The following is a 57,671-nucleotide window of genomic DNA, read 5'->3' as shown; positions in this document are numbered from 1 at the left end:
CGGTCACGTCCTCGCCGCCCCGGATCATCGCGAACAGCCTGGAGCCTTCGCTAATGTCGCCGAACAACACAGCACCGATGACTTTGCCGTCACGGATAACGACCTTCTTATAGATGCCTTCGAAATCATCTTGAACGCGCACCGCCCGTGTTCCCGGTTTATCCGCATATTCACCGGCGGAGAATACGTCTACTCCGGACACTTTCAGCTTCGTCGAGACGACCGATCCTTGATAGCCGTCGGTACGAACGCCTGCCAGACGCTTGGCGAGCACGGCCCCTTGCTCATAGAGCGGTGCGACCAAGCCATAAGCAACTCCTCGATGTTCCGTGCATTCGCCGATGGAATAAATATGCGGAACGCTCGTTTCCATGAAATCGTTGACTACAATTCCTCGATTGATCTCGATGCCGGCGCCTTTGGCAAGAGCGACGTTCGGGCGAATTCCGACAGCCATTACGATCAGATTGGCTTCCACTTCCGTACCGTCGGTAAACCGGAGGCCGGTTACGCGCTTTTTACCCAAAATAGCCTCGCTGTTCTTCTTCAGCAGAAATTTCATGCCTTGTTGCTCCAGTTCTTGCTGAAGCAGCATCGATGCGGTTCGGTCCAGCTGCAGATTCATTAAATACTCGTTAATATGAACGACCGATACGTCCATGTTCAGATTCAGCAGCCCGCGCGCCGCTTCAAGTCCGAGAAGTCCGCCGCCGATCACGACGGCCTTCTTATATGTTTTGGCGGTTTCCATCATCGCCTCGCAATCCTTGATGTCCCGGAAGGCGATAACGCCTTCCTTGTCTGCGCCGGGCAGCGGAAGCATGAAAGGCAGCGAGCCGGTGGCAAGGATCAATTCATCGTAGGACACGGTGATTCCGCCATCCGTACTGACCTGCTTGCGGGACGTGTCAATTTTGTTGACACTATGTCCCGAATGAAGCGTAATATGATTCTCTTCGTACCAGGACCAATCGTTAATCACGATATCCTTCATATCTGCATCGCCGGCTAGCACGGATGAAAGCAGAATGCGGTTGTAGTTGGGATAGGGTTCTTTACCAAAGATTGTGATCTCATATTGGTTCGGGGCAAGTTTGAGCAGTTGCTCGAGGCAGTTGACTCCAGCCATTCCATTACCGACAAGTACAATTTTCTTCTTCATATTGCTACACGCCCCTTATTCAGATTAGATAACATCTTATGTTAATATTATTGAAAAACATCTAAGAGTAGTTGAAAAATGAACTATGTGTAATGATTTCTGACACGATTGCTTGTTACTACTATACTTCTCTTCGCTGTACTTTTCAACAAAAATTTGGATATTCATTGTGAATTCGTACAGACACCCAATAAAAGACGAACATTAACTCATTATTTTCAATTTATTATTCGTATTAATTAAATATCATGAAGGTCACCCTTCCATTCCACAAGAAATGTTTCCTGACATGAATTACTAAGAATCTAACACAATCCAACCTGCCCTTCAAGAAAAATATATCGCAGAACGATTTAATTATATAGAATTTTATGGTAAGCTATAAGAAATCGTTATTTGTTATCACCTTGTACGTTAGTTTATATTACATGTAACGAAAGCGATTCGCTTTACACTCTCAAACAATGGAGGAATTCCTATGATTACAATTCGCCGATACTCTGCACTGGACACGGATGATTTATGGAGAATTCATTTACTCGTCATTTCCGAAGCCAATGTCGAGCCTACGCATCAGCATTATCACGACATCCTCCACATTCCTGAACAATACTTGCTGAATGGCGGGGAATTTCTAGTCGGCATGGATGACCGCGGCGTCATTCTTGCCATGGGAGGCCTTAAGATTCTCGAGAACGGTAAAGCAGAAATCAAACGGCTTCGCGTGCACCCAAGCTACCAGCAGAAAGGCTACGGCCAGCAGATTCTCTCTCGCTTGGAAGCGAAAGCCAAGGAGCTCGGCATCCGCCACCTCATTCTCGACACGCTGAATAATCAGCTGGGCGCCCAGAAGCTTTTCGCCAATAACGGCTATCAACAGAAGGGTCCCGCGATCATCGACGGCTTTAATGTCCTGTTATATGAAAAAGTTCTCGCCTAACCTAGCATCTTCCCTATACAAATAAAGAGGCTTTTCCATCCGTCACGGCGTGACCGATGGAAAGAGCCTCTTTATTTCGCTTAAGATGTTCTATCCTTCATCATGATTGTTTACAATCCGACAACGGGTTTCGAGCAACATTTTACATGCTATGCGTTATTCTATGAATAAGATCGATCTGAAATCTATGAAAGAAGGTGGACAAGGAGTGGCTCACATTGGAATCAGCGATGAAGAATTGTTGATGCTGCTGTCCCCCGCTGCCGATCAGCCTGCAGGCGAACTCGAAAAACCGAAGCTCACTATGAAATTGCTCTATGAGCTGATTAAGAAGCTGAAGCAAGAGAATATTCAACTCTCCGAACGAGTTGCCGAATATGAGCTCAAGTTGGACATTCTGCTTCAAACGAGAGAAGAAGTTGCAAGCAGCCTCGAACTGCCTGCCATAACCGAGCCTGAAACCGCGATGCTGCCCATCTCGCTCGAGCCCGCTCTGCCACAACCCATGTACACGCCGCGTTCCAAACGTCACGTATCACCGCGCAAACAGTCGATCGGTGCCTTGCTCGTTAGAGCGTTCATGAAATTGTTCGCCCGGCGGCGCAGAGGATATCCCTCCAGGTATCGCTCCCTCTTTTAAAATACCGGGAAAGTTGATAGGGACGAGCGCTGACTCCTTTCAACGATTTGTTCTTCTTCTGTCAGGTGAAAGAAAAATAGGCCGCATTATTTGCGGCCTACTGTTTCGTGCTGGATTTCATACTCCAGATCCTTCTTTATTTTATCCGGCATCTGCTCAGGCTTGCTGCCGAACCACTTCGTGTACACGGCTTCATACGTCCCGTCTTTACCGATCGCTTCGATGCCTTTGTTGACTTTGCCAATGTATTTATTCCGCTTCTTCGCCACGACCGCATACCGTTCTTTATTGAACGCCTCTCCAACCTTCTTCACTTGTCCTTGCGCCTTGTCTTTAAGAAAGTCGGTCGCATTCCGCTCATCGAATATGGCTGCGTCAACGGTATTGTTCTTCAATTCGTTATACACATCGGCAATATTGGAATAACTCCTGATTTTGGCCCCTTGAATTTCACCGGCGTAATTGTAAGCGGTAGAGCCATTCTTGGTCGCAACAACTTTCTGAGCCAAGTCGTCTTTCCCTTTAATCACACCGTTATCCTTGGAAGTGAGAATGACTAATCCTGTTTGAAAATAGGGACTCGAATAGTCGAAGTTATTTTTACGTGCATTGCTTACCGTCATCCCGGCAATAGCCAAATCGACATCACCGGACTTGACGCTCTTGATCAATTCACCATGTTCCATGGGGACGAGCTCGTACTTGATATCCGCTTTCTTCGCAATGGCTTGCCATAATTCCACCTCGAAGCCCTTTTTCTCCCCTGCCTCCATGTACGTGAACGGGCGAAAGTTTTGCTCGATGCCGACTTTAATCGTTTTGTTATTTCCGCACGCGGAGCCGGTCATCATGACCAATAGCGCGATCATCAGCGTCATGCCGCGCTTGGCTCGATTTCCAACACTCATCGATTATATACCCCCCTTATCATATCAACGGTATTATTTGTTAATCGATGAGAGGTTATGCAGCTATAACACGACGTATAGCGATAAGCTGGAACAATAACTAGATGATGTTATTCTTCCGGGCTATCCAATTCGCCATTTAATTGATCGGCGTAGGCCCGAATCAAATCATAATCTTGATCATTCTCTGTTTCCGCTGTTCGTGCCGTTATTTCCCGTTGAGTGCTCCATGTGCGATCAATTTCATCCTGCATCCTGCCCACCTCCTTATTCAGTTGGGGATAGGTTTTCCTAATTCATACTGGTTATTCATACCTGTCCATTTGGCGGGGAAAGACTCTAACTTCAACTTCTAACCATGAGCAACAAGTACGTATAGTAGAATTAGGAAGCATACCAATACCGGAGGAGGATATTCCATGATTGTCGCTGAGGACATCTACAAAGCTTACGGCATGGACAGAGATTCATTCATCGCCTTTATGAAATCACGCAGCCAGGATACTGCCATTCATGCGCTGGGCATTGATTTCGTTGAACTTTCAGCCGATCGCGTCGTCATGTCCATGGCGGTCGGACCGTCCACCCATCAACCGGCGGGCATTTTGCATGGCGGCGCTTCCGTGCTTTTGGCCGAAACCGCCGCTTCCATTGCCTCGGAACTCAATATTGCCGAGAAAAATAAATACGCTGCTGTCGGCCTCGAAATTAACGCCAACCATCTTAGGAGCAAGCGGGACGGGATGGTCACGGCTACCGCCACCCCGATTCATATAGGCCGAAGAACGATGGTCTGGGACATTCGCATCACCGACGAGAACGATCAGCTCATCTGCATTTCACGGTGTACGGTTGCCATTGTAGAGAAAAGATAAGCCAACAGCCCGCTATTCTTCGTCGTATATCATTTTCACTGTCATCCCGCCGTCGATGGTCAGATTCTGACCAGTAATGAAGCCTGCCTGCTCACTGGCTAAATAGAGGCAAGCGGCAGCAATGTCTTCCGGCTTGCCTACCCGGCCAACAGGATGCTGGCTTTTATCTGTCTCGGAATGAACGATACTGCCCTTGGGCGAGTTATAATGCCAATCTCTGACTTCTATCCAACCGGGAGAAATTGCATTGACGCGAATACCATAGCCGCCTAAACTTATCGCCATCGCATGGGTCAGCGCGGAGATCCCGCCTTTGGAGGCGGAGTACGCTTCGGTGTTGGGTTCCGACATCACAGCCCTTGTGGATGATAGGTTTATGATTGCGCCTCCCCTCTTCTGCTCTTTCATGAGGCGTGCAGCAGCTTGAGAGCAGAGGAAAGCGCCTCCCAAATTAACGGAAATAACCCGGTTGAATTGTTCGGCGGTTAGATCCAATACATCCGCGTTATGCATAATTCCGGCATTATTAACCAATACATCGATGCCGCCTAAATCCGAAGCTGTGCGCTGCATCCATTGACTTACTTCCGCCTCGTTCGCCACGTCAACTTTCATGTATTTCGCGTCATTCGTATAAGGACGCAGAAGCTCAAGTGTTTCCATCCCGGCATCTTCATGAACATCCGCAATGGAAATGCCATACCCTTCCCGGGCAAAGGCAACCGCGATGGCTCTCCCTATGCCTTGTCCGCCGCCTGTTACAGCCGCAACTTTACGCAATCCAATCACCTCTACCTCTTCTTTTTAGCCAACATTGTATCATTATAACCGAATATTTATTGGTCGGATGACAAGAACTTTATTCTGTGACTCTTCACTACAATTTATAAAACCCATTTCACCATTAAACACGCCAACCCTACCATTGTAACCATCACGCCACCAAAGCGAGTTGACCATACATACAAACTAGAAGGCTCTGTCGCATCGTTGGATTTCCAACTTTCCGTAACATTCCAAATCATTGAAGGCTTGAATAGCATCAACAATCCGCAAATAACAAGAAAAATGCCGAGAAAGCCCATTACGTTTCAACCTCCTAACAGTCTTTTACTTTCATACATCTGTACTTAGGAAAAGTTACGAAACGAATTGCTAAACTTAACGATACCGGAGCACAGCGCGGCGAGTTGTGCTCTGGTTATTGGGCTGACATAGAGCACTAAAATTAAGTTGCCACTCAGTATAACGCGGCTGCCGATCCATGTCAGCAGCCGCGTCTTATTACTTGATTTAACTCTTTTAAAAAATTCGGTTAATGAAATATAGAGCGGGTCCGTTTGCCGTCAGCCTTCGATGCTTGTCGATTTCACTAAATCGGTTCATGTCAAGTTGACTGCAAAAAGGGCTGTCTCTCATCGAGACAGCCCCTCTTAATAATACATTATAAAGAATTTCTCAATATCTTTCTGACGTCTTCTTTTGTAAGAGGAACATAGTTACCAATTTGTTCGGCGAGCATAGCTCTTTCCGTCATCAACTCAATTTCCTGATCATCTATTCCATAGTCCGATAGCTTCGTAGGAGCTCCAATGGATGCCCAGAAATCCCTGAGAGACTGGATCGCTTCTTTAGCCAATTGAGCATCCGTTTTTCCTATCGGGTCTAAATCGAATACCCGAACACCTAGCTGTGCGACTTTCTCTGGCCGCATGGCTGCGACATGTTCCATCCAATGCGGTGCAATTATCGCGATTCCCCCACCATGTGGTATGTCATGGACAGCCGATACGGCATGTTCGATAAGGTGCGTCGCCCAATCCGGATTGACACCCATTCCAGTTAACCCGTTTAACGCCAAGGTTCCATTTAATAACATGACTTCACGGTAGTCGTAGTTGTTTAAATCGTTCACAAGTTTAGGCGCCGTCTCGATAACGGTACGAAGAATGGCTTCACCGATCCTTTCCTGAAGAGGTGCATTGCTCGAACCATGAAAATACTGTTCGAAGACATGGGACATCATATCAACAGTGCCATACACCGTTTGCTCCCGAGGTACAGAGACTGTAAGCTCTGGATCTAGAACACTGAATCTGGGTAGCACATAGCTGGAATTGAAAAAAGCTTTCGTATTCGTTTCCCAATTCGTAATGACGGAATTTCCGTTCATCTCTGAACCCGTTCCCGCTATTGTTATAACTGTGCCAATCGGTGTTGAATTAGACGGAGCCTTCACCTTACTAGTCACGATATCCCATACGTCGCCATCGTATGGCACACCCGCGGCAATTGCTTTAGCACAATCGATGACGCTACCGCCGCCAACTGCAAGAATAAAATCCAGCTTATTTTCTCTGATGAGGCTAATTCCTTTTTTAACGGTCGTAAGTCGTGGATTCGGCTCAACTCCTGCTAGCTCAATGACATAGGCGTCAATTTCTTTCAGTTCACTGATTACTTTATCGTAAAGTTCATTTTTTTTAATACTGCCGCCACCGTACACTAACAAGATGCGTTTTCCATAGGCAGGAATTTCTTTTTTCAAGCTGCTAACTTGACCTTTTCCAAATAAAAGCTTAGTCGGGTTTTGAAATTCAAAGTTTTCCATATTCGTTTACCTCTCTCCATAAAAATTATTTTATTTAAAAATTCATAGTATTTCTTTAATCAAAGCGTCAGAGTTATACCAAAAATGCGGAGCTGTCATGTTTAACAAATAAACATCTTAGTAGTTTGCAAGTCATAACCGGCGGTTCTGCAATTACATTTTAACAATCACAACTCACCTCCTTTAACTCATATACCAATATTTAGAAATGTCGATATTTTAAATAAAAAAATTCATATATTGTAAAGTGTCGATATGTTTAAATAAAAAAATTTACATATTGCAAAGTGTCGATATAATGCTTTTTAGGAAAACTGAATTCTAATTGAATTCAGTTCTGTTTCCTAGCTAAGTTATTTTTGAAGGAATTGCCCTATTTCTTTAATCGCATCTTCATTCCTTCTGTAGTACGTCCATTTCCCTAACCGTGTTGCATGGACCAGTCCTGCTCTTTGAAGCATGGAGAGATATTGGGAGGCCGTAGACTGATTCATTTTTAATTTTTCGGTAATTTGACTTACACATACCCCAACTGTAAGAAGATCAGCCCCTTCCTGGGGAGAAAAATGGGTTGTTGGATCTTTCAGCCATTCCAAAATCTGAATACGCGCTTCATTGGAGAGTGCCTTAAAAATCTCAATTGGGTTGGTCATATCGATATTATATATTATAAATTTGCAATATGTCAAATCATTAATTCGAATTTGATATAGGATATCCATAAATCAGAAAAGCATGATCTCGGAACTCTTAGTTCTTGATTTTCCCTCTCCAAGAAAGGATACCGCCTTGCAGCTGGTTTAGTTCAGCAAAACCATTCTTCTTTAAGATTGAAGCCGCCTGTTTACTTCTCATTCCACTTTGGCAATACAGGAATACATCCTTATTTTTAGGTATGTCGTTAATTCTTCCCTTTAGTTCGGATAATGGGATGTTCACTGCGTTTGGAATATATCCATTCTTGAATTCAGTTTTTTCCCTAACATCAATCAATATTTTATTTGAACTGCTCTCAATAGCCATTTGAAAGTCATTTGCATTTAAGTTTTTTAGCCCCTTCAATGGCGCTAATCGAACAAAGAAAAACAAAGAAATCAGCACTATAATAATAATTAAACCCCAATTAGATGAATCCATAGTCATACATTCTCCTTACGATTAACGGCTTTTGACTAGTAATTCGATGGCCTCTTGAACAAGCTTATTTGAATCCTCGCCAGATTCTTGCGCTTCGACAATACATTGTTGAAGATTTTCTGCTACAATTTGAGCAATTGCCTTATCAGCTGCATTTCGGATAGCCGTAAGTTGAGCAATAACTTCTTTACACTGTTTTTCTTCATCCATTAATCGTAGAACTCCACGAACCTGACCTTCAATTCGTTTCAAGCGTCTCTTCATATCATCATTGTAATTGTATCACATTTCCATCGACACCCTTCCATTTTTGAAATACCTCAACAGTAATCTCCGCATTTTCATCGAGCTTGTTATAGTTAAAAACCACTTCATCTGCGTCTTTTGGTGGAAGCCAATACTTGGCACCTGTAAGTTGAACTAATTTCAAACTACCAGAAATATGATCAGCGTGAAGATGGGTATCAAGTGTGTACTTAATAACCGCATTATGCTCTTTTGCAAATTTCTCAAATACTTCTGTCATTCGCAATATCAATAACGGCAGCCTCACCGTTGGAGACTACCATATATTATAGACAACCTTTGCCAATGCGCACGAATTGGTAAATGGAGCCTCCGTCTTTTAAATCACCAACTTTTACTGGCTCCAAATGCTCACTCCAAGCCTTCATATCTCCAATTAGGTAAGCAATATTATGCTTTCCTCGTTCAACCAACTGCTCTGCTACAAAAACGGATGAACCTTCTTTTGTACAAACAACCAATACTTCTTTATCATCAGGAATTTTATCTAAAACGGCATCTACACCGTCAATAAGTTCAAAGTAAGGAACATTGATGATCTCAATATGATGACCTTCAATCTTCCAATCATTAAAATCACTGTCATTCCGCACATCCAAGATAAACAAATCCTTATTATTAAGGACTTTTTTAGTTAATTCCCCTGCAGTAATTCCCTTTAGTCCAACGGTTGTCATAAGGGTTCCTCCTCTAGAGATACGTCAGCATCAAATGCAAAATCTAAGAATGTTGCTGCACCGCCAACCTCTGTTCCCTCAACAAATGTTCTTTTTCTAGTCCGATAACATCCATTGTCATTTGGCAAGCAATAAATCGCACTCTTTTGCCATTCCAATCAGTTCTTCAATGGACGGGACGTTGGCTCTAGTAAATCCTTCTTGGAAATGTTCTTTTCCAGTAGGAAGGGGTAGTTGTTTATGGGCTCTATTGTGAATTAAATTCAAACCCTCAAAGGTGAAGAAGATTGCTACATTGGCATCCGTTGCCGCGGCTGCAGTTGCAATATTGAATACTTTATAAGCGTCAAAAAAAACCACCATTTGCCGCAATAATCGCTACTTTTCTACTCATAACTAATTTCCTTCTTATTTGTTGTCCTTCTCAATGGAACCTTTCCATTCGGACATTCCAGATATTACGTTCTACTTTGACTTCTGTAGAATCTGATTTCCGTACAAAATGATGAAGTACGTCTCCGTCTTGATTAGAACCTAAATACTGGTGACCAATTGATTTGGCCCAACTTTGAATATCTGCTAGTGAACCCTTGTCTGTTGCTTGAACTTCAAGCACTTGACCAGCTTTAAGTTCTTCAAGAGCTTTCTTCGTCCTTACGATGGGCATCGGGCAGGCAAGACCTTTTGCATCCAACACTTTATCCACTTTTATCGCCATTAATTAACGCCTCCTTATTCGATTTCTCCAACCCAATTATTCATCCCACCAAATAAATTTTTTACTTTAAGGTATCCTAATGAGTGTAAGTATGAGCACTTCGATTTCCGCTTCTGCAAACCATTACTAATTTTTTCATCAAATGGTAATATTTGCTTCAAATTTTCGTCGTTTGACATTTTTCTAGCCTCCTTATACCTATACCCGTATGGATTTCGATTACGTCACCCCTGAAATTACAAATCATTATGAAGCTCGGAAAGGGCATCCTATTCAATGTGTTAATAAAAGCAAACCATTAGAGAATTTATGGGGTGATAATATGAAGTGTAACGTTGGGGATAGGGAGCAAGTTCTAAGAATAGGAATTGGATCGGCTATTGTTCTTGCAGGGGCATATTATAAAAAATGGTGGGGATTAATTGGCATAGCGCCAATTGTTACGGGAGTGACTCGCTATTGTCCACTAAATGCGGCTTTGGGAATATCCAATTGCAAAGAACTCAGTAAGTAATACGAAATTATACATTGATTTGAACCTTAAAAAAGGGAGAACTGTGGTATGTATTTTCTTTATATTATTGGCTCTGGAGTATTAATAATTGCTTTGATCCTTTCATTCATTCTTGCAAAAAAACAACAAAATCGTGAGATTGATAAAACTATGAGTGCTGCGACATACAAGCATAGAGTATTAGCTAATCCAGGATTCATAGCATATGCTTCAATTATTCTAATTGCCATAGTTGTCATAGGTTTTTTCATGTTAACTAATACCTAAAAGGTGGTTCGTTCTAAATATGGATAAAAAAAGATATTATGTCTCAGTACAATCAGGCACAATTATGGAAAGTCAAGGTGATGCCTCGTACGAGCTAGAAATTGATGCTACACCGGATGATATAGATCGACTGAAAGAAGTATTTGAAGAATTGGAAAATTTCGATCAAGCATCAGCAATACAAACAGCCTTGGCATTAGGCATTGCTTATCATAATGATGAATCAAACGATGGATATGATTATTATCTAAAAGAAGCGTATGCCTTAATAAATGAACTTGGAACTAAGGAAACCAAACAGCATATTGGGTCAATGAATATCTTGTCATAAAATTTTTCATAAAAAATGCCTAAATACCTCTCCAAGAGATGGTGTTAAGGCATTTTAATTTTACACTTTAAAACTTTCACTTTTTTCTTGATTTCTGATTCTAAGTTTTACCCTTTTCGTTCTTTGACCCGCGCCTAATCAATTAGTCATTTGGAGAAAACTCCTCCCTGGCTTCCATCGGGAACCCTTTGTCAAAATCGGAAATGAGATAAGGTCCTTGTCACCCGACAAATCCAAACATGTTCCGTCAATTCCGGGAAGAAAAAAAGCTTGAGATCTCATCGAGATCTCAAGCCTTTCCCTCTTCGCGAATTGCCGCTAAATCCAGCCGCCAATCGTTGCAACGCATAACGTTACCCGGCGGATATTCGAACGCACTTTCGCCCAGGAACGAGAAGCCGAGTTTGCGGCAGATTGCATTGGAGGCGGCATTATCGTACGACGGATACGCATGTATGTATCGATGTTTCCCTTCCGCAGCAGCGTGTGCGACTGCCGCAGCCGAAGCTGCAGCGGCGATACCTCTTCCCTGATATTCGGGAAGAACGCCCCAACCCGTTTCGTATACGATCTGCCCTTGCCAATCGCGTTCCCAGTATCCGACATTCCCAACGTACACACCTTCGGGAAGCAGGACGATACTGAACATGCACCCCTTGCCAGTACTGCCAAGCTGGGCATAGCGGTTGTGCCGCTTAAGGACCTGCTCCTCCGTTTCAATCCCGCCAAGATGATCCAGCATTTCAGGAGCGTTCAAACGTCGTAATAAATCAAGATGAAGATCAGACCAAAGTTCAATCTTTATTTGCAAGGAGTCCTCTCTCATAGACAAATCGTTCACTCCTAATGTTAGTCGTCGTTATTGTACAATATGTAAAGATCGAAGAGCGCGTAAAACAGAAGCTGCAACGTCCGCCAACGTTTCATGTTCTTGAAACTCATCGCCAAAGGATTTCGTGAAAACTTGACGAATGCCTTGGGAAAGCAGCTGCTCATTCAAATTCGTCAAATGATTGGCAATATAAATCGTAATACTGCGCGCTTCGCCTTCATACTCATCTTCCGGGCCATCCATTGCCAATAACTGAAGAGGATCCCATGCATCGAGATGTGCGTTCACAACCTCAAGGATCGGCGTCGGGTCATAAGGCAGGGAATTCAGAAACGCATTCTCTTTCTGTATTTCCTTTTTGATGCTCCACATCATATAATTCATTCTCGTTTGTTCGGATACCGCTCTAAATTTCAATGCTAAAGCCTCCTTTATTGGACGCTTTCTTGACCCTCCGTCAATATCTTGGCGGACTCTGCCGTCCATTTGGCAGTCCGGTCAATGATCGCCCCATTGAAGTTTAGCATTTTCCCCGTTCCTTGGGCAATACAAGCCATCGGTTGTTCGGCAAGAAAGACGGGAACGCCCAGCTCCTGCTGAAGACGCTTGTCCAATCCTTCCAGAAGCGCGCCGCCGCCGCACAGCAGGATGCCCTGCTCCATCACATCGCCGGCCAGCTCCGGCGGACACTTCTCCATCGCCAGTCGAATGCATTCCACGATGGCATGCATGAAATCATCCAAAATCTCATAGATTTCACTGGATGAAATGGTGATGCTGCGCGGTAAGCCTTCCATGAGGTCGCGGCCGCGAATATCCATCGTCACTTCCCTTACGGGCTGTACGACGATAGCGACATTCTTCTTGATTTCCTCGGCGGTTCGTTCACCAATCACCATATTGTACGTTCGCTTGACGTACTCAATGATGTCTTGATCGATGGACATCCCGCCGCGCCGTATCGCTTCGCTGACGACAATGCCGCCAAGCGAGATGATGGCCACTTGACTCGTCCCGCCGCCAATATCCAGAACCATGCTGCCGATCGGCTCGGCAACGGGTAATCCGGCACCCATCGCTGCAGCCAGCGGCTCTTCTACGGTCGTAGAGCGGCGTGCGCCTTTATGTACAATCATTTCCTCGACAGCCCGCTTCTGCACATTCGTAATTCCGCAAGGAACGGAAATCAAGACGTGAAAGCTGCGGAACCAGTTATAGCCGCGTCTGATTTTGCCGATGAAATATTTAAGCATTGCTAAGGTCATATCGAAATTTGCAATTACGCCATCCTTAAGCGGGTAGATAACTTCAACATTCGCCGGTGTTCTCCCAATCATGTCATAGGCTTCCTGGCCAAAAGCTTTGATTTCCCCTGTATCCGTTTGGATGGCAACGACAGACGGCTCCTGCAGAACGATTCCCTTCTTCTGCTGATAAATCAGTGTATTACAGGTGCCTAAATCGACACCAAACAGTTCTTCCAATCTCTTTAACATGACTCGCTCCTTCTCGCTGTTTTGTAGACGATGCGCCTAGTAGCGTGTTTATTTAAATGATTATGACTAAACTGCATCTGTATATTTGTTCGCATACGAAGGGCATTCTGCGGGGGTATAACCGAAACTATCGCCGAAATCCATCTCGATTTGAGATGAATCCTTTCGACAAAACCTTCACAATTTCTTACTCATCACATACCAACTGTCCGTCCGATCCGGGTAAAATTGATGCTCAATCGTCTCGTATCCCAGCCTCTGATACATGGCAATATTGGCCGGAATGGAGAGCCTGACGCCTACTCTTGCTTCGAACACTTCCTGGAGTCTTGCTTTCTCCTCGAGATAACGCAGCATGAGTTTGCAAACTCCCTTGCCTCGGGCTCCAGGGCAAACGGCAACTCGTCCGATATACATATATGGATCCGAGAATCGGTAGGTTGCCGATCCGAGTGCCGTATCCTCTTCCCAGGCTAACACCGAGCCGCCGCCTTGTTCCATATTCGCTATAAGATCTTGCGGAGTTTCCCGCAGGGCGCCGGAAGGCGGATTCAGCTTGCCTTCATACTCTGCGAACGCCGCGCGAATCGTGTGATGGACCACCTCGGCCTCATCAAGACGAGCTTCCCTTATTTCAATCGTCATAACTTCATCACCCCGTCAAAGTGAGTGGATATAACCATAATACCAAACGTTTGTTCCCGTGTAAATAGGAAAATCCCATTTTCACCCAAACACAATGAATGGGAAACGGACTCCGCCATGCCAATCAGCGAGCCTATTTCCCATCGCAAGCCCTACCTCCCGTTCAACCTGTATATGTATAAAATCCCTGCCCTGACTTTCTCCCCAACCGCCCAGCCTTGACATATTTCCGCAGCAGCGGGCATGGCCGGTATTTGGAGTCCTTGAACCCGTCATACAAAATTTCCATGATCGACAGACAGGTATCCAAGCCGATCAGATCGGCCAGCTCGAGCGGTCCCATCGGATGCCTCATGCCGAGCTTCATCACCTTGTCAACCGATTCCGGAGAGGCAACCCCTTCGTATACGGTAAAAATAGCCTCATTAATCATCGGCATCAGGATGCGATTGGAGACGAATCCCGGGAAATCGTTGACCTCGACCGGTGTTTTGCCCATCTGCTCACTAAGCCGGCATACCTGTTCAAACACATCCTGCGACGTTTCCAATCCGCGTATCACCTCCACCAGCGGCATGACCGGGACCGGATTCATGAAATGCATCCCGATAATCCGGGACGGCCTTCCCGTCACAGCGGCAATTTCCGAGATCGGCAGCGACGACGTATTCGTCGCCAATATCGTGGCGGGCGCACATATGCCGTCCAAGCGGTGGAATAGCAGTGCTTTCAACGCCATGTTCTCGGAAATAGCTTCGATGACGATATTGGCCTGCTCCGCTTGCTCCAGGGAATCCGCCTGCTGCAGCCGGCTTAGAATGGCCGCCATCGTCTCGGATGTCAGCTTGCCTTTGTCAACAGCTTTCATCAGCTGCTGATGAATATGCTGCATCCCTTTCCCAAGGGAATCCAGCGAGCTGTCGTGCAGCAGCACCTTCAGGCCGGAAGACGCCGCCACTTGCGCAATCCCGCTCCCCATTTGCCCGGCGCCAACGACCATGACCGTTTCAATACTCATTCCATCCCTCCTTAAGTCTTCAGCCGTCCACCCGAATAAGCAGCGCATCGCCCTGTGCGGCTCCGCTGCAAATCGCAGCGATGCCATAACCGCCGCCAATCCTGCGCAGCTCATGGATCAAAGCCAGCACAATTCTGGCTCCGCTGGCGCCGATCGGATGACCGAGCGCGATCGCCCCTCCGCACACATTGACAAGCTCAGGGTTCCAACCGAGCATTCTCCCGCTGGTCAGCACAACCGAAGCGAAAGCTTCATTCACTTCAAACCTGCTGATTTGCTCCAGCTTCAGCCCGGTCCGGCGCAGCAGCTTCTCAATCGCTTTGGCAGGCGTGACAGCCAAATACGGGGCTTTCTCGCCGACGGCGGCATGGCCGACAATCGAAGCTAGCGGACTTAAACCGAGAGACGCCGCCTTCTCCTTCGACATCACCACCATGGCTGCCGCACCATCGTTGACCCCCGGCGCATTGCCGGCCGTGATGGTGCCGCCCGGCAGGAGCGGCCGGAGTGCAGCCAGCTTGGCGATGCTCGTATCCGTCCGCGGACCTTCATCTTGACTCACAACGTGAGCCCCATGCTTGGACGCTGTCTCCACCGGTACGATTTCTTCGTCCAAATAGCCCTTCTGTCTTGCCGCCAGAGCGAGAGCATGGCTGCGAAGCGCCCACTCATCCTGTTCTTCACGGCTAATGCCAAGCTCGCCCGCCACATGAGTGCCATGAACGAACATCTGCACATGATCGAACGGACACGTCAGCCCGTCATGCACCATCAAATCCAAAGCGGTTTGATGCCCCATCCGCATACCGAAACGGGATCCCGTCAGCGCATACGGCGCCATGCTCATGCTCTCCATCCCGCCGGCCACAATGCTGTCTCCATCGCCGGAGCGAATGATTTGATCCGCCAACGTGATGGTGCGGATTCCCGAAGCGCACACTTTATTGACAGTTTCCGCCGTTACGCGCCAATCGAGACCGGCCAAGCGCGCTGCCTGCCGCGCCGGATTTTGCCCGGCCCCTCCCTGCAGCACCATGCCCATCATGACAGCGTCGATCTCCGCCATATCCACCCCTGAACGCCGAATCGCTTCTTTTATCGCAGCGCTACCCAGCTCGGCAGCCGCTCGATCTTTTAGCGCTCCGCCTAATTTCCCGAACGGTGTGCGAGCGCCGCCCACAATGACGCTTTCTCTCATAACTCATCCTCCGGCACTGGATGCCGGTCAATAGACGACCGTATCCGCGTCGTATTTTTCCAGATTATGCTTCACCCTCTGCAGAAAGCGTCCGCAAATCCGCCCGTCGAGGATACGATGATCAAACGAAAGGCACAGATGCATCATTGAGCGGATGGCGATTTTATCTTCAATGACGACAAGTTTGCGGGTGATCCTTTCGAAAGACAGATAAGCAGCCTGCGGGTGCGCGATGATCCCTTTCGTCAGTTGGGAGTCCCTTGCATACATGCATGTAAATGTACCGCCTTGCGACTCTTCGGGTGCAAGATCGCCTCTCTTGGCCCGCTCCGTCAGGTAATGAAAACGAATCGCCAGACCGGCAATCGATAAGCGCTCTGCATGACGTACGACGAGGGTCGTCAAGGAATCGCCCAAGCGGGCAGGAACCGACAAATGAACAGGGAGATGCCGGACAATCCGCCCGGAAGACCACGAGCTATTCAGCAGCGGGAATTGTTTCAGCGCATGTACGATGCTTTTCATCACGAACGGCTCTACCGGCAGCGGTGCACCTTCCGCCTCTTGGAAGGACTCCGCCAGCTCCGCCTGACATGCGGCCAACCCGGTGACATCGGCCTCCATCGCGAGCCAGGCATGGGGAATTTCGGCGACGCTGCTTTGCAATCGGGAAGCCGCCTCGATGCGCTGCGAGCTTAGCTGCAGAATCCGATCTTCCGGGAAGGAAGCGCCTGATTCCTCTCTATGCGCCATAAGCATCCTCCTCTACATGTCCGCTAGTTGGCGCATGGCGTCCTTCACCGTATCCACATTCGGCAGGTAAAACTTCTCCAGCGTCGGCGCCATGCCGACAGGCGGAACGTCCGGCGGACAGCAGCGCATGATGGGGGCGTCCAGTTCGTACAGCAGGTTCTCGGCCAGCAGGGCCGCAATTTCCGCGCCGATCCCCCCTGTCTTATTGTCCTCGTGAACGATGAGAATTTTGCCGGTTTTCGCCGCCGCTTCATAGATGGCTGTGTGGTCCAAAGGATGCAGCGTCCGCAAATCGAGCAGCTGTGTGGAGATCCCCTCCAGCTCCAGCTCGGAAGCAGCCTTGATCGCATATTGAACGGATAGTCCGTAGGCGATGACGGTAATATCCGTTCCTTCCCGCCGTATAATCGCCTTGCCGATCGGCACGGTATAGTCCTCTGCCGGCACTTCATCGGTGACGGACAGATAGCATTTCTTATGCTCGAAGAATAGCACCGGATCCTCGTCTCTGATCGCTGCCTTCAACAAGCCTTTGGCGTCGTAAGCGGTGGACGGAGCCACAATCTTAAGACCCGGCGTGCCGAAGAAGACCGATTCGGGGCACTGCGAATGGTAGAGTCCGCCTCCGCCCGTTGCGCCGTATGGCGCGCGAATGACGATCGGGCAGTGCCAATCGTTATTGGAGCGGTAACGGATCTTCGCCGCTTCGCTAATGATTTGGTTCGCTGCCGGGAAAATGAAGTCGGCGAACTGAATCTCCGCGATCGGCCTCATACCGACCATGGCGGCTCCGATGGCAACGCCGACGATCGCCGACTCGGATAGCGGCGTATCGAGCACGCGGAGCTCCCCGAACTTATCGCGCATCCCCTTCGTTGCATTGAGCACACCGCCCTTTCCGATATCCTCGCCCAGCACGAAGACGCGTTCATCCCGCTCCATCTCTTCCGCCATCGCAGAACGTATCGCTTCCAAGTACGTTATGACAGGCATCTCAAGCTTCCCCTCCCTCCTCGGCGAACACATGCCGCAGCGCGTCCTCCGGCGCCGGATAAGGCGCTTTCTCCGCATATTTGGTCGCCTCGTTCACTTCTTTGGCAATATTCTCATGCAGCGCCCGGTCCATTTCTTCATTCAGCACGTCGCATTCCATCAAATAACGCCGGAACCGCACGACCCCTTCCTGCTCGCGGTGGTATTCCACCTCCTCTTTCGTTCTGTACAGCAAATCGTCGTCCGCCGTAGAGTGCGGCGGGATGCGGTACATCATCGCCTCGATCAGCGTCGGACCATAGCCGCGAACGGCCCGCTCCCGGGCTTCTTTCACCACGCGGTACACTTCCAACGCATCGTTGCCGTCAACCCGCAAGCCCGGAAAGCCGTACCCGGCGGCTCTGTCGACGACGCGTCCGGCTACCTGCCGGTGAGCGGGAATGGAGATGGCATATTGATTATTCTCGCACAGGAACACCACGGGCAGCTTGAATACGCCGGCGAAGTTGAAAGCTTCGTGCACATCCCCTTGATTGCTGGAGCCTTCGCCGAACGAGACGAAGGCGATATGCTCCTCCTTTCTCATGAGCGCTGTCAGAGCGATGCCAACTGCATGGAGAACCTGCGTTGCGACCGGAGAGGAGCCGGATACGATGCGAAGCTTCCGATAGCCGAAATGCCCCGGCATCTGTCTGCCCCCATTGACGTCCTCCGCTTTGAAGAGCGCCGCCAGCAGCAGCTCCTTTACGGACATGCCGACCGTCAGTACGAAGGCGTAATCCCGGTAATAAGGCAGGAAATAATCCTGCTGATGATCCAGCGCGAACGCCGCCGCCACCTGCGCCGCTTCCTGGCCGACGGAAGAGATGTGGAAAGCGGATTTGCCGGATCTCTGCAGAAGCGTCGCGCGTTCATCGAATTTTCTCGCTTTGATCATGTAGGCATACATCCGCAGCACCGCATCGTCGGTTAAGCCGAGCTGGTGGTGCTTGAGATTATGAGAGGTCATCGCCACTCCTCCTCCTCTGGCTGTTACATGTTTCTGCGATACTGACCGCCGACCTGATAAAGCGCACGCGTGATTTGTCCCAAACTAGCCACCTTGACCGTCTCCATGAGCTCGGCAAAAATATTGCCGCCGGAAAGCGCCGCTGCCTGAAGCTTCGCAAGCGCCGCTGGCGCCGCCTCCCGGTGGCGCTCCTGAAACGCCCGAAGCTGCGCGATCTGCTGATTCTTCTCCGCCGCCGTGGCCCTGGCAAGCGGAATCTGGACATCCTCCTGCGCAGGCTGAGGCCCCAGGAACGTGTTGACGCCGATAATCGGCAGTTCGCCTTGATGTTTTTTCATTTCATATACCATGGATTCATTCTGAATCTTGCCTCTCTGGTACTGCGTTTCCATTGCTCCCAGCACACCGCCCCGTTCGCTGATGCGGTCCAGCTCCTGCAGGACGGCCTCCTCCACAAGATCCGTCAACTCCTCAATGAGAAACGAGCCCTGCAGGACGTTTTCGTTTTTGATAAAACCGAGCTCCTTCGTGATAATCAGTTGAATGGCCATCGCCCTGCGCACCGATTCCTCCGTCGGCGTCGTTACCGCCTCATCGTAAGAGTTCGTATGAAGCGAATTGCAATTGTCCATCAGCGCCATCAAAGCCTGCAGCGTCGTCCGGATATCGTTGAAATCCATTTCCTGCGCGTGCAGCGACCGGCCTGACGTTTGAATATGGTATTTCAGCTTCTGGCTGCGCTCATTGCCGCCGTATTTATGCTTCATGGCAGTTGCCCATATGCGGCGCGCCACACGGCCGATGACCGTATATTCGGGATCGAGTCCGTTGCTGAAAAAGAACGATAAATTCGGCGCGAATTCGTCGATATGCATGCCCCGGGACAAATAATACTCCACATATGTGAATCCGTTGGCGAGCGTGAAGGCAAGCTGTGAGATCGGATTGGCGCCCGCTTCCGCAATGTGGTAGCCCGAGATGGAGACCGAATAATAATTGCGTATTTCATGATCGATGAAATACTGCTGAATGTCGCCCATCATCCTCAGGGCAAATTCCACCCCGAAGATGCAGGTGTTCTGTCCCTGATCCTCCTTCAAAATATCCGCCTGAACCGTACCTCTCACCGATTTCAGCGTATCCCTCCGAATCTCGGCCGCTTCCTGCTGCGACGGCTCCCGCCCTGCTGCTGCAGTGAACCTCGCCATTTGCGAATCGATCGCCGTATTCAGATACATCGCCAAAATAATCGGCGCAGGTCCGTTGATCGTCATCGAAACGGAAGTCAGCGGGTGACATAAATCGAAACCGGCGTACAGTTTCTTCATATCGTCGAGCGTACATACACTAACGCCGCTCTCCCCGACTTTCCCATAAATATCCTGCCGCTCATCGGGATCCTCCCCGTACAACGTGACGGAATCGAAGGCCGTGCTAAGCCTTTTGGCTTCATCGTTCTGCGATAAATAATGGAAGCGGAGGTTCGTCCGCTCCGGCGTTCCCTCTCCGGCGAACTGGCGTTTGGGGTCCTCGGCCGTTCGCTTGAAAGGGAACACGCCTGCCGTATACGGAAAATCGCCGGGCACGTTTTCCCGGTACAGCCAGCGGATGAGATCGCCGTGATCCCGGTACGGGGGTAAGCTGACTTTCGGAATTTCCAAGCCGGACAGGCTCGCCACCCTAAGCTCCGTTACGATCTCCTTCTCCCTGACCCGGGTGACGAGCGTCTTGCCGGCATAGTGCTGCCGGCGCTCGGGCCATTCTTCCAGCAGCCGAAGCGTATCGGGATGCATCTGCTTCTCGCAGCTTATTCGTAAGGATTGCAGGGCTTGAAGAGCTTCCTGAGACGTCTGTTCACCTTGCTGAAGTGCGGCGATCGCGCCTTCAAGCCGGTAGCGGGTACAAGCGAGCTCCGCTTCCCGCTCTGCAAAAGCGTGGTAAGAACGGACCGTCTGCGCGATCTCGCCCAAATACCGGGTGCGGTCGGCCGGAATAATGATTTGCGTTGCTGCTTGATTGGCTGCCAGCTGAGCGGGAATAGGCCAATTCAGCTGGCATTTGGCATTCAATGTCGCGATCAGAGCTGCGAATAAGGCGTCTACCCCGGCATCGTTAAACTGACTGGCCATCGTGCCGTAGACGGGCATCGCCTCATAGGGCTCGTCGAATCTGCCGTGATTTCGCTGCACCTGCTTCTTCACATCGCGCAGCGCATCCGCCGAGCCTCGCCGGTCGAATTTATTAATGGCAATCAAATCCGCATAATCGAGCATATCGATCTTCTCCAGCTGGGAAGGCGCGCCGTATTCACTCGTCATCACATAGAGGGAGAGATCGGCGAGATCCGCAATGAGATGATCGCCTTGGCCGATGCCGCTCGTCTCGACGAGCACAAGACCGAAGCCTGCCGACTTCACGACCGCAATGGCGGGCTTCAGCGCGGCAGACAGCTCGTTGCCCGAATGGCGGGTGGCTAGACTTCGCATGTATACGCGCTCGGAGTGGACCGCATTCATCCGGATCCTGTCCCCCAGCAGCGCCCCCCCGCTTCGCTGCTTCGTCGGATCGACCGACAGAACGGCGATCGTCATGTCCGGATCATACCGCAGCAGTCTTTGCAGCAGTTCGTCGGTCAGGGAGCTTTTGCCCGCGCCTCCCGTACCGGTGATGCCCACTACCGGACAAACGCTCGCTTTCACTGAAGGGTCAGCGTCGGGACCAAGATCAGCTTGAGGCTGTTCGCACGCAAGCTCCGCGGCCGTGATGCGCCGGGCGACCTTTTGAAAGCCGCCCCCCTTTTCCATACCGCCCGCAGCGCTCAAGGTGCTGAAATCACACGCCTGCATCATGTAAGAAATCATGCCCTGCAAGCCGAGTTCTCTCCCGTCCTCCGGCGAGAACAGGCGGGCTACGCCATAATCCTGGAGCTTCCGGATTTCCGAAGGCAGAATAACGCCGCCGCCGCCGCCGAACACCTTGATATGCGAGGCTCCGTGCTCGCGCAGCAAATCGATGATATAGGTAAAAAATTCGACATGCCCGCCTTGATAGGAAGATACGGCAATGCCCTGAACATCCTCTTGAATCGCAGCCTGCACGATGTCCCGGGCCGACCGGTTATGCCCGAGATGGATCACCTCCGCACCGCTGGCTTGTAGAATCCGCCGCATAATCGTAATCGATACGTCATGTCCGTCGAACAATGCGGAAGCCGTAACGAATCGCACCTTATGCTGAGGGCGGTAATGACCTGTATGCGATCCTGTTGGTGACACGGCTGCACCTCCTTCCCGGATGACTAGTGTGCACAAAGACCTCACCGACATCTGGATATCAGTGAGGCCTAGTCGTTATCAGGCAGGACGGTTGCGGCAATCCGGCCGTCCATCGCTTCATAATCGTAGTAGCGGATCGTCTCGTACAGTTCGTGACGGGTTTGCATGCGGTGAATAGCCGCCTGCTGCGTCCCTGTTCCCGCAATGTCCGCGAACACTTCACCGATCGCCTTGGCTGCAACCCGCAGCGACGTGACCGGGTAGATCACCATGCGGAAGCCCCACTGCTCGAACTGCTCCGCTGTATAATACGGCGTTCTTCCGAACTCCGTCATATTCGCGAGCAGCGGTATGCCGAGTTCGCGGCTGAATCGGACGAACTCCTCCTCCTTCTCTAGCGCTTCCGGGAAAATCGCATCCGCGCCGGCAGCTGCATACTGCTTCGCCCGCTCGATCGCCGCATCCATCCCTTCCACACTCTTCGCATCCGTGCGTGCAACCACATATAGCGTCGGTGCCGCAGCTTTGATGGCTTGAATCTTATGCATCATGTCCTGTGCGGCAATCAGCCGCTTTCCATTCAAATGTCCGCATTTCTTCGGCATCTCCTGATCTTCGATCTGAACGGCGGCGACTTTGGCCTCCACCATCTCTCTCGCCGTTCGCGCCGCATTCAGGACGCCGCCGAAGCCGGTATCGATATCGACCAGCAGCGGCAGCTTGGCTGCGCGTACCAGCTCTCGCGCTCGATCCGCCACTTCGTTCGAATATATGAGACCCAGATCCGGCAGCCCGCGGCTCGCTGTATACGCCGCGCCCGACAAATAAATCGCCTCGAAATTAGCCTGTTTGGCTAGAAGCGCCGTCATGCCGTCGTGCGTGCCCGGCATGCGGAGGATCGGACCTGTTTCCGCAAGCTGGCGAAAGCGGGCGGACAATTGCCCTTGCTCCGGTTCATCTTCAATGAGCCAAGACATAAAGACCTCCTGTCGTAACCAATGGTCAAATAACGAATAGGCTCATGAACTCATGACACGGCGTTTGGATAAGGCGCTCATAGTCAAGGGACAGCTTCATGATGTCATTCGTTTTCTTCCTTGGGAAGCGGGTCCGCACATGATGCTCGAATTTCTCAATCACCTTCGGCAGACCTTCGTCCCGCCGCCTCCGATGGCCGATCGGATATTCGCAGACGACCCGCTCTGTGGACGTGCCGTCCTGGAAATGAATTTGTACGGCATTCGCGATCGACCGTTTGTCAGGGTCCAAATAATCCCGGCTGTACTGCGGCTCTTCGACAACGGTCATCTTCGCTCTAAGCTCATCGATTCGCGGATCCTTCGAAGCCTCATCTTCATAATGGTCTGCCGTCAGCGTGCCGTAGAGCAGCGGGATGGCGACCATATACTGCAAGCAGTGGTCCCGGTCGGCCGGATTATGGAGCGGCCCCTTCTTATCGATAATCCGAATAGCGGATTGATGGGTTGTTATCGTGATCGATCTAATGTCATCCCAGCGATCCCGAACCTGCGGGTACAGCTCCAGAGCGCATTCCACCGCAGTTTGGGCATGAAATTCCGCAGGAAACGAAATTTTGAACAAAATATTTTCCATAACATAAGCGTCAAGCGGCCGCCCGAGCACCAACGCCTTGCCTTGGAATAAAACATCCTGAAAGCCCCAGGTTCGGGCCGAAAGCGCCGTCGCATACCCCATTTCACCGTTCACCGCCATAAGCGCCAGGCGCACGGCGCGGCTTGTAGCGTCTCCTGCCGCCCAGGATTTCCGGGAACCCGTATTCGGCGCATGCCTGTAAGTACGCAGCGAAGCCCCGTCGATCCATGCATTGGATACCGCGCTGCACACTTCTTCCTTGCCTCCGCCTAGCATAGCTGCCGCTACGGCCGTTGAAGCGATTTTCACCAGATGAACGTGATCGAGTCCTACCCGGTTCAGACTGTTCTCCAGGGCAAGGACGCCCTGTATTTCATGCGCTTTAATGCACATCGTCAAAATATCTTTCATATAGAGCGGTTGTTGGCCCTCGGCAACCCTACTGCGGCTGATATAATCGCCCAGCGCAAGGATACATCCCAAATTATCGGACGGATGGCCCCATTCCGCGGCAAGCCACGTATCGTTATAATCAAGCCAACGAATCATACACCCAATATTGAATGCGGCTTGCACAGGCTCCAGCTCATAGCGGGTACCCGGTACCCGCGCCCCACCGGGCAGGCTGGCCCCCGGCACGACCGGGCCCAAATGCTTCGCACATTCCGGAAACCGCAGCGCAAGCAGGCCGGTCCCGATGGAATCAAGCAGCACGTGCTGCGCAATGCGGTATGCCTCTTCGCTCGTGATGTGCGCGTGCAGGGTATATTCGGCAATGTCTTCAATTAACGGATCGAATGTCATCTCCTTATGGGGAACATGATCTGAACGGCTCATGCTTGTTCTTCCTTTCCGCTGGAATGCTTGCTGCCGCCTCAGGGATGCAAATGGCGCGGTCCCGTATACCTGACGCGCGGCCGGAACAACCGGTTATGCGCATGCTGCTCGATCACATGAGCGCTGATGCCGGCGGTGCGCGCGGCAAGAAACACCGGCGTGAACATATCGATCGGAATGCCGAGCAAATAGTAGACGGGCGCAGCGTAATAATCCAAATTCGGGTGCAAATTTTTCTCCCGCTTCATCAATTCTTCACCGACGACACACATGGTGTATAGCTCCGGTTGGTTCTTCTCCAGCGCCAGTGCGGCGAGCGCATCCTTCATTAACAACGCGCGCGGATCCGGTTTCTTCATATACACCCGATGACCGAAACCCATAATCCGCTCCTTCCGGGCCAGTTTGCCTAACATCAGCGTTTCCAGCTTGCTCTCCGAGCCTGCTTCCAGCAGCATCTCCATGACCGCTTCGTTCGCTCCTCCATGGAGCGTCCCCTTCAAGGAAGCGACCGCTCCGGTTAGCGCTCCGTACAAATCGGATTGCGTCGAAGCAATCACCCTTGCAGCGAAGGTCGAATTCGGCATTTCATGTTCGCTGTACACGATGAGAGATTGGTCAAAAATATCTTCCTCCATCTTGGTCGGCATTTGACCTGAGATCATATATAAGAAATTGGCTGTGTAGGACAAATCCTCTCTCGGGTCGAGGAACATATGTTCCGTCTTAGCCTGGTAGCCATTGGCTAGCAGCTGCGGCACTTTCGCCAGCAATCGGATCGCTTTCCGCCGGTTCGCCTCCACTGAACGGTCATCCAGCTCGCTATCATAACTTGCTAACGCAGAAATCCCCGTTCGCAAGACGTCCATTAAATCAGCTTCAGCCGGCAGCAGCTTCAACATCGAACGCACGTTCTCGTGCAAGCCATATTCCGCTTTTAGCGCATTCTCCAGCGTCTGACGCTGCTGCATGCTTGGTAGCGATCCCTCCAGCAGCAGCCCTGCGACATCCAGGTATTTAACCCTCTGCGCAAGCTCGATAAGATCGTACCCGCGAACGACGATTTCCTCCTGCTCTACATCCAGATAAGAAATGCCGGTCTCGCTGGCGATGACATTTTCCAGACCAGGGATATAGCTGCTCATGCTCTCATCGCTCTCCCTTCTTCTATGCCTGCCCACTAGGAATCGGCAAGCAGCATGCGGGAAATTACAATGCGTTGAATTTCGTTCGTCCCTTCATATATTTGCGTCACTTTGGCGTCGCGCATAAACCGTTCGACCGGATAATCCTTCGTATATCCATAGCCGCCGAAAATTTGTACGGCTTGGGTCGTGACGGCAACTGCCGTATCACTGGCAAAAAGCTTCGCAATCGCAGCCTCCTTGCCGTAGCTGAAGCCCTGGCTTTCCCGCCAAGCCGCTTGGTACGTCAGCAGCCGCGCTGCCTCAATCTGCGCTGCCATATCCGCCAGCTTGAAGGCAATCGCTTGCTGCTGTGCGATCGGCTTCCCGAATTGCCGCCGCTGCTTGGCATATCCCAGGGAGGCATCGAGTGCCGCTTGAGAGATGCCGAGCGCTTGCGCGGCGATGCCGATGCGTCCGCCATCCAGGCTTTTCATCGCGATGCGGTAGCCTTCTCCTTCCTTGCCAAGCAGCTGGTCAGCCGGAACACGGCAATTGTCGAATCGCAGCTCCACCGTCGGCGACGAGCGAATCCCCAGCTTCCGTTCCTTGCGGCCGAACTGGAAGCCCGGCGCCCCCTTCTCCATGATGAACGCACTGCAGCCGCCTTGCCTGACCTGCGCGTTCGTCATGGCGAAAACGATATAAACGTCCGCCTCCCCTCCGCTCGTTACGAACATTTTGGAACCATTCAGTACATAATCGTCCCCATCCCGGACGGCCGTTGTTCTCATGGCTCCCGCATCTGAGCCCGAACCGCTCTCCGTCAGGCTGTATGCGCCCAGCTTCTTCCCCTGTGCCAAGGGAAGGAGATATTGGATCTTCTGAGCTTCGCTGCCATACTTATGAATCGCCCAAGACACGAGCGAGGTATGGACGGAAAGCATCACGCCGGTCGACGCGCATACTTTGGAGAGCTCTTCGACAACGATCGCATACGTCAGGAAATCGGCGCCGATCCCCCCATACGCTTCGGGCCACGGGATTCCCGTCAAGCCCAGCTCACCCATTTTATCGAACAGCGCACGATCAAAACGTTCTTCTTCATCTCTTGAGGCTGCTGTCGGTTCAATCTCGTTCTTAGCAAAATCCCGCACCATCGCACGAATCATGAGCTGTTCATCCGTTAAACTCAGCTCCATACGACCGCCTCCTTCGACATGATGACTCTTTTATGCAGGTTCGGCCGAGGATAAGCAACGCTTTTGCCGCGAATGGGACAAGTTGTAAACGCTTCCAACAACATGTTTTATATATACACGCCGCGGCGAAGGCTTATACCTGACAGGCTCCTATTTTAAGCCGGCACAAAAAAACACCGCCAAATTGGCGATGTTCCGGATGATAAGCATATCGGTAAGATCAAGTTAATTTGACAGGAAGACCTGTCTGGGCAGATTCCAATGCCGCCAGCGTAATGCGCAAAGTCACCGCCGCGTCGGCGTAATCCGTCAAAATCCGCGAACGGTCGCCCGTTTGCAGCGCATACAAGAATGCATCGGTTTCCAGCTCGTACGGATTCACCGTGTTCTTGTACTCAGTCGTCTGCGAACGTTCATGATTTCTCAGATAACGTCCTTGCACAATTTCCAACACGCCTTGATCCGTCATCAATTCCAGTCCCGAACGATGGCCGAACGGCAGCATACACGTGTTCGTCAGCGAAGCGATCGCTCCGCCGGCAAGCTTCATGGTCACGGCTCCGACATCCGCGACATCGACGCCGTCATACACCGTATGCATATGCTGCAGCGCGTAGGCCGCATACACTTCTTCCACTTCGCCGGCCAAGTAACGGACCAGATCGACGATATGCGTCGTTTGTTCCACAAATTGTCCCCCTGAACCGCTTTGCTTGCGCCACCAATGAACGCCGGGCATGTCCCCCAGCCAGCTCCCGACCGCCATCCCCACCTTCCGGCCTGCAAGCAATTCCTTCGCTTTCTGCGTCGTATTCATATAGCGGATGTGGTAGCCGACAGAGGTGATAAGATTTCGGCTGAGCACCTGCTCCCGAATACGGTCAACAGTCGCCATATCCAACCCGATCGGTTTCTCCACGAGAAACGGGATATTCCGCTCCAGAATCGCATCTTCGATCTCGCCGTGCGCTAGCGGCGGCACACTGATATATACGGCGTCAGGCTTGCATGTGTCCAGCATTCGCTCAATATGGTCGAACGCTTGTGCACCCGCATACCTTTGAGCAAGTTTTTCCGCTTTGGGCAATGAAGAGCCCAGGAAAGCCGTCAATTTGGCATCGCCTCTTGCTGCAAGCAAGCTTGCGTGCTTATCCGCGAACCATCCCGTGCCCGCAATTGCAATTTTGAACATGTCGCGTACTCCTCTCGTCCCTCTATTTCGCATTAATTCCCACAAGACAAGTATATACGCTAACGCTTTTCTTTTCCCTCCTAATTTTACCAAATCATTTTTTTTGTAAAGTTGTTAGTAAAATCGGAGGTTTGGGTATATGATAATGAGGTCTTTATGGAAATATCTTTCAGAGCCATTTGGGCGAAAGTGTGTTTTAATGGAAATATCATGTTTTGAAAATTCCTTGAAAGGTAATTACTAACCATGAAAACTGCCGATTTTCTTTATCCGAAGGACAAAGTCGCCTTTATCCGGTCCTCCTCATCCATGAAAGAAGCGATGGAACAATTAGAGCAGCACTATTATACAGCACTTCCCATCGTTGATGACGATGGCAAATATGTAGGAACGCTTGCCGAAGGCGATCTGCTCTGGAAGCTGAAAGATACGCCTGGGTTAACATTTGATAATTTGGATCAAGTTCCGGTCAGCACGATCGAGAAGCATTACCGCAATGAATGTGTCTCTATTGATGCCTTCATGGAAGACATGCTGGCCAAAGCGGCCGACCAGAACTTCATCCCCGTTGTCGATGACCAGGACAAATTTATGGGCATTATTCGTAGGAAAGACATTATCGCCTACTATGTGAATAACATTACGGATTAATAGATGACCCCCGGGGATGCAAGCTCAGCGCCCCGGGGGTTCTTCGTTCTTGTTCTGGTTCGGAGGACAGTGATCAAACCAAACTGGGCGGCACGCGCAAGATAAGATGAGTTAAGCGTCTTGACGGCGTAACGGGAATTCCTCCATTTATTTCAGCGAAAATTGACGCCAACTGCCGTGATAACTGGAGGTTTTCCATTTAATCCAGCATTACCGCCACCGCCACCCGGAGCTGCTGGCTTCACGTTTCCCTCGTGCGCATATCGCGCACGAATAGCACCCTATACTGCGCCGCAATAAGGAGCAGCCAGCTTCCGCACGCGTTCGATCCCTTCCCACATATCGCCGGGACCGTCATAGACGAGTGTAAGCGGACCTTCGTAACCGGCAGCCTTGACGATGTCCAGGCATCGGATGAACTCCTCGCTGTATGGCAGCCCCTCCGCATTCGATTGCGCTTTGGCATGAATGGACTCGCTGCGCGGTACCGTCCGAGCAAGCGCATCAAACTTACCGGGGCCTTTGAAGTTGCCAAAATCCGAGGTAAAGCCCAGGGCATCGCCGCACGCATCGAGCAAAGCCACACAATTGTCGGCTTCCGAAGTCAAAGCGTGGAAATTTTCAGTAACGACGCGCACCCCTTTGGCCGCAGCGTACTGGGCAAGCTCCTGCAATGCCTCGGCTGAACGAGCCAACGCTTGATGATCGGATGGGTCCGCATCGCCGGCAATCACGCGCACCCTTTCAGCGCCTGCGAGCGCCGCATCGTCGATCCACGTTTTGATCCATGCGATATCCGTCGCCCTGCGGAGTACATCCTCGCTTGAAATATCGCCATATTCCAGCAGCAGCGTATAAAAGCGCAAACCCGCCTTCTCAAAAGCAGCCTTCAAATTTTGCAAATAAGCCGGAGTTCGCTCCGGAAAGTGAAAATGACAAATTTCTGCGGATGCGAAGCCTTTGTCGGCCAGCTTAGCAGGCAGCTCCATCAGAGTGAGCTCTTCCGGCTGCGCTTGAACATCCGTGTAAGGCGTGCGCAGCGCAACATCCCAGCGTGTCCACCGCAAGGGACCGAGCAGCCGGTGCAAGCTCCAGCTCGTCAGTGATAGAAATGGCATATGGTTATCCCCTTCCAAATCTTTATTGGTTGTATTTTACCAATCTGCACCGAAGTCCGCCATATGCCATTCCGTTGTTTCCTCTCCTATTGTGCTGCAACTCTTATTGCAACTCTTACTTCTTCTCAGCCACATGACGGGATAAATTCCAGGATGGCCAGGAACGCTCGCCTCCGCTGCCGATCACTTGATCGATCGATGACGGAATAGCCGTCAGCTCGGGATGCTTGGCTTGAAAATCTCTTAACGCCGGCACGACATCTGTAGAGAGGCGCCCTAAATAGGCAAGGTCGATTTTGCCTGTTTTCTCATACCGTTCCATATTGTTTACCGCGATCAAATGATCGATATTCATATAATTCATGACGAGATAAGCGATAATAGCCGTCGTTATGTAGGCTCTGGACATGGACAGCTTCTCCAGCCAAATACGAAACAGTGCAATGATAAACAGGATGCCCAAGAAAATCATGAATCCGTGCACAAGCACCCTGGATTGCGTGAAGCCGTAAGCTTCCTCGTACAAAGATAATCTGCTGTAAGCCGAGATCAGCATCACGATGGTACAGGTAACCAGCAGTGTCAGCAGCGTCTTGCGGAAAGCTTCGCCGCCACGGCCGCTTCTGCGGATACCGTGCAAGCCCGGAAATAATAGCGCCACATTGATCAACGCAACGACGACCAGCTCGGCAAATCCTCTGCGCGCATATTCCGCGTAAGCGACTCCCTCGGGCAGCAAGCCGTCCGCCGCACCGAACAAGTAGGAGAATTGGATGGTGACGAAGAGGACATAGACATTATTGACACATACCAGCAGCGTTCCCGCTGTAATGGGGTCAATACGAACTTTTGTGCGTTCGCCGGCAGTCGCCGGTTTCTCCTGAAGGGGACTGTCGAAAGGATGAGCAGCCTGCGCCTCCTTCTGGAAAAGCAGCCCCCACATATAGCAGAAAGTGTACAAGGCAACAACGAAAGCCAGCACTATGCGCCCTATGCTGTCTCCTGCGGATATGCCGCTGAACCACGCGGGAATCTCCGATACCCAGGATGAAAAGATGCGGTCTGCGGAAGCCAGGAGACCGATGACAATCATGAGGATCGGTGCGGCAAGCAGCAAGCCTGCTGCGATTTTCACCGCGTGCCCCCATGTGCCCGATTGGCCGCTATCCCGGCGGGGCAGCCATGTCCGGATTAATCCGAAGGGTACCGGCAGATGGGCAATCGGACGACCGATCACATGGCGCACCATATCTTCAAGGAATGTAGCATGGAACCACGCATGTTTGCTGTTTCTGGATAGTACGATGGTTTGCATCACGATGCAAAGCGGCAAAGCGATTGCGTTCAGGACGGAAAACAAGTTGTTATCGAATAACGTGTAGGTTAGCGCCAGCAGGAAAACCGGCACCAGGAGCAGCCAGCCTGCGGTGCTCTGTCCAGCCCACGGTTCGAAGCCGCCGAGCCTTCCCCGGATCGAATAAAAATAGAGACCGTAGAAACCGGCCACCGTCAGCAGGACAGAGACGCCTGCCGGGCTGCCGACGAACAAATATTGGAAGAAAATGCCGAATAAACAGGCATAAACAAGCATTAATGCATATTTTTTTTGCCAGGGAGCGGGATCTCTCATGGTAAGCTTTCTCTCCTTTGATCGTTTTGTTTGAACGTAATGACGGATTTGATCATTCCTGCTTTTTATTGTAACCTTTAAAATAAGAACAAAAAGTGTAAGTTTATTTTCAGTAATTTCATATTTTAGGAGGAGGCTCGTGCCAGGTGAAGATTCGCAAGCATTATGTAACGCTCCGGGATGCCTTCCCTCAGGTTCAGGAAGACATGCCGCTGGAGACGACGCTTGAAGAGCTGGCGGCTCATGTCGAATGCACGCACCGCAATATGGTGCTTCTCTTGAAACGGATGCAGCAGGAAGCCTGGCTTACCTGGCTGCCCAGGAAAGGCCGCGGCAATAGATCGACCCTCCTCTTTCATATTCGCAAAGACGACATGCTGCTGGAGGAAGCCAAAGCCTTCGTCGCCAAGCAAGATCTGAGCTCCGCGCTGGAGCTGCTGCAAGCACCCGAGCATCCCGCACACCTGCGCGAACAATTCCAGGCTTGGTTATCCGGGCAGTTCGGCCTTCATTCCGAGCTGCAGGGCCAGCGGCGTACGGACGTGCTGCGCTTTCCCCTGACGCAAACGATTCACGCCTTGGACCCGGCGGCCATTCATTATGCGGGAGAGTCCCATCTCGTGAGCCAACTGTTCGACGGACTCGTTCGCATGGAATCGACCGGCGAGCAGCTGCTGCCTCATCTGGCTCATGCATGGGACGTTGACGAGTCTCGCAAGCGTTGGACGTTCTATCTTCGCAAAGGCGTCCGGTTCCATCATGGCCGGGAGATGGTTGCCAGCGATGTCAAGTACTCGCTGGAACGGCTGCAGCGTCTGGCTGCGCGCGGACTGTACAGCTGGGCTTATGCGGCCATTTCCAGCATCGACTGCCGGGATGAGACGACGCTGCACATCCAGCTTAAAGAAAGAAATGAATTATTTTTGGGATTTCTCTCGACGAACCGGGCGTCGGTCGTTCCGGAGGATGTATGTGAAGCTGCCGGCGGATGGCTCGGTACATCACCAGTAGGCACCGGTCCTTTCCGTTTGGCCGGGCATGAGCATGGGGTATGGAGTCTGGAGGCGTTCCCTTCTTATTTCCAAGGGCGTGGATTTCTGGACCGTGTTGAGGTGTGGTCGCTGCCGGAGCACGGACAAGCGGCGGGAACCGCCCAGCCGCAAGAGCCGGCACAGCATTTTCAAGTGATGCACAATGTACGGATTGCGGATATGGACGCCGGGAGCTGGCAGCAGGTGCGCGGCTCCGGCATGACGACCAAATTCATGACCGTGAATGAATGGAAAGAAGGGCCGTTGCAGCATCCGCTCATGCGGAAGGCGTTAGATCTCGCCATAGACCGCACAGACTTGATTGAGCTGCTCTCTGGCGATGTCATTGAGCCGGCGAATAGCTTCTTCCCGCCATCCGCATCCGATCGGGATCCCTATCCCGCTGACGCCGACCGCCCGGCAGCGATCCGGCAGCTGCTGGATGCTGCAGGCTACAACGGCGAAGTGCTGAAGCTGGCGACCATCCCGCAGTACCAGCAGGATGCTCAGCTCTTGCAGAAGCTGTATGCCCGCTTCGGCCTTACGCTTGAACTGATGCTCATCCCAGCGGAGCAATTCAAAGGCGAGCTGCGTATGTCCGCCGATCTTGTCCTGTTCGCGATCATGATCGACGAGCATCGCGAGCTGCGGCTTTACGATATGTATACGAGCATGAAGCAGCACGCCTCTCTTGAAGTCCAGCATCTGCTCGAAACGAGTTTACAGCTTATCCGCAGCGCTCAGGATCCTGCAAGCAGAAAAACGCTGCTCGAGCAGTTGGAATCACAGCTCAAGCAGCGTTATAGCCTTCTTTTTCTATATCGCAAACATCTCAAAACCGCCTATCACCCGCAAGTTCGCGGTATCTCCCTCGATTCGCTCTCCTGGGTGAGATTTCGTGACATTTGGTTCACTTAGGGTTGGGCCACATGTTCCCGCAGTTGTACGCCCTCCGGCAGTACAGCGGCGATATGGGCGCGTAGCGTCTCATCGCTGTACATCTCATGACTGAAGATAGCGATCATCCCGCTGTCTTCTCTCGTACGGATTAACCGGCCGATGCCCTGACGCAGCCTTAACAGCATATAGGGCACGTCGACCTCTTCAAACGGTCTGGCGGCCGCCTGCCGCTTGGCCATGAATACGGGGTCTTGCGGCGGAAAAGGCAGCGCCCAGATGATCACATTGGACAAGGATGGCCCCGGCACGTCCAGCCCTTCCCACAAGCTGACCGCAGCCAGGACGCTATGCTCATCCCCTTGGAACGAAGCGATAAGGTGGCTGATTTCCTGATCGCCTTCGAACAGAAACCGCAGCTGCGAACAATCGGTTCTGAACGCTATGTCCCGCTTGAACCGGCGCAGCTCCTCGAAGGTCGGGAACAAGATCAATGCGCGGCCTTCCGTGCGATTGAGCAGACCCGCCGCCGCTTCCAGCTTCTCGTCAAACGAACCGCCGGCTGTCCATCTCGGGGCGATGACCTCCATGCGCTCCGCATAGTCATAGGGCGAGTCGACCGAGAACGACAAATATTTGTCCAGCCCCAGACTGTCCGCCACATACGAGAATGAACCTTCGACCGATAAGGTTGCGGAGGAGAAGACAATCGGCATTTTCGCCGTGAATACGTGCTCTCGCAACACTTCCTTCACCGTTCTCGGCATCACCACGAGGCTTAAGCCCGTAATGCTCTCCGTCGCCCAGCAGATGAAAGCTTGATCGTGCCGGAACAGGCCGAGCGCCTTCTGCATCATTTCCAGATGCTCCTCCACAATCTTCAACTGATAATCGTTCAAGGTGAACATTTCGCTCTCAAACACGAGTTCCTCTTCAATCTGCGACAAAATATCGCATAGACGATGAATTTCGCGCAGCAGCTCGTCCGTCATCACGATTTGTTTCCGTTCCGAGCCTTCGATCGGCTGGCAGCAGCGCTCCAACATCTCGAACATCCGTTCACTTTGATCGATCGCTTCGTCGATACAGACGGCCAGCGTTTCGCGCACTTCCCCTTTTAACAGCCGAACGACAAGCTCTTCGAAGACAACATGCTTAAGCTTATACGTCAGCGCTTTCTGCGCTGCCGCTTCCATCAGATGGCCTTCGTCAAACACGACGGCGCAGTGCTCCGGCAGTAAAGGCAGCTGCCCCTCCCTTTTGCGCCCGTCGTACGTCCACACATGCTCCATATAGAAATCGTGCGAGCAGATGATCAAATCCGCCGATTTCCGGTACGCCTCCCGGGACAGCGTTTGGCCGCAGCGGTGCCTTTTGTCACAAACAAAACAGTCCTGATAAGCATCCCAGCTCACACGGTACCACTGCTCATCGTTCAGATGGGGATAATTTTTGCGGTCACCGTACGCATGGAACGATTGAAGTGCTTCGCGCGTGTGCACAAAATTCGGCAAGCCTGCATACAAGTCGCGGTATAAGCCGATATCCTCGTGTCCGAAACGAGCTTCGTCCAGCTTCTGCAGACAGATGTATTGATCCGGGGATTTGGCCAGACGAGCGTCGATGACAAGATCCAGATGGCGCATCAGCTTGTCGATATCGCCGCCAGGCTTCACCAATTGCTCTATTAATGATTCATCGGCGCATGCTATAATGGCCGGTTTATTCGTTAAGCGGGAATAGCAGATCGCGTACAGCAAATAGACGAGCGTCTTTCCCGTACCTACGCCGGCTTCGGCAAAGATCGCCGCTTTCTCGGCGAACGCCCGCTCCAGCTGAAAGGCCATATAAATTTGCTCGTCGCGCACTTCAAAGCCCGCTTCCGGCAGTACTTCATAGAACAGATCCGCGATCCAGTCCGAAACCTGCTGCATATATGGTTGTGAATGATCATAAGCGAAAGGATACCTTCCCACGTTCGTGCCCCCAATAATTCAGAGTTCAATCAAACTTCTATTATCTCATTATCCGGCAGTAAATGCAAAGCAAATAGCAAAAAAGCTTCGTTCATCCTGCAACCCGGCAGCATGACGAAGCCATTTTTTACATACTGAAGCGTTCCCGGTACCCGCATTTGCGGCATAACTCCTCTACGACTTCCCGCCTGGAGAAGCCTTCGAACAAGCGGTTCGCCCGCTCGCCCTCAATGATGTCGGAGAACGGTGTCTGGTTAATGTTGCCCAAATTAATAACGCCTTCCCCATCCAGGCAGCACGGGATGACCGTCCCGTCGACAAGGATGCCGGCTTGATTGCGCAGCGCATGGCAGAAGCCAGGCCCTTCAATCTCCTGCGCTTTCAGATCCGGCCATTGAAACTCATGGTCCTGGTTCAGATACACGCGGTCCGCCAGTTTAACGCCCGTGCCCCGCACGAACATTTCGTCGATCTTGTCGTCGAGCTCGAATTCTTTTTCGAGCATTTCCAACACTTCACGATTGCGCTGGCGCTGCAGATTCGTCTGGTTGTCCATTGTCAGGTTCCATAGACGGAACGAAATGATCACATTGGATTTGGCCACAATTTCCTTGGCGAAACGCAGTATGCTCATCACGTATCCTTCTTTGTCCTCAGACCCTTCATGACCGTCAAAGCTGTGGAGCGAGAAGTTCATTTGCCGCAAGGCCGGTTTATCCAGCAGCTTGTGCCGGTTTTTGTTAATCAACGTGCCGTTCGTCGTAATATTTACTTTAAAGCCCTTCTCGTGGCTGATATCCAGCAGCTCGTCGATCTTCGGGTGCAGCAAAGGCTCCCCCTTCACATGCAAATAAATATGGTCCGTATGCGGCTTAATCTGGTCTAGTATATTCGTAAACGTATCGATCTTGATAAAATTAGCTTGACGCTTCGTCTGCGGACAAAACGTACAGGCCAGATTACACACACTTGTAATTTCGATATAAAACTTCTTGAATTTCTTCATTCCAGGCTCCGTTTCTAGCTGCGCTACTATAATAATAGTTATTATAACAAGGGGAGCTCTTGAAAGAAAGGAATTGCAATAATTAGAAAATAAGCTTGACGATCCAGCCGATAAAATAAGCCGAAGGCAGCAGGAACGCTTGTGCCAGCAAGGTGCCCAGAAACCGCGATGTCATCAGCAGGGCATAAATTTTGCCAAGCTGCCTCCGCTGTGACTCGTCCTGCAGCGCCTTATCCGTAATCAGTCCCAACTGCGGATCTATGAAAATCGTCAGCAGGATCGTGGCGATCCCATTGATGAGCCCTGAGGCTTGCGATGCGGTTGTGGCGTACTCCGGAAGCAAGTAAGCGGCATAAAGCGAAGACAATACCCCTACGGAGTAAAACGCCGTTACCAAAATATTGATAACTAGAAACCGCTTGGAAACGCCGAGATAACGGAATTGGCTTAGTTTGAAGCGCGGCTTTTTCAAGTAATTTTTCGTATTCTTCAATTGGGTGACCGTCACGCTCGAAATGAGCTTCGGGATTGAACCCGCCACTTCCAACCGCGCGATGACCCGCATACTCAGATTGATAAATGAGGGAAATAAGGCAATGGCGATTAAGGTCCCGATCGATGAGGCGAATAACGAAATTCTAAGGTATCTTTCCAAATCGAAGGAAGGCTCGACCTTGGCAAAATCAACGAACTTCGCCGTCATCGGCGCCTGAATCAGATTCGCGGTGCGCGAAACAAGGACGACAATCCCGACCAACGACAGAGCGACGGCCAGCTTGTTGACCTGTACCCCGGCAAAACGGATTGAATAGGACAATGTTTCGGCCGTATGTATGATCATCGTCAAAATGAATACCAATATCAGCGTATTCGTCATGCTCATGCGGGATTATGCTCCTGCAGCCGGCGTAGGACATCTTCCCAATGAATTTTCATATCTTCTCTTCGCTGCGCGGTGTCCAGCTTCTCCTGGTGAAAGCTTACCGTCGTCCGGCCCGGATTAGCAGCCGGCAGCAGCCGAATTTGCAAGGTGGAGGCCTCCGGCCAGCTGGCCGGCTGCCAGGTAAGCCGCAGCTGCTCCTGCGGCTTCACGACGCGGAGCTGGCCGGTTAAGCCTGCCGCAGTCCGGAATTCGCTGCCTTTAGCCCAAACGATCTCGTTGCATTCTCCCAACCACAGCTCTCTGCCCTCCGGTGAGGTCAGCAGCTCCCAGGCCTGCTCCCGGCTCAAATTCAGCGTCCTTCTGACGCCGATTTGAAAGCCTGCGGTGGCCGTTTGTCCGACGATTTTATGCGACTCCATCTCGAATCCTCCCTATCCAATCAAATTCTATTGCATGATGCAGTTCCATGCCGCGATGCGGGACTCCATAAAAACCTTTGTGATCCTGTGATCCGCCGACATCACTATCTCCGTTTGCCATTGATGTATTCGCTAGAGTCCTATCCATTTCCTTCCACTGGTACGGGTCCCTGCGAATAACAAAGAGGAAGCCCGGAGGCTTCCTCGCAATCAGGATGACGACTCGGCATGCCGTTCGTCCCCGTACCAAAGCTCCGGGAAAGTCGCGCTTCGCTGCAGCAGCTCCTCCGACGTTCCTTCGGCTTCGATGCGCCCGTCCTTCATCACAATGATGTGATCGGCCCGGGCGAGCGCCGTCTTGCGGTGCGAGACGACCAAGCATGTCGCGTCCTTCCGCCGCTGGAACATCCGCTCCCAGAGCTTCTGTTCCGTCTCCACGTCCAGCGCGCTCGACAGGTCGTCGAACACATACAGCTCGGCGTCGCGCACGAGCATCCGCGCTGCCGCCGTCCGCTGCGCCTGGCCGCCGGACAGCTTAACCCCGCGCGGGCCGATGACGGTGTCCAGCCCGCCGGGCAGCTGCGCGATGTCGTATTCCAGCACCGCTGCGTGCAGCGCCTGCTGCAAGCTCTCCTCGCGCTCCGGCTGCCCGAGCATGATATTGTTGCGCAGCGTATCGCTGTACAACCGAGGCACCTGTGCGGTGTAGGCGCTCCGCGGCGGCGTAAAGAACGTGCCCGGATCTTCGATGGGCACGCCGTTCCACGCGATCGTCCCCTCCCCTTTGGGCAGCAGCCCAAGGAGGGAGCGTACCAGCGTGGTTTTGCCGGAGCCGATCGTTCCCGTCACGACGGTGAACGAGCCTCGCTGCAAGCGGAAGTGAATGTCCGCGATGCCCCTGCCCGTATCCTCGTAGGCATAAGATAACCCATTCACTTCCAACTGCTTCAGCGGCTCGCCGGCCGCTTGCCGGTCATCTTCATGCCCTTGGTCGATGTCATCCGCCTGAACCGCTTCCTGCCCAGCATTGTGAATGCCGGCGTCCCGCTCCGGTTTCAGATGCAGCGAACGAACCATCGTCAGCACCTTGGCGGAGGCTCCCTGCAGCAGGAACGTGAGTCGTTCCAACGACACGCTCATCTGCTTGAAATACGTGATGAACTTCCCTACATTCGTTATAAACTGCGTCACGAAAGTCAAGTAATAGACGAACAGCGCAAAGTCGCCGACAGTGAACGACCCCGATCGCATTTTCGTCCCGGCCAGCAGCAGGATAAGACCCGTTCCCAAATTGACCGAGTTGGAAAATATCGAATCGAGCAGCTCCGTCATCAGGCGATCCTTCATCATCGCTTTCCTGCGATTGTCGCCAAGGCTGCGGAACCGCTCAATGACGCGCTTCTCGGCACCCGCTACCTGAATCGCCTGCACGTTACCGAACATCTCGCTGATTTCTCCCGTCACCTTGGACGTTGCCTCCCTGCTCGCGGCGCGATATTTCTGAAGCCGCACCGTCGCAAGCTGCGCAGCGGTAATGACGAGAACTATCGGAAGAAAAACGAGCAGCGTCATCTGGGCATCGATCCGAATAAGTATGTACCCCGAGACAATGGCGAAGCATGTTAGCCCGAACACATCGACGGACCAGCTCGCCGCCTCTTCGGATTGATCCACATCGTCGCGGAAATGGCTGATCGCTTCCCCCGGAGAAACCGGAATCGCTTGCGCACCCGGCTGCTTCAGTACATGCTCCAGCAAATTACGGCGAAGCAGCATCCCCATCCGGAAGCGGAAGTGAACGTCCGTAATGAATCCGACGACGATCAGCATGATCCGGCCGATTGCGGCAGCCATCAGCAAGGCAATAAGGCCCCACACTCCGTAGCCCAGCTTGGATTCGCCGGATAACGTGTCGAAGAACTCTTTGGTAATTAACCCCGGTAAGATCGGAGCCAAATAAATAAGGGTCCAAGCCAGCGCATTCCCGAAATAGCGAACAGGCCGGTACATCACAAGCCGCCACAAGTATTGAAATGTATTCATACGAGCACCTCCTCCAGTCCCGTGGCAAGCAGTTGGCTGAATCGGGAGCCCGGGTCTGCGGCGAGCTGCTCTCTTCTTCCTGTCTCCAGCACATGTCCGTTATCCAGAATGAGAATATGATCCGCGCGCTGTACCGTCGCAAGCCTGTGTGCGATCATGATGCAGGATCTCTCGTTCAACAGCTTGGAAACAGCCTTCTCAATGCGCTGTTCAGTGAGCGGATCCAGCCTGGAGGACGCTTCGTCCATGATGACGAGCCCCGGCTTCGTCAGAAATACCCGGGCGAAAGCGAGCAATTGCGCTTCACCTGCCGATAAGCTGCCGCCTCCTGACGCTAACAGCGTATCCAACCCTTCCGGCATCGACGCATACCAGGAACCGAGACCAAGCTCCGTAAGCACCTGTATGATTTCGTTATCGGAGATGGAATCATCATAGAAGGTCAGGTTATCGCGAATCGTGCCTTGCATAATTTCAATATTTTGCGTGACCAAAGCGACTCGCTTGCGCAGTTCGGAGAGCTTGCAGCTGCGAATATCCGTGCCGCCAAGCCTAATCGATCCGCTCTGCGGGTCATAGAAGCGCAGCAGGAGTCTGGCCATCGTGGATTTGCCGCTCCCCGTCCGCCCTAATAAACCTAGCACTTCTCCGGGCTTTAAATGAAGCTGCACGCCTTTTAATGTCGGCTGATCACCGTCATAGCTGAACGTAACATCCCGGAACTCGACGCTGAGCGGGCCTTTCGGCAGCGGAGCGCCAGGACCGTCCGCAATGGCGGACTCCGTGGCGAAAAGCTCGCGGATCCGCGAGATACTGGCGTCCGCCTTCTGCAAATCCTCCATCTGCGTGCGAATTTTCTCAATCGGCTTCGCCAACAGTTCCGTATAGAAGAAAATCAGATAGACCGTCCCCAGCGAAATGCTGCCGGAATACCACAAATAGGCGCTAATGCCGAAAGCCATCGCATTGCCCAGTGCAAATACGAAAATCGACATGTTCCACATGGCGCAGAAGCCGAGAAACGCTTTGACCCTTAAGGGCAGCATCTTTCTAAGCATCGTATAGAAGCGGTTCATCACGAAGCCGACCGCACCATTGGCGCGAATGTCTTCCGTGCCTTCCAAATGCTCGCCGATAAAGCCGTAGAATTCAGCATTCGCCTGACGCCATCCCGTCCACACCGGTACTGCGAATTTGCGGATCCATTGAATCATATACACGGCAAAAAGGACGAATAAGGCCATCCCCGTGCCAATGAGCCAATTCTCGCGGAACAGCAGCACGATAATGCCCGCCATCAGCAGCAAATTACCGACCAGATGAATGATCATGCTGGAGAAAAAGTTCGCAAGCGCATTCACATCGCCGTCAACCCGTTCGATCAAAGAGCCGGAGGTGTGGGATTTATGGAAAGACATATCAAGCGACAAGCAATGTGCGGCCAAATCCACGCGCAGCTTATTCGTGGTCTTCCAGCCGACATTTTCACTGAAATAAGTGGCCGTGACGGAAACCAGCTGCTGGACGAGCGAGAAGCCGATAAACAAGACGGCCGCGGTAATCAGGGGCTCTAACGCACTGCCGGCCTGCGCCGTATCGATGAAGAAGCGAATGATTTGCGGCGAAACGAGCTGCAGCCCGATCGAGGCGAATAAGAGCAGCGTCAATAAGATTAGCGTGCCTTTCTGAGGGAACAAATACCGGCTGAGCAGCTCGGCGTATTGCCCCATCGAGTTTTTCTTTTTTGGTTTTACCATCATTATGCAGGGGCCTCCAGTGATAATTAATGACATTAAATATTCATATCGTTAAGCAATGTTCTCCTTTGCCGACCGTACCTTCCATCATACTAAATTGGATCCGTCCGGACAATGTAACGTTTGGTTTGAATTGTTTTTTATTGGCAAAAAAAAGAGGCTGCAACAGCAGCCTGCTCCTTCGCTCAAACTGAATTTTAATCACGATTCCATGATTCCATGTATCGACGTATCGCTTAACACGTCCTGCTGCTTCATGAGGAGCATGACATAATATTTCCTCGCGTTCGCCGTTTTCAAATGAAGCGTTGCCGTTTCCCCGCCAGGGTGTTCGAGGGCCAGCCAGGCGCCGCTCAAGTCCTCTTTCACCCCGGTGATCCGGAAGTTCCGGCCCGTATAATCATCAAGCTTCTGCTTCTCTTGCCTATATTGTTCATGGTCAGACATCGGGCTCCCCCCTTGAGCGGTCTGCCTCCTGAGGCACAACCTCCATGGCGGCTGCAGGGTAAGTTTGCCGTTTCATATATTGTCCGGCGCCCGGTCTACCGACGAATTGTTTGTCCCTGATCACATACTCGCCTCTGGACAGGACCGTGATGGGCTCTCCGGTAATTTCCAGTCCTTCGAACGGATTATAATCGACATTCATATGATGTGTCTCCGCGCTAATAACTCTTTTGGCGTGCGGGTCAAAGATGACGATGTCGGCATCGCAGCCAACCGCGATCGTTCCTTTTCTCGGAAATAAGCCGAACAACTTCGCACTTCGCGTCGATACGATATCGACGAATTGATGAATGGAGATTCTTCCTTTCAAGACGCCTTCCGAGAAAAGAATGGAGAAGCGGTCTTCAATGCACGGCCCGCCATTCGGAATTTTGCTGAAATCGCCTAAGCCCAGCTCCTTCTGGCCTTTGAAATTGAACGAGCACTGATCGGAGCCTAACGTCTGAAGCTGTCCGTTACGAAGCGCTTGCCACAGCACTTCCTGGTGATGCTTCGGCCGCAGCGGCGGGGACCAGACGTATTTGGCCCCCTCAAAGTCCGGTTTCTCCAGATACGACTGATCCAGCATCAAGTACTGCGGACACGTTTCACCCCAGATGTCGATTCCCCGGCTTCGCGCTTCGGCGATCTGCTGCACGGCCTCTTCGCAAGTCACGTGGACTACATAGAGCTGCGAGCCCGCCAATGCGGTTAGTCTCGCCGCCCTGCCGGTCGCCTCGCCCTCGATGATGGACGGACGCGTCAACGCATGATGAATCGGCTCTGTACGCCCGGCCTCCAACGCTTCCCGGATCAAATAATCGATGACGTCGCCATTCTCCGCATGAACCATGACCAGAGCGCCAAGCCGCTTGGCTTCGAGCAATGTCCGGTAAAGCGTCCCGTCATCCGCCTGGAATACATTTTTGTATGCCATGAACACTTTGAGCGACGTTATTCCCTCATCTTGAATCATGACGGGCAGCTCCGCCAGCACATCATCATTGATTTCTGCGATCATCAGGTGAAACCCATAGTCGATCACAGCCTTGCCTGCCGCTTTTTGATGCCAGGTCTGGACGGAGTGACGCAGCGGGACACCCTTGTTCGTCAAGCAGAAATCAATGACCGTCGTCGTCCCTCCGAACGCGGCCGCCTTCGTCCCGGTCTCGAAATCATCGGCCGTAACGGTTCCGCCAAAGGGCATATCCAGATGCGTATGCGGGTCAACGCCACCAGGGAATACATAATGTCCCTGCGCGTCGATCACTTCCGCTCCGTCCTCGGGGAGGTGGCGTCCGATCTGGACGATGATACCGTTCTCGATACGAATATCCGCCAGATATTGGTCGGCGGCCGTCACGACCGTGCCGTTCCTAATTAGTTTGGCCATGCTAAACAGCCTCCTTCTTGTTGGAATTGCCATCCGACAGCTTGGCAATCGCCGCTTGCCGTTCATTCCAAGTCATCGGCGCATCGGTCCCGGCAACCTCAACCATCGTGATCGCTCCATCGACAGGACAAACGATCGCGCATAAATTGCAGCCTACGCAGTCTTCCTCCCGAACTTGCAAATACGATTTGCCCTGATCGTCAGTGAGCATCTCAATACATTGATGGGACGTATCCTCACATGCAATATGACACTTATTGCAGTTAATGCACGTTTCTTGGTCGATCTGCGCTACGACGGCGTAATTCAAATCGAGGTTGCCCCAATCGGAATAACGGGGAACGGATTTCCCGATCAGCTCCGTGACGCTGGCGAGCCCTTTATCCTCCAAATAATTGTTCAACCCGTCAATCATATCCTCAACAATCCGGAAGCCGTGATGCATCGCTGCCGTGCATACTTGTACGCCCGTCGCTCCCATCAGCATGAACTCCACCGCATCGCGCCAATTGGAGATGCCGCCGATCCCGGAAATCGGAATGCCGACTTCCGGGTTGCGTGCGCAATCCGCTACCATGTGAAGTGCAATCGGCTTCACCGCTGGTCCGCAATAACCGCCGTGAGAGCCTTTCCCGCCCACGTGCGGAATTGTATTCCACGTATCGATGTCGACGCCGGCCAGCGAATTGATCGTATTGATCAGGGAGATCGCATCGGCTCCGCCCCGCACCGCAGCCCGCGCCGTGCTCGTAATATCTGTAATATTCGGCGTCAGCTTCACGATGACCGGTGTTCGCGCCGCTTCCTTCGCCCACATCGTCTGCGCTTCCACGAGATCAGGCTGCTGGCCGGAAGCGGATCCCATGCCGCGCTCCGCCATCCCGTGCGGGCAGCCGAAGTTAAGCTCCAGGCCGTCTACGCCGACGGCTTCTACTTTTTTTACAATTTCATGCCATTTCTCCCGCTTCGGTTCCACCATTAGCGATACGACAAGCGCATGATTCGGAAATCGTTTCTTCGTCTCATATATTTCGCGCAAATTGACCTCAAGCGGCCGGTCGGTAATCAGTTCGATATTGTTAAATCCGGCAACCCGCTGCCCGTTGAAATGCACGGCAGCGAACCGTGAAGACGTATTGATGATGGGATCTCCAAGCGTCTTCCATACCGCCCCGCCCCATCCAGCCTCGAATGCCCGTTGAACCTGGTATCCTGTATTGGTCGGAGGTGCTGACGCTAACCAGAAAGGGTTAGGAGATGCGATGCCTGCCAAATTAATGCGTAAATCAGCCATGCTGAATCCCTCCAGTTTGATCGCGTATTATCGTTCTGTAGGTTAAGCCGACTCCTCCTGGTTGTTCATCAAATTCCTGTTAATGGCATGCGCAGCCAATTTCCCCTGTTGAGCGGCCGATACGACCATCGCTTCGCCTTGTCCTTCGCCGAAGATGATGTCGCCGGCCGCATACACTTTGGGGTTGGACGTTTGGCCTGTTTGCGGATCGACCGTCACCGTTCCTCGTCGATGATCCAGCTTAAATTGATCGATGAGCGCGGTGTGCTTCGTTTGCCCTATCGCTTTGATCACGGCGTCAACATAAATCAGAAATTCGGAGCCGGCGATCGGAACGGGCTTCTTACGGCCTGCATCGCCATCAATAAGCTCCATCCGCAAACATTCGATTGCAACGACACGGCCTGCTTCGTCTCCTAGTATACGCTGCGGGGCTGTCAGCCACTGGAAGGCGACGCCATCCCCTTTGGCAAACTCAAATTCAAAGTCATACGCCGTCATTTCTTCGCGCGTTCGCCTATACACGATTTGCACATGCTCCGCGCCTAACCGCACCGAACATGTCGCCGCATCGATCGCCGTATTCCCCGCTCCGATGATGGCTACGCGCTTCCCGATGAGATGAGGATCGAGTCCTATTTTGGTCGATTCCACGAAGTCGATGGCATCGTAGACGCCTGCCAGCGTCTCGCCTTCGATGCCGAGCATGGGCACCTTCGACATTCCGGCAGCCAGGACGACGGCATCATAGTTTTGAAGCAGTTCGTCAGCAGTAACATCGACCCCGACCCTCGTATTCATCCGGAAATTCACACCTAATCCGCGAACTTGCTCAACTTCCCAAAGCGACACTTCTTGCGGCAAACGGAAGGAAACAATGCCGTATGTATCCAGACCGCCCGCTTCGCTCTTCGCCTCATAAACCGTCACCTGAAAGCCTAAGCGGGCCAGCTCGCGGGCTGCCGATAAACCGGCAGGTCCGCTTCCAATGACGGCAACCGACTTCCCGTTGCCAGCTCCGGCCTTGAACAGCTGCTGTTCGTTCTCCATGGCCCAGTCGGTGGCATAGCGCTGCAATTGCCCAATCAAGATAGGCTTGGACGACTGATGAAGCACGCAAACCCCTTCGCACAGCTCCTCGGTCGGACATACCCTCGAGCAAGAGGCCCCGACCGGATTCGCCTCCATAATCGTCCGGGCGGATCCTTTGAGGTTGCCGGAGGCAATCTTTTTAATAAACGAAGGAATATTAATTCCCGTCGGACAAGCACGCGTACAAGGGGCATCGTAACAAAACAGACAGCGATTCGATTCCTCCATCGCCTCCTTGGGTCTCATGCCGGCTTTGACTTCGGCAAAGTTACGCTTTAAATCGGTTAGTGAAATAAAGGATGTCCCCATATGCCTCCCCCTCCGCGCTATTTTACTTCTTCATGGCGATTCGGACGGCCGCTCGGTACAGAAGCTCCGTGCCCAGCGTAATATCGTGTTCGCTTGCGAATTCCTTCGGATTATGGCTGATGCCTTCCAGACAGCGAACGAAGATCATGCCATAGTCGCATACGTAAGACATCGCCAACGAATCGTGAAACGGTCCGCTCATCAGCTCCGGCGGGTTAAGCCCCATCGCTTCCGCTTCCTCGCGCAGATGCTCCATGATCCATTCCGCGCAATAGCGGGGCTCGCTGTTCGTATCTTCACGGATGGCATACGTAAGACCATGGTCTCGCGACACGTTCTCGATGACGCTTAACAGCTCCGCTTCGAGCGCGTTGCGGCGCGCCAGGTCGATATCGCGCAAATCGACCGTGAATGAGACTTTCTCCGGGATGATGTTCCGTGAATCGGGAAAAACGGTCAGCGACCCCACCGTCCCGACTGTCGGCGCACCCGGCTCCTGCTTCACGAGCTCATTCAGCGCAACGATAATTTTGGCACAGCCGAGCAACGCGTCATGGCGCATGGACATCGGTACCGAACCGGCATGGCCGGCGAAACCGTTCATCTCCACCGTGAGCCATAGCGGTCCGGAGATTCCCGTAACAATTCCGATCGGAGCATTCTGGGATTCCAACACCGGCCCCTGTTCGATATGCAGTTCCAGGAAAGCCCCGATGCGTCCGGGCTGGAACGCATAACCTTCGAAATCGGCGGGATTGCAGCCGAATTGCATCAACGCTTCCCGGCGGGTGACGCCGTTCTTGTCCGTGCGCTCCAGCTCATCTTGTTCCAGCTTGCCTGTCATCCCGCGTACGCCAAATAAGCCTTTGTTGAAACGGCAGCCTTCTTCATCGCAGAACGCCACCACCTCGATATCGCATTCGGGCGTAAGTCCGGCTTCCCTCATGCTTTGAACGACTTCAATCGCGCCCAATACGCCGATCGCCCCATCATATCTCCCGCCGTACGGCTGTGAATCGATATGCGAGCCAATCATAAGCACAGGCGCATCCGGATTACGCCCCTTCCACGTCCCGATGAGGTTGGCAAAAGGATCGATATAAGCGTCCATCCCGGCTTCTTCCATCCACGTTTTCACCAGCTCTACGCCTTCCCGGTCTTCCTTGGATAACGCCAGCCGGCAAACGCCCGTTTCCCCGATTTTCCCGACTTGCGCCAGCTTCTGAATACGCTCGTGCAGCCTCGCTGCTTGGATATGGTTCCTAGGTGCTGTCGTCAATCGCCCTCATCCCTTCTCCTGATTGGCTTGGAATACAGCAAGCAAAGTATCTACGATAAATGCAACATCCTCATCCGTTGATGATAGTGGCGGACTGAGCGTAAGTATGTTGGCATAGCCGGGAACGGTATCCCCGTTCTTCCCAATCAGCAGCCCTTTCGATTTGCAAGCGGCTATGAGATCCGCCACGCGTTCGGGGGATGCGGGTTGCTTCGACTTCACATCCTCGACAAGCTCAATGCCCATCGCCGATCCGAAAATCCGGATTTCGCCGACATGCGGATGCTCGAGCAGCGGCATGAGCCCTTCCCGCAGTGCGCATCCGATCTGCGCAGAACGGGCAACCAAATTTTCCTTCTCCAAAATTTCAATATTTTTCAAAGCGACGACACATGAGACCGGATTCCCTCCAAATGTGTTGATATGCCTTAGATGGCTTGTCGCTCCCTCATCCTTGAAGGAATCATACAGTTCCGAAGAAACGGCGGTCGCTGATAGCGGCGCATAGGCGCTGGTCATGCCTTTGGCCATCGTCACGATGTCCGGCCTTACCCCATAATTGTGATGGCCGAATTTCTCGCCGGAACGCCCGAACCCGCAAATGACTTCATCGACGATAAGCAGAACCTCATATTTATCACATATGCGCCTTACAGCCGCCAAATACTCGTCCTGCGGAATAATCATGCCGCCTCCCGTAATGACCGGTTCCATGATAACCCCGGCGACGGAATCCGGCCCTTCCCATACGATGGCGTCCTCAATTGCTTTGGCACACTGCAGACTGCAGCTGTCTTGGGTTTGCCCGAATGGACAGCGGTAGCAATAAGGCGGCGGCACGTGCTGGAATCCGGTGCCGAGCGGTTCATATTTCAGCTTGCGCTGGGCTTGCCCTGTTGCGCCTAAAGCTCCCATCGAATTCCCGTGGTACGCCCGATGCCGTGAGATGAACTTGAACTTTGACGGTTTTCCGTTCTGGTGATGGTACTGTCTGGCTATTTTGAATGCAACTTCGTTGGCGTCCGATCCGGAGTTGGAGAAGAAGATCCGGTACTCGCCGTCCAGCCACTCGTTGATTTTGGCTGCCAGCTCGATAGCCGGGATATGCGATTGCACCATGGTCGAGTAGGCCAGCTTCATCATCTGTTCAGCTGCGGCATCGGCAATTTCCTTTCTGCCGTGCCCGACGTTCACGCACCACAATCCGGACATCCCATCCAGGTAGCGGTTCCCTTCCACGTCCGTAATCCAGCTTCCCTCGCCGGATGCAACAATCATCGGATTGTCGTTATGAGCGGACATGTGATGCCACACATACTTCCGATCCTTGTCGAGAAGCTCATCTTTCCATGTGCTATCCTTGGCTTCATTCGCTCCCATAAGCAGCCTCCTCGGCAGATGCAATGCTTTCCTTATTTATTAATATGTGTGTATGGAGAGAGACATCCCTCTACGCGATAGATTTGCTCAACCGTTCATCCAGGCGGATCGGGTGCAGTGCCTGCTTCCGTTCCATAAGAAGTGCGAATGGCCGCTGTTATGGCACGAAACGATTCTGTATCATGCAGTTGCGACGGCCGGTTCCCGCCCAGGTCGATGCGATGAACGGATTGAATGCGTCCGGGAGGAGCGGTTAGAACGATAATCCGATCGGATAGAACAACAGCTTCCTGGATGCTGCTTGTTGCGAGCACAATCGTCTTATCCAGCTTCCTCCTTAAGGTCAGCAGCTCGACATGCAGCTTCTCCTTCGTGAAAGCATCAAGCAGCGAGAACGGCTCATCCAGAAACAGGATGGGCGGATCCAAGGATAACGCACGCGCAATCGCGACCCTAATCTGCAAGCCGCCGCTAAGCTGCCACGGATAATACTCTTTATATTTCGTTAATCCCACCGTTTCGAGCAGCTGATCTACCCCCTCCCGATAAACGGAACGGCTAAGCCCCCACTCCTCAAGTGGCAGCGCGATATTCTCAAGTACGGTTCGCCATTCGTTCAATGCGGGTTGACCGGAAACAATGCCAAACTTTCTTCGCAAACGCACTTCCCGAGGATGATCTTTGCGAAGCTGGATTTGGCCGCTTGTAGGCTGCAATACGTCTGCCATAAGCCGCAGCAGCGTCGATTTGCCGCAACCTGAAGGACCTAACAAGGTGAGGAATTCGCTCCGGTTCACATCGAACGTGATATCTTGGAGCGCAGTGATTTGCTTGCCTCTTTTGCCGAACATCATGCATACGCCATTCAACGATATCTCCACGTTCCGCCTGGAAAGCTCTGAACTCATGGTGCTCCTCCTCGAATCGCCCAAGGTAGTACGTCATGTTGTTGTTATTGTAAATAACCACTTATGTTATATTATATAACACATTAGATGGATTTTACATAGTGCTTTCGAATTTTATCACGTTGGCTTGACATACCGTCTTAAGCTAAAAAATACCCTTCCCCAAATGGAGTAAGGGTATTATTATATTCATTACATAATTAATATTATGTAAACTAATTGTCGATTGTTCTGCATCCTTCTTAATGTCCATCATTCGAAAACATCGTAAACTTAATTTTTTGTTAACGAAACAATTATTATGTCAACTTATTATCCTTGTACAGTAGACTCGATCACCGTCAATGTATTATGGTATGTATCCAAGTCCGCAACCGCTCCGATTGGAATTGCCGCTTTGTAGTGTCCGTGCGCCGTAGCCAAATTCGTCATCAAAGGTTTACCTAGCGGGACGAGCACCCCCTCGATCAAATCTTCGTAGGACGTTCCATAGGAAGTCGTGCAATTCGTGCATTGTCCCATCACGATCCCCCGGCAATCCCGGAACTTGCTAGCGGTAGATCGTATTCGTCGGCTCATGCGTCTCTTCCAACAGCACGATTTTCCCCGCGGTATTGATTTCATAAGGCGTCCCCAGCGTTCCGATCAGCGAAGTCAAATTGCCGCCGACAATCGGTCCCCTCACCTTCCCTTTGACCCTGCTGCGCAATGGGATTCCCGGAGGGTTATGAATGACTCTCGCGCTCGCTAACGTGGAAGTTGCCGCAAAGAACTGGTCGAAATTATACGCCGGCGTCCTCGGCTCGAAATCAATGAGGAGCAGGCTTTGGAAGGAGATTAAGTTGGAAAACTGATATAACATATTTAAAAGAATCGTTATATCGCTGTAGCCTGATACGATCTTGGGATTTTCATGAATGAGCCTGTAATCCAAATACGGCAGTATTTCTCTGACTCCCGTACCGCCGCGGGTTGGTAAAATCAGGCGAACGGCAGGATTCCGAATCATCTCCATGAAATCTTCCGCCCGCTGTTGGGCGGTTGCCGCTACAATGCCGCCATAAGCGTAGGCATACTTCCCAATCACAACATGGAACCCCATCTCTTCCAGCGTGCGAACCCTGGCATCAATGACGCTCGCATCTAACGGACTGCCCAAAGTGACGATTCCAATGGTGTCCCCGCCCCGCAGGACGGGAGGCCGTATTGCCATACCGATGCCTCCTACCTTAGCCGTAGTAACCCCACATTATATGCCTATGCCTGCAGGAATATACGCCGAAATACGCTGCATCGCCTCTTGTTTCTGCTTATCGCCGACATGGGTGTAAATTTGTGTCGTTTGAATACTCGCATGGCCGAGCAGTTCCTGCAATGTGCGAATGTCGGTTCCCGCCAGAACCTGCATCGTTGCGAACGTATGGCGCAGCTTATGGCTTGAGATCGATTTGCCTTGGAGCTCCGTGTAATTCTTCTTCATCTCTACAAAATGCTTCTCCGCAATCGTCTGGATCATCCGAACCGATATCCGCCGTCCGAATTGCGATACGAAGAAAGGTTGCTCCCCTGCAACGCGCGGCTCCAGCCTCTCCTCCAGCGCCTTGTTCAGTACTTGAACCAATTCGTTCGGCAGCGGAATGACCCGCCATTTCCGCCCTTTGCCGTACACCTGCAGCGTGCTCGTGGCCCGATTGAAATCCGACACGTTCAGCCGGTTCAGTTCGCTCACCCGCAATCCCGCGTAGCTCATAAGAAGGAACATCGCCACATTGCGGACCTGATATTTGCCCTCGATCGATTGCAGGAACACCGCCAGCAAATCCTCGCTTAGGAAGGTCGGAATCGGATTCTTCTCAACCTTCGACTTCTTGATATGGAGTGCGGGGTTGATCTCCGCCGCTTGCAGCTCGATTAAGGCGGAGAAGAAGGTGCGAATCGATGACAAATAACGATTGCGTGCCGCATCCCCCGCTCCACCCTGCCGCATCCTGGTTAAGAAACGCATGATGTCGATAGCTGCAAGCTGATGAAGAGGCTTGTCCATCGCGGACAAAAATAAGCGAACATCGCCAAGATAAGCAAGCTGTGTTCGTTTGGTGAAGCCTTGGTCCTTCATCCAAGTGTCGAACAGCTCCAAATAATCGTCATCATACTCAAAATGGTGTGCCAAGCGCTCTCACTCCGTCCGTTACAATCTAAGTTGCGTTAAATATAGATTTAGTGCAATTTTTTGAGCTTAAAAAAAAGGCCGTTTACGGCCCAATATGCGATGTCGGTTTTAAATCGCGTATCAATCTCTCGGATATTCTACTTTCATAATATCCATGAAGGGTACTTTGTCCACTTCTCCGCTGCCCGTCTCGATATGTACGCGGCCAGTTCGTGAATCCATCGTCGTGATGAAGCCGCGAACGCCTTCCTCACGTCCCCAGACGGTAAGAACAATTTCGGAGTTTTCCATCTTCGCTTCCGCTAACTGATTGCCAATCTCCTCGAGCACGAACTCGTCGCGCGTAGGTCTTTTTGCTACCTTTTGCTTCGCCAACCTCTCTCCCCCTTATATGCTGTGTTATCTAGACGGTGATCTAATTTCCTTCACACGGCCGACTTGGCCGTCGGTCAAGCGTACTTTGATGCCATGAGGATGCGTAGGCGAATTAGTCAAGAGATCCTTCACAATGCCACGCGTAAGTTTGCCGGTGCGTTGATCCTGCTTCAGGACGATATCGACCTCGGCTCCCGGTACGACATCTTTGCGATTTTGCCCATTCATGATGGCTTCGTTCCCTGCTTTCATTCCAGAATGTGCTTCATTATAACACAAAAACACCTTAAACCCTATCTAAAGCTCCTTGTAATTAATTAATGACATTAATCGTTAACGATATTAATTCTTTAATTATCCAATTTAAACGGTAAATATCCATCTATAACTACTGTTTTTAGTTGAAATCAACTTTTTTCCAGTTATAATTATGACGGTAGCAGCTGTCCTCGCTTCCTTTATCGCCCATCAACTTGATGCTGCATGGCTATGATTTTCTTTACGAGAGGATGACGTTTCATGGTGATTACGATTCTATCTTGTTTGTTCCTATTCTTTATCGGAGCTCTGCATGTCAGTTGGGCATTCGGCGTCCGTTGGGGCAGCGCTGCTGCGATTCCCGTAACCCAAGCTTCACACCAGCCCGTATTTCGGCCCGGTATAACCGCAACACTTACCGTCGCGCTTCTCTTATTTGCAGATACGCTGCTGCTAGGGTGGCAGGGACGTTTGATTCCTCATCTCCCCGTCTTCTCCTGGGTAACATGGGGATGTTGGATTTCACTTATTGTGTTCGGCCTGCGAACGATCGGCGACTTCCGGTACGTAGGGTTATTCAAATCGATTCGTTCTACGCGTTTCGCCAAATGTGATACCTACTTGTTCACTCCCCTCTGTCTATGGCTGTGCTTCTCATTTGGATATGCGCTCACATTTAGTGCTCGGTGAGGGTTTCCACGAATTAACGTCCAGAATGATCCTTGTCACTGTTCCCATAGATGAAATATTCATATACAATGAAATTAATTAACGTGATTAACTTCAGGCCGAATCAAAGACACCAAGGATTGATGACGGAGGTTGTATACGATATGACAAAATTCATGGACTATTTAATCAGCCCTTACCCGCTGCGCATTATTACTTTGCCTATCGACGCTAGTAAATTGAAGCTGCAATCCTTAACGATTCTTAATGTCGGGCATTTGCCGGGACGCATCTCGTTTCGGCATCAAGCGAAATTTTCCAAGTGGGCTTTCATCTATCTGGCTGGCGGCGGCGGCTCCTATCAAGCCGATAACGGACCTGTGCAGCGTGTCGAAAGCGGAAGCTTGCTGTTTCTTCGACCGGGTGTCATCTATAATTATGGGCCAGATCAGGGCGGTTACTGGGATGAGTATTATTTCACTTTCGAGGGCAGCCGAATCGATGAATGGCTTGGAAGCTGGCTGACGAATGTCGATTCCGCCAAGCATACCGGCCATGAGGACGCCGCGCAGCTGAACCGGATCGAACGGATCTTCATGCTGATGGAGAGCGGGCTGCCGGACAATATCGACCGCGCGGCGCTTTTGCTTGAAACGCTGCTCTTTGACTTTATGCTGAAGGCTCAAGCCCCTGCCGAGACGTCGAAAACACAGCAGGTTATCGACATTATGGACGATCTAGGCGACTCTCTCTTCCAGCCCTTCGATGCGAAAGCGATCGCCAAGCGGCATCATATTTCCATTTCTACGCTTCGCAGAGTCGTCAGCGAGTATACCGGATACCCTTTAAATGCCTATATCAACCGTTTGAAGATCGCGGAAGCGAAGAACATTATTCTCAACACGGACAATTCCGTCAAAGAAATCGCCGATTCGCTCGGTTATAAGGATGTTTTTTACTTTTCCAGGTTATTCAAAAAATACGTCGGTGTATCCCCTCACAACTATAGGAATACCATGCAGCGATAAATTTGTTTACATAATATTTATTTTGTTAACTTTATAAAAACTTTTTTTGAAAATGAGTGCATCGTCCTAGTACGACTTGTCAAGGTGCTACATAGTATATCTCAGTAGTAAATCTTCCCGATGGGGAGGTGAATCCTAATGACACTCGCTCTTACAGGTTGGATGCTCTACTCGATGTTAGTCGTTCTTGGTTTAATGGGCCTTAGCTTCTTATACGGTTTATACAAAGCTCTCAAAGCCGGCTCCTTCTCCAGTTCTCTCATTCTCTCTTACTTGCAAGATTTGTTGTTCTATGTTTTCCCGTTGTTCATGCTTTCCAACATGATGTCCCTTGACCCTACCGGCTTCTTGTTGATGGTCTTCTACTATCTTGGCGCCCTTGGCGTTGCACTAAAATATTTGGCCGATTTCAAAAAATGATCTGTAACCGCATTCAAAGAATGCTAGCATATGGCTCATTAGGAGCTGAAAGCCGCTATGGTCTCATAGCGGCTTTTTTTATGTAGTAGCGGCCGCGCATCAGCCCCTGCTCCCGTTATGCTTAACATTAGAGGAAAATTCTCCGGTTATTCGATTGCAACAATCGGTTAATGCAGCAATAACAGGAATGCCTCCAACTAAAATGCCGATTATAGCCCCGAATGCCGCATGTTTTATAAAAATAACAGGCGTTTTTCCAGTTGGTACGTCATGATGAGCATTCGTACGAATTAATAAGTGGAGTTATTCCAGTTACGCTTGCTTGTGCGATCCCATAACAAAGCAGCCTGCAATCGGCAGGCTGCTCCTAATCTTATTAAAATCGCGGCAAATTCGATAAATTGTTGCTCGGATCTCCGTCCGGATAAGACCTTAAAGTCTTCTCGCCTTCCCGGTTTCGGCCGGTGTTGACATCCTCGATTAGACCCGCTTCTGCCATGTTAATAGCATTGGCAATGTCCACTACGCGGCCATCTTGGAATTGGACGGCTGCAATGGCGCCATCGCCATAATGAACCGCTTGAATGATCGCTTTATTCGGGTCAATCGTATGAGGTCCCGCCCCGTACTGTGTACCGTCCCGCATAAATGTGCCGTATTGAATCGGCTGACCATTCGGACCGTAGCCTGTATAACCGCCTTGAAACCCGACATTCCGGGCATCGGCGTTGTTGATTCCTGTATTACGCTCACCGTACGGCGCGTTGAGATTGCCTGAGGAACCTGGAACAGGCATTCCCCCTTGGTACGATGGATACTGATTCTGGTCGTTGCGAGCTTGCGGGATATACGCTTGAGGCTGTTGGTAGCCGTAATCCTGCTGCAGATAAGAAGACTGCATGTTGTTCGTTTGACTTTGCATCCCCTGTTGGTTCTGCATCATCGGTTGGCTTTGCATCGTCATTTGATTTTGCATCATCGGTTGGCTCTGCATAAACGGTTGTTGACTGCGTCGGCGTCTTGCCATTGCGCGATCACTCCTTTGTTTGCGTTTTACGTGCTGCCACCTAACTAGCATGCTTCGATGCTGCCTATTTTATCCGTATTAACGGCGCAGCCCCATCATATTCCCCGACGAGTACCGGCGCAGTCCCTTGTAAAACAATTGGATTCCCACGACACATAAGAATACGGCCACTGCGACGGAGCCAAGTATGAACGGGAGATCGATTTGGCGCAGGAGACCTATGGGCAAGTAGCTGATGAAACCGGCCGGAAGCACCGTGAACAGCACCAGCTTACCGAACCCTTTGAATATACTAGTCGGATATGTCGTAAACGTTAGCAGCGCATTGAAAAGCTGAAAGCTCAACCCCTCCGTATTGCCTAACCAGAAGGCCAAGCAGTTCACGCTAATCGTGAAAAACAGGAAAATGAGTGTCGAAAGCACCATCGCCAACGCAAATTTCAGCAGCCCGATCAAGGATTTGTCCCCGAAGGCGATATAAATAAGAAGAGCAAACAGCACATCGCCAATTGCGCTTACAGACATCCGGCTAATGAGAACATGCAGCAGCACAGGCTTAGGCTGTGTTAAATAAACGTCAAGCTGTCCGGTCGCAATCAGATTGCCGATCCGCATCGCATTGCCGAAGAAAGTCGCCATTACGCCGAAGCCTCCTGCAGCTACCGCCCATAGCATCATGACGTCCTGCAGCTCCCATCCGTTCAACACGGGGAAACGGCCGAAATAAATGCCCCAAAAGACGATCCACACGACATTATTAATGACCATCATGCCTGCGGTTAACAGAAAACTCAAGCGGAATTCCATCGCTCCCGCCAAATTGAGTTTCCAGAACTGCCATACAAAATGCAGCAACCGCCTGAACTTGCCCGGCTGATCATATTCACTGATCGGAGTGAGCTTACCTCTATCCACCGTTAACATTCAGCTTCGTCACTCCTTTCCGATATACGAACCAAACGATGATGCCAATGACCAGCATCCAAATCAACTGCGTAGCGATAATACCCGCCACATGGACAGTTTCAAAGGCGACCGTCGTTTTCGCAGGAAGATACACGATGGCTTGGAACGGCAGGAACTGGCCGATTCGCTGCAGCGTCTCCGGAAATAATTCTAAGGGCATCAGCATACCGCCGATTGTGAACAGAAATTTGTTGTACACGAATTCTAGCCCTCGGGTTTCCTCTACCCAGAAAGAGCAGAGCGCCAATACCATATTCAACAGGAAATTGACGGTGAAGCCGAACAACGCGATGAGTGGCAGCCAGAGCAAGCCATAGCCGAATTGCGGCGGACCGATGATGAGAAGTCCCAGCACCGCACCGAGGACAGCGTTCACAAGAAACCGTATCGCCGCTTCGCTCATATATTCGACATAGTGAAAAACAACGAAATGGACGGGGCGAACGAACTTGAATACGATATCCCCGCTCTTCACTTCTTCCTCAACACGTGTGCACAGGCTGGGACTGGCGAGAATCATTGATTCCGTGATGACCAAATACCACATAATTTGTTTGAAACTGAACCCAGCAATCGTATCCGTCCCTTCACCGTGAAACGTCGTCTGCCAAAGCTGCAGAAATATATATAGGATAAGCAGCAGAAATAAAGACCGCACAAGAAAATCGGCGACATAAGCCAGTTGATTGCGAAGGGTGATTCTGCCGATGAATACATATTTAACCGATTTGCCCCAGGTGTTCATGGGCCAATCCTCCTTTGCCGTAATCCCCATACATCCGAGTGATAATGTCCTCCATCGGCGGATCCTCAACGGTGACGTCGACGATCCGGTGCTCCGACATGATCCTGGCAAGGATCGCTTCGATAGTCGTTATGCGGGTATCTACCGATAGCGATATTCTTGCACCGGCCTGCTCCAATACCGCCAC

Annotated in this window: 58 protein-coding genes and 4 pseudogenes (2 of these 62 cut by a window edge); 11 read left to right on the top strand and 51 right to left on the bottom strand. The window is 51.5% G+C overall.

The window, feature by feature from the left end:
• On the bottom strand, positions 1-1,162 hold the beginning of the coding sequence (nirB, locus tag PUT07_RS25445) for a nitrite reductase large subunit NirB (protein ID WP_274471524.1). The gene continues 1,271 nt to the left of window position 1, outside the view; 1,162 of the gene's 2,433 nt are visible here — the first part of the coding sequence; the start codon lies at positions 1,160-1,162; its stop codon lies beyond the left edge, outside the window.
• A 478-nt stretch (positions 1,163-1,640) separates the two neighbouring features.
• Between nirB and PUT07_RS25440 the strand changes: the two genes are divergently transcribed.
• Together PUT07_RS25440 and PUT07_RS25435 are read left to right on the top strand one after the other, a co-directional pair.
• A complete protein-coding gene (locus PUT07_RS25440) occupies positions 1,641-2,102 on the top strand; it encodes a GNAT family N-acetyltransferase (protein WP_274471523.1) in 462 nt (153 codons plus the stop codon).
• A 208-nt stretch (positions 2,103-2,310) separates the two neighbouring features.
• Positions 2,311-2,742 carry a hypothetical protein gene (locus tag PUT07_RS25435; protein WP_274471521.1) on the top strand — a complete coding sequence of 144 codons (432 nt, stop codon included), beginning with the start codon at positions 2,311-2,313 and terminating at the stop codon, positions 2,740-2,742.
• 86 nt (positions 2,743-2,828) lie between these two features.
• Here PUT07_RS25435 and PUT07_RS25430 read toward each other — a convergent pair whose 3' ends face one another.
• The gene (locus tag PUT07_RS25430; RefSeq protein ID WP_274471520.1) at positions 2,829-3,650 is read right to left on the bottom strand and encodes a transporter substrate-binding domain-containing protein; all 822 of its coding nucleotides are present in this window, start codon (positions 3,648-3,650) and stop codon (positions 2,829-2,831) included.
• Positions 3,651-3,760: 110 nt separating this feature from the next.
• A complete protein-coding gene (locus PUT07_RS25425; RefSeq protein WP_274471519.1) occupies positions 3,761-3,904 on the bottom strand; it encodes a hypothetical protein in 144 nt (47 codons plus the stop codon).
• Between the two features lie 228 nt (positions 3,905-4,132).
• On the opposite strand from PUT07_RS25425, the gene PUT07_RS25420 reads away from it, so the two are divergent.
• Complete coding sequence (locus PUT07_RS25420) at positions 4,133-4,525, top strand: PaaI family thioesterase (RefSeq protein WP_274471675.1); 393 nt, start codon at positions 4,133-4,135, stop codon at positions 4,523-4,525.
• 12 nt (positions 4,526-4,537) lie between these two features.
• Here PUT07_RS25420 and PUT07_RS25415 read toward each other — a convergent pair whose 3' ends face one another.
• From PUT07_RS25415 to PUT07_RS25370, 10 genes and pseudogenes are all read right to left on the bottom strand, one after another.
• Positions 4,538-5,305, bottom strand: a complete 768-nt coding sequence (locus PUT07_RS25415; RefSeq protein ID WP_274471674.1) for an SDR family NAD(P)-dependent oxidoreductase — start codon at positions 5,303-5,305, stop codon at positions 4,538-4,540.
• Positions 5,306-5,409: 104 nt separating this feature from the next.
• Entirely contained in the window at positions 5,410-5,610 is a 201-nt protein-coding gene (locus tag PUT07_RS25410) for a DUF6199 family natural product biosynthesis protein (RefSeq protein ID WP_274471518.1), read from the bottom strand.
• A 359-nt stretch (positions 5,611-5,969) separates the two neighbouring features.
• Positions 5,970-7,136, bottom strand: coding sequence for an iron-containing alcohol dehydrogenase (locus PUT07_RS25405; RefSeq protein ID WP_274471517.1), 1,167 nt, complete (start codon positions 7,134-7,136; stop codon positions 5,970-5,972).
• A gap of 353 nt (positions 7,137-7,489) precedes the next feature.
• Positions 7,490-7,789 (bottom strand): ArsR/SmtB family transcription factor, encoded by a 300-nt coding sequence (locus PUT07_RS25400; protein ID WP_274471516.1) that lies wholly within the window; start codon positions 7,787-7,789, stop codon positions 7,490-7,492.
• A gap of 97 nt (positions 7,790-7,886) precedes the next feature.
• Positions 7,887-8,273 carry a rhodanese-like domain-containing protein gene (locus tag PUT07_RS25395; RefSeq protein WP_274471514.1) on the bottom strand — a complete coding sequence of 129 codons (387 nt, stop codon included), beginning with the start codon at positions 8,271-8,273 and terminating at the stop codon, positions 7,887-7,889.
• A gap of 21 nt (positions 8,274-8,294) precedes the next feature.
• The gene (locus PUT07_RS25390; RefSeq protein WP_274471512.1) at positions 8,295-8,537 is read right to left on the bottom strand and encodes a metal-sensitive transcriptional regulator; all 243 of its coding nucleotides are present in this window, start codon (positions 8,535-8,537) and stop codon (positions 8,295-8,297) included.
• Between the two features lie 58 nt (positions 8,538-8,595).
• Positions 8,596-9,256 (bottom strand): annotated as a pseudogene (locus PUT07_RS25385) (rhodanese-like domain-containing protein); the annotation flags it as partial.
• Positions 9,253-9,650 (bottom strand): annotated as a pseudogene (locus PUT07_RS25380) (DsrE/DsrF/DrsH-like family protein). The pseudogenes PUT07_RS25385 and PUT07_RS25380, both read right to left, overlap by 4 nt.
• A 69-nt stretch (positions 9,651-9,719) precedes the next feature.
• Positions 9,720-9,974, bottom strand: a pseudogene (locus PUT07_RS25375) (sulfurtransferase TusA family protein); the annotation flags it as partial.
• Between the two features lie 14 nt (positions 9,975-9,988).
• A complete protein-coding gene (locus PUT07_RS25370) occupies positions 9,989-10,153 on the bottom strand; it encodes a hypothetical protein (RefSeq protein WP_274471511.1) in 165 nt (54 codons plus the stop codon).
• Positions 10,154-10,182: 29 nt separating this feature from the next.
• On the opposite strand from PUT07_RS25370, the gene PUT07_RS35475 reads away from it, so the two are divergent.
• From PUT07_RS35475 to PUT07_RS25355, 3 genes are read left to right on the top strand one after another with little or no spacing between them, the layout of a single operon-like run.
• Positions 10,183-10,488, top strand: coding sequence for a YgaP family membrane protein (locus tag PUT07_RS35475; RefSeq protein ID WP_338000774.1), 306 nt, complete (start codon positions 10,183-10,185; stop codon positions 10,486-10,488).
• 48 nt (positions 10,489-10,536) lie between these two features.
• On the top strand, positions 10,537-10,755 hold the full coding sequence (locus PUT07_RS25360) for a hypothetical protein (protein WP_274471508.1): 219 nt from the start codon (positions 10,537-10,539) through the stop codon (positions 10,753-10,755).
• 19 nt (positions 10,756-10,774) lie between these two features.
• Complete coding sequence (locus tag PUT07_RS25355) at positions 10,775-11,086, top strand: hypothetical protein (protein WP_274471506.1); 312 nt, start codon at positions 10,775-10,777, stop codon at positions 11,084-11,086.
• Between the two features lie 289 nt (positions 11,087-11,375).
• Here the strand turns inward: PUT07_RS25355 and PUT07_RS25350 are convergent, their stop codons facing one another.
• The 15 genes from PUT07_RS25350 to PUT07_RS25280 form a co-directional block, all read right to left on the bottom strand.
• A complete protein-coding gene (locus PUT07_RS25350; RefSeq protein ID WP_274471673.1) occupies positions 11,376-11,912 on the bottom strand; it encodes a GNAT family N-acetyltransferase in 537 nt (178 codons plus the stop codon).
• Between the two features lie 33 nt (positions 11,913-11,945).
• Entirely contained in the window at positions 11,946-12,335 is a 390-nt protein-coding gene (locus tag PUT07_RS25345) for a hypothetical protein (protein WP_274471504.1), read from the bottom strand.
• Between the two features lie 14 nt (positions 12,336-12,349).
• Complete coding sequence (locus tag PUT07_RS25340; protein ID WP_274471503.1) at positions 12,350-13,414, bottom strand: rod shape-determining protein; 1,065 nt, start codon at positions 13,412-13,414, stop codon at positions 12,350-12,352.
• Between the two features lie 177 nt (positions 13,415-13,591).
• The gene (locus PUT07_RS25335) at positions 13,592-14,059 is read right to left on the bottom strand and encodes a GNAT family N-acetyltransferase (protein ID WP_274471501.1); all 468 of its coding nucleotides are present in this window, start codon (positions 14,057-14,059) and stop codon (positions 13,592-13,594) included.
• Between the two features lie 163 nt (positions 14,060-14,222).
• Positions 14,223-15,077, bottom strand: a complete 855-nt coding sequence (locus PUT07_RS25330; protein WP_274471500.1) for a 3-hydroxyacyl-CoA dehydrogenase family protein — start codon at positions 15,075-15,077, stop codon at positions 14,223-14,225.
• A 19-nt stretch (positions 15,078-15,096) separates the two neighbouring features.
• Positions 15,097-16,275, bottom strand: coding sequence for an acetyl-CoA C-acetyltransferase (locus tag PUT07_RS25325; protein WP_274471499.1), 1,179 nt, complete (start codon positions 16,273-16,275; stop codon positions 15,097-15,099).
• Positions 16,276-16,302: 27 nt separating this feature from the next.
• Positions 16,303-17,028 (bottom strand): 2-oxo acid dehydrogenase subunit E2, encoded by a 726-nt coding sequence (locus tag PUT07_RS25320; RefSeq protein WP_274471497.1) that lies wholly within the window; start codon positions 17,026-17,028, stop codon positions 16,303-16,305.
• A gap of 12 nt (positions 17,029-17,040) precedes the next feature.
• Positions 17,041-18,021: an alpha-ketoacid dehydrogenase subunit beta gene (locus PUT07_RS25315; protein WP_274471495.1), complete on the bottom strand. Its 981-nt coding sequence runs from the start codon at positions 18,019-18,021 to the stop codon at positions 17,041-17,043.
• Position 18,022: 1 nt separating this feature from the next.
• The gene (locus PUT07_RS25310; protein ID WP_274471493.1) at positions 18,023-19,030 is read right to left on the bottom strand and encodes a thiamine pyrophosphate-dependent dehydrogenase E1 component subunit alpha; all 1,008 of its coding nucleotides are present in this window, start codon (positions 19,028-19,030) and stop codon (positions 18,023-18,025) included.
• Between the two features lie 23 nt (positions 19,031-19,053).
• Positions 19,054-22,305, bottom strand: a complete 3,252-nt coding sequence (gene icmF, locus PUT07_RS25305) for a fused isobutyryl-CoA mutase/GTPase IcmF (protein WP_274471491.1) — start codon at positions 22,303-22,305, stop codon at positions 19,054-19,056.
• A gap of 68 nt (positions 22,306-22,373) precedes the next feature.
• Positions 22,374-23,282, bottom strand: coding sequence for a methylisocitrate lyase (gene prpB, locus PUT07_RS25300; RefSeq protein ID WP_274471489.1), 909 nt, complete (start codon positions 23,280-23,282; stop codon positions 22,374-22,376).
• Positions 23,283-23,307: 25 nt separating this feature from the next.
• On the bottom strand, positions 23,308-24,756 hold the full coding sequence (locus PUT07_RS25295; RefSeq protein ID WP_274471488.1) for a bifunctional 2-methylcitrate dehydratase/aconitate hydratase: 1,449 nt from the start codon (positions 24,754-24,756) through the stop codon (positions 23,308-23,310).
• A gap of 38 nt (positions 24,757-24,794) precedes the next feature.
• Positions 24,795-25,901 (bottom strand): citrate synthase, encoded by a 1,107-nt coding sequence (gene mmgD / locus PUT07_RS25290; RefSeq protein ID WP_274471486.1) that lies wholly within the window; start codon positions 25,899-25,901, stop codon positions 24,795-24,797.
• Positions 25,902-25,936: 35 nt separating this feature from the next.
• Positions 25,937-27,082: an acyl-CoA dehydrogenase gene (locus PUT07_RS25285; protein ID WP_274471485.1), complete on the bottom strand. Its 1,146-nt coding sequence runs from the start codon at positions 27,080-27,082 to the stop codon at positions 25,937-25,939.
• Positions 27,083-27,302: 220 nt separating this feature from the next.
• Complete coding sequence (locus PUT07_RS25280; protein ID WP_274471484.1) at positions 27,303-28,274, bottom strand: Gfo/Idh/MocA family protein; 972 nt, start codon at positions 28,272-28,274, stop codon at positions 27,303-27,305.
• 246 nt (positions 28,275-28,520) lie between these two features.
• Between PUT07_RS25280 and PUT07_RS25275 the strand changes: the two genes are divergently transcribed.
• On the top strand, positions 28,521-28,925 hold the full coding sequence (locus PUT07_RS25275) for a CBS domain-containing protein (RefSeq protein WP_274471482.1): 405 nt from the start codon (positions 28,521-28,523) through the stop codon (positions 28,923-28,925).
• Between the two features lie 281 nt (positions 28,926-29,206).
• Here the strand turns inward: PUT07_RS25275 and PUT07_RS25270 are convergent, their stop codons facing one another.
• Together PUT07_RS25270 and PUT07_RS25265 are read right to left on the bottom strand one after the other, a co-directional pair.
• Positions 29,207-30,043: a sugar phosphate isomerase/epimerase family protein gene (locus PUT07_RS25270; protein WP_274471481.1), complete on the bottom strand. Its 837-nt coding sequence runs from the start codon at positions 30,041-30,043 to the stop codon at positions 29,207-29,209.
• Positions 30,044-30,158: 115 nt separating this feature from the next.
• A complete protein-coding gene (locus tag PUT07_RS25265) occupies positions 30,159-31,673 on the bottom strand; it encodes a DUF4153 domain-containing protein (RefSeq protein WP_274471480.1) in 1,515 nt (504 codons plus the stop codon).
• Positions 31,674-31,819: 146 nt separating this feature from the next.
• On the opposite strand from PUT07_RS25265, the gene PUT07_RS25260 reads away from it, so the two are divergent.
• Positions 31,820-33,622, top strand: coding sequence for an ABC transporter substrate-binding protein (locus PUT07_RS25260; protein WP_274471477.1), 1,803 nt, complete (start codon positions 31,820-31,822; stop codon positions 33,620-33,622).
• Here the strand turns inward: PUT07_RS25260 and PUT07_RS25255 are convergent.
• The 17 genes and pseudogenes from PUT07_RS25255 to PUT07_RS25175 all read right to left on the bottom strand — a co-directional run bounded on the left by PUT07_RS25255 (position 33,619) and on the right by PUT07_RS25175 (position 52,599).
• Positions 33,619-35,577, bottom strand: a complete 1,959-nt coding sequence (locus PUT07_RS25255) for an ATP-dependent DNA helicase (RefSeq protein ID WP_274471475.1) — start codon at positions 35,575-35,577, stop codon at positions 33,619-33,621. The genes PUT07_RS25260 and PUT07_RS25255 overlap by 4 nt on opposite strands.
• A gap of 127 nt (positions 35,578-35,704) precedes the next feature.
• Positions 35,705-36,583, bottom strand: a complete 879-nt coding sequence (locus PUT07_RS25250) for a radical SAM/SPASM domain-containing protein (RefSeq protein ID WP_274471474.1) — start codon at positions 36,581-36,583, stop codon at positions 35,705-35,707.
• Positions 36,584-36,665: 82 nt separating this feature from the next.
• On the bottom strand, positions 36,666-37,460 hold the full coding sequence (locus PUT07_RS25245) for a lipid II flippase Amj family protein (RefSeq protein ID WP_274471672.1): 795 nt from the start codon (positions 37,458-37,460) through the stop codon (positions 36,666-36,668).
• Between the two features lie 2 nt (positions 37,461-37,462).
• A complete protein-coding gene (locus PUT07_RS25240; protein WP_274471473.1) occupies positions 37,463-37,885 on the bottom strand; it encodes an SRPBCC family protein in 423 nt (140 codons plus the stop codon).
• A 210-nt stretch (positions 37,886-38,095) separates the two neighbouring features.
• Positions 38,096-39,928, bottom strand: coding sequence for an ABC transporter ATP-binding protein (locus PUT07_RS25235; RefSeq protein WP_274471471.1), 1,833 nt, complete (start codon positions 39,926-39,928; stop codon positions 38,096-38,098).
• The gene (locus PUT07_RS25230; RefSeq protein WP_379240637.1) at positions 39,925-41,685 is read right to left on the bottom strand and encodes an ABC transporter ATP-binding protein; all 1,761 of its coding nucleotides are present in this window, start codon (positions 41,683-41,685) and stop codon (positions 39,925-39,927) included. Before PUT07_RS25230 ends, PUT07_RS25235 begins: the two co-directional genes overlap by 4 nt.
• 201 nt (positions 41,686-41,886) lie before the next feature.
• The gene (locus PUT07_RS25225; RefSeq protein ID WP_274471467.1) at positions 41,887-42,132 is read right to left on the bottom strand and encodes a hypothetical protein; all 246 of its coding nucleotides are present in this window, start codon (positions 42,130-42,132) and stop codon (positions 41,887-41,889) included.
• A complete protein-coding gene (gene hydA, locus PUT07_RS25220) occupies positions 42,125-43,564 on the bottom strand; it encodes a dihydropyrimidinase (RefSeq protein WP_274471466.1) in 1,440 nt (479 codons plus the stop codon). Before hydA ends, PUT07_RS25225 begins: the two co-directional genes overlap by 8 nt.
• A 1-nt stretch (position 43,565) precedes the next feature.
• Complete coding sequence (preA, locus tag PUT07_RS25215; protein WP_274471465.1) at positions 43,566-44,858, bottom strand: NAD-dependent dihydropyrimidine dehydrogenase subunit PreA; 1,293 nt, start codon at positions 44,856-44,858, stop codon at positions 43,566-43,568.
• Between the two features lie 42 nt (positions 44,859-44,900).
• On the bottom strand, positions 44,901-46,259 hold the full coding sequence (locus PUT07_RS25210; RefSeq protein WP_274471464.1) for an NAD(P)-dependent oxidoreductase: 1,359 nt from the start codon (positions 46,257-46,259) through the stop codon (positions 44,901-44,903).
• Positions 46,260-46,281: 22 nt separating this feature from the next.
• On the bottom strand, positions 46,282-47,538 hold the full coding sequence (locus PUT07_RS25205) for a M20 family metallo-hydrolase (RefSeq protein ID WP_274471463.1): 1,257 nt from the start codon (positions 47,536-47,538) through the stop codon (positions 46,282-46,284).
• A 6-nt stretch (positions 47,539-47,544) separates the two neighbouring features.
• Complete coding sequence (locus PUT07_RS25200) at positions 47,545-48,918, bottom strand: aspartate aminotransferase family protein (protein ID WP_274471461.1); 1,374 nt, start codon at positions 48,916-48,918, stop codon at positions 47,545-47,547.
• 95 nt (positions 48,919-49,013) lie between these two features.
• On the bottom strand, positions 49,014-49,826 hold the full coding sequence (locus tag PUT07_RS25195) for an ABC transporter ATP-binding protein (protein WP_274471459.1): 813 nt from the start codon (positions 49,824-49,826) through the stop codon (positions 49,014-49,016).
• 312 nt (positions 49,827-50,138) lie between these two features.
• A pseudogene (locus tag PUT07_RS25190) lies at positions 50,139-51,039 on the bottom strand (S66 peptidase family protein).
• 36 nt (positions 51,040-51,075) lie between these two features.
• Positions 51,076-51,996, bottom strand: a complete 921-nt coding sequence (locus PUT07_RS25185; protein WP_274471458.1) for a tyrosine-type recombinase/integrase — start codon at positions 51,994-51,996, stop codon at positions 51,076-51,078.
• Between the two features lie 120 nt (positions 51,997-52,116).
• The gene (locus PUT07_RS25180) at positions 52,117-52,371 is read right to left on the bottom strand and encodes a YolD-like family protein (protein WP_274471457.1); all 255 of its coding nucleotides are present in this window, start codon (positions 52,369-52,371) and stop codon (positions 52,117-52,119) included.
• 24 nt (positions 52,372-52,395) lie between these two features.
• A complete protein-coding gene (locus PUT07_RS25175) occupies positions 52,396-52,599 on the bottom strand; it encodes a YwbE family protein (protein WP_274471671.1) in 204 nt (67 codons plus the stop codon).
• Between the two features lie 291 nt (positions 52,600-52,890).
• Here PUT07_RS25175 and PUT07_RS25170 point away from each other — a divergent pair, with 291 nt between their 5' ends.
• The 3 genes from PUT07_RS25170 to PUT07_RS25160 all read left to right on the top strand — a co-directional run bounded on the left by PUT07_RS25170 (position 52,891) and on the right by PUT07_RS25160 (position 54,746).
• Positions 52,891-53,319: a DUF3995 domain-containing protein gene (locus tag PUT07_RS25170; protein WP_274471455.1), complete on the top strand. Its 429-nt coding sequence runs from the start codon at positions 52,891-52,893 to the stop codon at positions 53,317-53,319.
• A gap of 143 nt (positions 53,320-53,462) precedes the next feature.
• A complete protein-coding gene (locus tag PUT07_RS25165) occupies positions 53,463-54,326 on the top strand; it encodes a helix-turn-helix domain-containing protein (RefSeq protein ID WP_274471454.1) in 864 nt (287 codons plus the stop codon).
• A gap of 138 nt (positions 54,327-54,464) precedes the next feature.
• Positions 54,465-54,746, top strand: coding sequence for a hypothetical protein (locus PUT07_RS25160; RefSeq protein ID WP_274471452.1), 282 nt, complete (start codon positions 54,465-54,467; stop codon positions 54,744-54,746).
• A gap of 376 nt (positions 54,747-55,122) precedes the next feature.
• Here PUT07_RS25160 and PUT07_RS25155 read toward each other — a convergent pair whose 3' ends face one another.
• From PUT07_RS25155 to PUT07_RS25140, 4 genes are all read right to left on the bottom strand, one after another.
• On the bottom strand, positions 55,123-55,773 hold the full coding sequence (locus tag PUT07_RS25155; RefSeq protein ID WP_274471451.1) for a DUF3892 domain-containing protein: 651 nt from the start codon (positions 55,771-55,773) through the stop codon (positions 55,123-55,125).
• Between the two features lie 78 nt (positions 55,774-55,851).
• Positions 55,852-56,697 (bottom strand): ABC transporter permease, encoded by an 846-nt coding sequence (locus tag PUT07_RS25150; protein ID WP_274471450.1) that lies wholly within the window; start codon positions 56,695-56,697, stop codon positions 55,852-55,854.
• Complete coding sequence (locus tag PUT07_RS25145; RefSeq protein WP_274471449.1) at positions 56,681-57,484, bottom strand: ABC transporter permease; 804 nt, start codon at positions 57,482-57,484, stop codon at positions 56,681-56,683. Before PUT07_RS25145 ends, PUT07_RS25150 begins: the two co-directional genes overlap by 17 nt.
• A protein-coding gene (locus PUT07_RS25140; RefSeq protein WP_274471670.1) for an ABC transporter ATP-binding protein crosses the window boundary here: on the bottom strand, positions 57,459-57,671 show its 3' end. The gene runs 807 nt beyond the window's last position; the window shows 213 of its 1,020 coding nt (coding positions 808-1,020); the start codon falls outside the window, past its right edge — the gene reads right to left on this strand; its stop codon occupies positions 57,459-57,461. The genes PUT07_RS25145 and PUT07_RS25140 overlap by 26 nt, the downstream gene beginning before the upstream one ends.

Source organism: Paenibacillus sp. MAHUQ-63, assembly GCF_028765165.1.
Lineage (GTDB): Bacteria > Bacillota > Bacilli > Paenibacillales > NBRC-103111 > Paenibacillus_E.
Note: the sequence above shows the minus strand (reverse complement) of the source record. Positions and strands in the feature narration are given on the sequence as shown.

Bases quoted from the DNA above. Each gene is read 5' to 3' on its own strand.
- PUT07_RS25440 (WP_274471523.1), top strand. From the start codon at position 1,641: ATGATTACAATTCGCCGATACTCTGCACTGGACACGGATGATTTATGG.
- PUT07_RS25430 (WP_274471520.1), bottom strand. From the start codon at position 3,650: ATGAGTGTTGGAAATCGAGCCAAGCGCGGCATGACGCTGATGATCGCG.
- PUT07_RS25425 (WP_274471519.1), bottom strand. From the start codon at position 3,904: ATGCAGGATGAAATTGATCGCACATGGAGCACTCAACGGGAAATAACG.
- PUT07_RS25420 (WP_274471675.1), top strand. From the start codon at position 4,133: ATGAAATCACGCAGCCAGGATACTGCCATTCATGCGCTGGGCATTGAT.
- PUT07_RS25410 (WP_274471518.1), bottom strand. From the start codon at position 5,610: ATGGGCTTTCTCGGCATTTTTCTTGTTATTTGCGGATTGTTGATGCTA.
- PUT07_RS25405 (WP_274471517.1), bottom strand. From the start codon at position 7,136: ATGGAAAACTTTGAATTTCAAAACCCGACTAAGCTTTTATTTGGAAAA.
- PUT07_RS25400 (WP_274471516.1), bottom strand. From the start codon at position 7,789: ATGACCAACCCAATTGAGATTTTTAAGGCACTCTCCAATGAAGCGCGT.
- PUT07_RS25395 (WP_274471514.1), bottom strand. From the start codon at position 8,273: ATGGATTCATCTAATTGGGGTTTAATTATTATTATAGTGCTGATTTCT.
- PUT07_RS25390 (WP_274471512.1), bottom strand. From the start codon at position 8,537: ATGAAGAGACGCTTGAAACGAATTGAAGGTCAGGTTCGTGGAGTTCTA.
- PUT07_RS25370 (WP_274471511.1), bottom strand. From the start codon at position 10,153: ATGTCAAACGACGAAAATTTGAAGCAAATATTACCATTTGATGAAAAA.
- PUT07_RS35475 (WP_338000774.1), top strand. From the start codon at position 10,183: ATGGATTTCGATTACGTCACCCCTGAAATTACAAATCATTATGAAGCT.
- PUT07_RS25360 (WP_274471508.1), top strand. From the start codon at position 10,537: ATGTATTTTCTTTATATTATTGGCTCTGGAGTATTAATAATTGCTTTG.
- PUT07_RS25355 (WP_274471506.1), top strand. From the start codon at position 10,775: ATGGATAAAAAAAGATATTATGTCTCAGTACAATCAGGCACAATTATG.
- PUT07_RS25350 (WP_274471673.1), bottom strand. From the start codon at position 11,912: ATGAGAGAGGACTCCTTGCAAATAAAGATTGAACTTTGGTCTGATCTT.
- PUT07_RS25340 (WP_274471503.1), bottom strand. From the start codon at position 13,414: ATGTTAAAGAGATTGGAAGAACTGTTTGGTGTCGATTTAGGCACCTGT.
- PUT07_RS25335 (WP_274471501.1), bottom strand. From the start codon at position 14,059: ATGACGATTGAAATAAGGGAAGCTCGTCTTGATGAGGCCGAGGTGGTC.
- PUT07_RS25330 (WP_274471500.1), bottom strand. From the start codon at position 15,077: ATGAGTATTGAAACGGTCATGGTCGTTGGCGCCGGGCAAATGGGGAGC.
- PUT07_RS25325 (WP_274471499.1), bottom strand. From the start codon at position 16,275: ATGAGAGAAAGCGTCATTGTGGGCGGCGCTCGCACACCGTTCGGGAAA.
- PUT07_RS25320 (WP_274471497.1), bottom strand. From the start codon at position 17,028: ATGGCGCATAGAGAGGAATCAGGCGCTTCCTTCCCGGAAGATCGGATT.
- PUT07_RS25315 (WP_274471495.1), bottom strand. From the start codon at position 18,021: ATGCCTGTCATAACGTACTTGGAAGCGATACGTTCTGCGATGGCGGAA.
- PUT07_RS25310 (WP_274471493.1), bottom strand. From the start codon at position 19,030: ATGACCTCTCATAATCTCAAGCACCACCAGCTCGGCTTAACCGACGAT.
- prpB (WP_274471489.1), bottom strand. From the start codon at position 23,282: ATGTCTTGGCTCATTGAAGATGAACCGGAGCAAGGGCAATTGTCCGCC.
- PUT07_RS25295 (WP_274471488.1), bottom strand. From the start codon at position 24,756: ATGAGCCGTTCAGATCATGTTCCCCATAAGGAGATGACATTCGATCCG.
- mmgD (WP_274471486.1), bottom strand. From the start codon at position 25,901: ATGAGCAGCTATATCCCTGGTCTGGAAAATGTCATCGCCAGCGAGACC.
- PUT07_RS25285 (WP_274471485.1), bottom strand. From the start codon at position 27,082: ATGGAGCTGAGTTTAACGGATGAACAGCTCATGATTCGTGCGATGGTG.
- PUT07_RS25280 (WP_274471484.1), bottom strand. From the start codon at position 28,274: ATGTTCAAAATTGCAATTGCGGGCACGGGATGGTTCGCGGATAAGCAC.
- PUT07_RS25275 (WP_274471482.1), top strand. From the start codon at position 28,521: ATGAAAACTGCCGATTTTCTTTATCCGAAGGACAAAGTCGCCTTTATC.
- PUT07_RS25270 (WP_274471481.1), bottom strand. From the start codon at position 30,043: ATGCCATTTCTATCACTGACGAGCTGGAGCTTGCACCGGCTGCTCGGT.
- PUT07_RS25265 (WP_274471480.1), bottom strand. From the start codon at position 31,673: ATGAGAGATCCCGCTCCCTGGCAAAAAAAATATGCATTAATGCTTGTT.
- PUT07_RS25250 (WP_274471474.1), bottom strand. From the start codon at position 36,583: ATGAAGAAATTCAAGAAGTTTTATATCGAAATTACAAGTGTGTGTAAT.
- PUT07_RS25245 (WP_274471672.1), bottom strand. From the start codon at position 37,460: ATGACGAATACGCTGATATTGGTATTCATTTTGACGATGATCATACAT.
- PUT07_RS25240 (WP_274471473.1), bottom strand. From the start codon at position 37,885: ATGGAGTCGCATAAAATCGTCGGACAAACGGCCACCGCAGGCTTTCAA.
- PUT07_RS25235 (WP_274471471.1), bottom strand. From the start codon at position 39,928: ATGAATACATTTCAATACTTGTGGCGGCTTGTGATGTACCGGCCTGTT.
- PUT07_RS25230 (WP_379240637.1), bottom strand. From the start codon at position 41,685: ATGGTAAAACCAAAAAAGAAAAACTCGATGGGGCAATACGCCGAGCTG.
- PUT07_RS25225 (WP_274471467.1), bottom strand. From the start codon at position 42,132: ATGTCTGACCATGAACAATATAGGCAAGAGAAGCAGAAGCTTGATGAT.
- hydA (WP_274471466.1), bottom strand. From the start codon at position 43,564: ATGGCCAAACTAATTAGGAACGGCACGGTCGTGACGGCCGCCGACCAA.
- preA (WP_274471465.1), bottom strand. From the start codon at position 44,858: ATGGCTGATTTACGCATTAATTTGGCAGGCATCGCATCTCCTAACCCT.
- PUT07_RS25210 (WP_274471464.1), bottom strand. From the start codon at position 46,259: ATGGGGACATCCTTTATTTCACTAACCGATTTAAAGCGTAACTTTGCC.
- PUT07_RS25200 (WP_274471461.1), bottom strand. From the start codon at position 48,918: ATGGGAGCGAATGAAGCCAAGGATAGCACATGGAAAGATGAGCTTCTC.
- PUT07_RS25195 (WP_274471459.1), bottom strand. From the start codon at position 49,826: ATGAGTTCAGAGCTTTCCAGGCGGAACGTGGAGATATCGTTGAATGGC.
- PUT07_RS25175 (WP_274471671.1), bottom strand. From the start codon at position 52,599: ATGAATGGGCAAAATCGCAAAGATGTCGTACCGGGAGCCGAGGTCGAT.
- PUT07_RS25170 (WP_274471455.1), top strand. From the start codon at position 52,891: ATGGTGATTACGATTCTATCTTGTTTGTTCCTATTCTTTATCGGAGCT.
- PUT07_RS25165 (WP_274471454.1), top strand. From the start codon at position 53,463: ATGACAAAATTCATGGACTATTTAATCAGCCCTTACCCGCTGCGCATT.
- PUT07_RS25160 (WP_274471452.1), top strand. From the start codon at position 54,465: ATGACACTCGCTCTTACAGGTTGGATGCTCTACTCGATGTTAGTCGTT.
- PUT07_RS25155 (WP_274471451.1), bottom strand. From the start codon at position 55,773: ATGGCAAGACGCCGACGCAGTCAACAACCGTTTATGCAGAGCCAACCG.
- PUT07_RS25150 (WP_274471450.1), bottom strand. From the start codon at position 56,697: ATGTTAACGGTGGATAGAGGTAAGCTCACTCCGATCAGTGAATATGAT.
- PUT07_RS25145 (WP_274471449.1), bottom strand. From the start codon at position 57,484: ATGAACACCTGGGGCAAATCGGTTAAATATGTATTCATCGGCAGAATC.